Origin of the sequence: Streptomyces clavifer, assembly GCF_036345975.1 — a bacterium.
GTDB classification, from domain to species: Bacteria; Actinomycetota; Actinomycetes; order Streptomycetales; family Streptomycetaceae; genus Streptomyces; species Streptomyces clavifer.
This window is the reverse complement of the sequence record NZ_CP107794.1, coordinates 229,278-286,948: the sequence shown is the minus strand read 5'-3', so window position 1 is coordinate 286,948 and position 57,671 is coordinate 229,278. Positions and strand designations below refer to the sequence as shown.

The following is a 57,671-nucleotide window of genomic DNA, read 5'->3' as shown; positions in this document are numbered from 1 at the left end:
ACCACCCGTCAACTGTCCGTAACCGCGCACCATGTGACCGAATGGACTGTCTAGACACAAACCAACCCATCAGGTATAGGATGCCGCCCCAATCCACACCGACGAGAGAACACACCGTGACCGAACAGCCCACCCCGGCACCCGGCACCCTCCACCACGTCGAGATCTGGGTCCCCGACCTCGACCGCGCCGTCAGCGACTGGCACTGGCTCCTCGAAGACCTCGGCTACACCCTCCACCAGAACTGGGACAACGGCCGCAGCTGGAAACTCGGCCCCACCTATCTCGTCCTCGAGCAGTCCCCCGCCCTCACCGCGGAAACCCACGACCGGTGCGCCCCCGGCCTCAACCACCTCGCGTTCCACATCGACACCGCCGACCGTGTCGACCTGCTCACGTCCAAAGCCCGCGAGAACGGCTGGACGCTCCTCTTCCCCGATCGCCACCCTCATGCAGGCGGAAGCCACCAGCACACCGCCTACCTAGAATCTCGCGACGGCTTCGAGATCGAGCTTGTTGCTCCGCTTGCGCGGAGGTGATCGCCCACGCCGAGGTGCTTCCTCGGTCTCAGCAGCAAGTCCGGCGCGATGCGCACGCGACCAGGGGGACAACAGCGGGGCGATCTTGTTCGAGGTGTAGGGCCAGCTCGCCGGCGCTCGACTTCGTCGTCCAGCGCAGCGGCGCATCGGATCTCCACGCGTGTCCAGCTCCGCCAGGGCAAGCAGCGCAGGCCGCGGCCCCGAGTCCAGTCCAGCGGCCTTCTTCCTTACGCCGCCGGGCCAACGGACTCATCTTCGAGGCCGTACAGATAGGGATGCGCTCATGGTCAGTGGTCCGGGCATTCATCCCAGCGGTGAGTCGTCCATGCCTGCCGGATCAGACTACGCACGGTGATGAACATGTAGGCGAGGTCGAAGAATGCGACTACCTGGCCCGCCACACCCACGGTTTCCTGGCGGACCGCCGCTCCCGTCCTCAGTTGACCTCCCGCACTCTCGCAGCGGTCCGCTTTGCCAGCTCGCGGACGCCGTTCGCGGCGTTCTCCGAGAGCTCGCCGAGTATGGCGTCGGATGCCGTGAGGAGGGCACGGGCCTCCTCGGGGCGGCCCGCGTCGGCCAGAGCGAGGGTGAGCCGGTAGTGCTCCTCGGCGATGAAGCGGCCGAGGTTGACCTGCTGCCAGTGGCGCAGTGAGTCGTCGCCCGGGGTGGCCAGGGCGTCGCGCACGGCGGCCAGACTGTCCGCCGCCTGCGGCAACCGGCCCGCCTCCCGCTCGAGGCGGGCCAGGGTGTGCCGGGCCGAAGCCCGGTCCCATGCCGTCTCCTGAAGGGCGGCGTACAGGCGCTGGGCCCGCAGCGCCTGGGGAAGGTCGCCGAGTTCCTCGAAGTCCCGGGCGAGCCCGCTCAGCAGAGCCGTGGCCAGGTTATGGGGCGCCTCGGGGCGGCGAAGTCTGCTCTGGTCCATGAAGATGTTGTCGAGTTCGCGGATCAGCGTCACCCGCGCGAGGCCCGTCATCCCCTGGTCCCGCGCCAGGTCGGTCCATGTGGAGACCGGCTCGTCCGACGGGGCCGTCCCGAACATCGACTCGTCGAGCGCCCGCGCCCACTGTTGCAACTCGTCCGCGCTTGCACCCGGTTCCGGCATACCGCCCAGGCCGCACGCCGTGTCGTAGTCCGTCTCCCGGACCTCGAGCAGCAGTGCCAGATCTCCGGTGTCCCCGCGCAGCGCCACCAGCACGGCCGCGAGCCGCAGTTCGTCCGTCATCGATGACCGCGTCTCGTGCCGCAGCAGATGCCGCAGCAGCTCCAGATCGCCCTCGGCGCGGTCGAACTGCGCGGCCCGCAGGGTGATCCGGCGCCGCACCGGGTCCTCGGCGACTTCGCGCCATGCCCTGCGGTCGCCCTCCCGCAAACAGGCGAGATCGGCGCGGCCCGCCGGGAGCACTGGCTCCCACAGCGGGGGACCGGCCGGGCCTATCCGGTCGTACGCGCACCCCTCATCCGCGTTGAGCAGTACGAAGTCCGGCTCGGTGCGCAGCAGCGCGGCACGAAGCCTGCCCACCAGCTCGACCGGGGAGCGTTTCGGGAAGCCCAGCGCCTTAAGGAGCCCGGCCCGCTCCTCGTCGATTCTGTAGAATCCACGGATCCCGTCCTCGGTCTCCGCGACGCACGCCAGGATCTTCTCCTCGTCGTCGTCCGGCGACAGACGTGCGTAGCCGCGCCAACCGGGCAGACCAATCACGAGCTCCAGGGTCTCGTCGACACTGGAGCCGATAATCCCCGCGGCGCCCTCCGAGTCGGCGTAGAGCACCGCGCCGTCCGCGCATATGAAGTACGTACCGCCGGTGTCGTCCCCGGCTACCGTCTCCAGCGGGCCGCCCGAGGCGAGACGGACCTCCTCGACATGGCCGTGGGCGGCACGCGCCAGGTCGAAGTCGAAGGGAAAGGCGGCCAGTTCGGCCAGGCGGCGGTCCTGCCGCAGTAGCCGTAGCGCGTGATCGGTCATGTCACAGAACGTAACACCGTCCACGGACAACGGAATCGCGCCTCTGTAGGAGGCAATCACGCACCAGCTCGTTAGTGGGCCTCCGCATCCTGGGCGGCAGCCAGGCGCCGAGCGTGTGCGCGGATGCGGTGGCGATCATCAGGAAAGACGCTCTGCCAATCCTCGTCAAGGCGGAACCAGGCAGCGGGCTGGCCCTGTTCCCCTCCGAGTGGGGTCGCAGGGTCGACGACGGCGGCGTAGGAAAGTCCCAGGGTGGGAGACCAGTCGGCTCGGTAGGACCGCACTGCCACGGCCGCGGGTTCTTCCAGCAGGGCGGCCCGCAGTCCAGTTTCTTCCAGCAGTTCCCTCGCCGCAGCCACGCGCGGCGCCTCGCCGGGCTCGACCTTGCCACCGGGCGGTACCCATCCACGAACACGGTGCTTGACCAGCAGCACGTGCTCAGAGGCAGGGTCGGTAACCCAGACCTCGGCCGCCAACGGCTCCATCGGGCGCTGACGGGCTTCCTCCAGCCACGCGCTCGCGTCGTCGAATTCCAACGCGGCGAGGCGGGCATCCGCAGCTGTCTCGTCCATGACCAGCTGAACAACATCACCTTGGCTCACAGAAGCCACCCTAGGCCGGTCTCCACCCCGGTGAGACACGACCGCTCTCCTGAGGTCGGTGCGTGTCCCGCGGGAACCGTGCCTCTGCCAGGGAGAACAGCTCCTCGGACCGCCGCAACTTCCCGAAAGGCATCCTGGTCATGAACTCCAGTACGAGTGCCCCGCGATCCTGGTTAGTGCTCGGTGGGGTCCACCTTCTCAACCGCATCGCCCCTCGACACGAGGACGACCCACTCGTCCCGGTCGAGGTTCCGCCGCAGGAAGTCTGCCGACCGGCCACCACCGTGATCGTCCGCTGGGGTCTTCTCGGAACATGCTCCGTCACGGCCCTCAGCAGCGCCGGCACCCGGCTCGGGACGGGCTGGATCAACGGCGAGGACCTGTTCCCCGACGGCCTCGGGCCCGTCCTGCACGACCTGATCGGCACCCAGCCCTCGACGAGCCTGGTGCCCCTGCGCTACCTGACCGAAGGCCCCAACGGCGGCTACCACGGGTACGCGCAGATCGAGTTTCACCCGGAGGACGGCTGCTTCCTTCGGACCACCCAGACCTCGATCGGCCATGGTCCGGTCGAGGCCCTGCCCTGGCTGGCTCACCTCCTGGCCAAGCGCCACGCGTCGAGCATGGCGCTGAACAACCACCGCCGGTACTTCCGCTTGCACTTCGAGGGCACGGAACTGGAGTTCAAGTACACCCTCGACCCGGAGCCTGACATCTGGGCCGCGGCCATGGAACTACTAAAGGCTCCACGCCACGGGGAGCTGGACGGCTGCCGACCGGAATTCCGGAACGAGTTCCAGATCCACCACACCGAGAATCACCTCTTCGACGTGCTGGGCCCGAGCACCGAGACCGGCTACGCCTCCTTCATCCCCACCGTCACCGCCGGACACGTACTCAAACGGAAGTACTTCGAGGAAGACAGCTTCGCCCGCCGCGAGGAGTTGGTCCACGGCATCGACATCACACCGGACCGCTTCGAGACCTACCTGCGCGACGAGCTGGGCCTCCACGTGCGAGCCATGCCCCCTTTCCAAAGGGTCCGCTACGACATCCAGTGTGAATCACTGCGCACAGGCCACATCTACGGGATCATCCTCGACCGCTGCGCGCTGCTCGCAGCACCCGAGGTGGTCCTCTCCCAGTGCGAGCTGGAGTACCTGCGCTCCCGCAGCGTGCTGCAACAGGACCGCGACGAGGTCCTGAGCGAGATGCACCGGATCGACACCTGGCTGAGCTCTCACCTCAGCAGCCGAGGCTGGGCGACCGAGCACACCTTCTACTCCAAGAGGAGCTTCTTGCGCGAAGCGGTCGCAGCCCGCTCTGATCTCACCAGTTCCTGATCGGCGCCCTGTCGCGATCCGATCCCGCTCCTCTCGGCGCACCCGCCTTCGCCCCTGAGGCTCCGACCGTCGGCGTTTCGGACAACTTGCCTCCTCTACAGCCCTGTTGGGCGAGACGGGTCGATGCATCCCCCACATTCCGACACGCGCTGATTCTCGGGGATCCAACAGCGACCGAAAAACACCAGTTCGAAATCCATGGCGGGGTCGTTGAGCTTCCCGACCACGCAGGACGACCGTGCAGGAGGACCCGCTCTTGACCTCGACCCCCGTGACCGAGCAGCAGAAATCGACGCCACCTCCGCCCCCGCCGGCGGAGATCACCTACAGCGGGCAGTACTCCGTCAACCCCCTCGCCGAGGTCTCGTTCCGGCGCATGTGCGCGCAGATCCCCGCCGTCCTGGGCCGGATCGCGACGCTGTCGTGGCGAACCGACCGGCGTGCCATTCAGCTACTTCTCGGCTGCCAGCTGCTCACGGGCGTCTCGGCAGCAGTGCTCCTGACCGCCACCGCCCGCGCCATGGGGCCGGTACTCGGGGCCGGGTCCGCCGGGGGCCGGTTGCGTGGCGCACTGCCTGCACTGCTGGTGGTGGCACTTGCCGCGGCACTGGCTCGCACCGCCGGGGTGGTAGCCGCGTACGCGGAGCGGCGGATCACGCCTCTGCTGACGACGGTGACGGACTCGGCGCTCGTCGAGGCGGTGTGCCGAGTGGAGGCTGTGGCATACGCGGAGGACGGCTTCTCCGACCGGCGCGAGGCGGCCGAGATGGGGGTGACGCGTACCCACGTGATGGTGGCCGACGCGCAGCGGTTCATGTCGGCAGTGATCCGCATGATCACCGCTGGGGGCGTGCTGTCGGTGCTGAATCCCCTGCTGGTCCCGCTGCTCCTGCTCGCCGTCCTGCCGGCCGGTGTCGGCGCCGTGCTGAGCGCCAGGGTCGACTACCAGATTCACTACGGCAACATCGCCGACCGCAACGTGCGCGGCATGATGCGCTGGTGGGCGACCGAGTCCAAGTACAGCGACGAAGTCCGCGCGAACTCCATGAGCAACTACCTCGTCTACTGGTACCGGGCTCTGTCCGACCGCTGTGACCGACGCACCCTGGCCGCCGCGCCGCGGACCCTGCGTATCGGCCTGCTGTCGGCGCTGGCCGGTGGCGTCTTCCTCGTGGCAACGTGGGGGGCTCTGGCGTGGCTCGCGGTCTCCGGCCGGATCGACCTGGCGGTCGCGGCGACGGCCGTGATCGCCGTGCAGACCACGCTCGCCGCCTTGTCCCAGGTCGTCATCGGCGCCGCCGCGGTCTTCCACACCAGCCTCTACCTCGGTGACATGCAGTCCTTCCTCGACGACGCCGCCGAACGCGCCCCCAAGCGTGGTCCCCACCGTGTGGCCGCACCGGTCGACGAGATCCGCTTGGAGGAGGTCGTCTACCAGTACCCGGGCAAGGACAAGCCCGCCGTCGACGGCGTCTCGCTCACCCTGCGGCGCGGCCAGATCCTCGCCATCGTGGGGGCGAACGGCTCGGGGAAGAGCACCCTCACCCGTCTGCTGACCGGGGTCTATCTGGCGGACAAGGGAACGGTCTCGTGGAACGGCACCGACCTTGCCGGGGTGGACCCCGCCACAGTCTGGGCGCAGACCGGTCTGGTGCCGCAGATCTTCGGGCAGTGGCCGCTGCGCCTGCGCGAGAACGTGACCCTTGGTCAACCGCACAGCTACGACGACGCCCCGGTATGGGCGGCGATCGACGCGGTCGGTCTGCGCGATGCCGTCGAAGACCTCCCCACCGGTCTCGACACCCTCCTGGCCCGGGACATCTTCGGCGGGACCGAACTCTCCGGCGGTCAGTGGCAGCGCATCGCGTGCTCCAGGGCCCTCTACCGCCGACCCGAGCTGCTGATCCTCGACGAGCCCACCTCACAGATGGATCCGCGAGGCGAGCACCAGATCTTCGAGCAGATCAAGGCCATCTCCGCCGACCGCATCACGATCGTGGTCACCCACCGCCTGGAGAACACCAAGATCGCCGATCACATCATCGTTCTGGAGAGCGGCCGGATCACCGAGCAGGGCCGGTACGACGACCTCGCCCACGGCGCCGGCACCTTCGCCGAACTCCTGGAACTCTCCCAGGACCGCTGACCGCTCTCTCGCCGCCACCCGCCCCGTCCCTGCTGCCCGGCAGGGACGGGCACCATCAAGGAGAATCCGTGCCTCCACTCCTCACCAGCGCCCCGGCGTCGGCATGGACGAGTCGGTCCTTCCGGTACCTCCTCGGCAGCGAGACCACGAGCCTGACCGGTTCTGCGGTGAGCACCGTCGCGCTGGCCGCGCTGGCCGTCCTCGAACTGCGGGCAACGACCGCGGAGGTCGCCCTGCTGGCCTTCGTCGGGCAGCTGCCGAACGCATGCGCGCTGTGGGCTGGAGCCTTTTCCGACCGGTATGACAAGCGGCGCCAGTTGCTGGGCTCGGACTTCGCAGCGGCCGGCGCCCTGGTGTCCGTTCCGGTCGCCGCCGTGGCTGGAGTGCTGACCATCGGCCAGCTGTACGCGGTTCTCTTCCTTCTCGGCTCGGCCCGGGTCGTGCACGACGCCGCGGCGATCAGCCTGCTGCCCGCCGTCGTCCCACCTCCCCAGCTCCAGAACGCCAACTCCGCTCTGGGCGCGGCATCGTCCGTCGCCGACAGTGCCGGCAGCAACGTGGGCGCCGCACTCGTCGGTGGCGTCGGACCAGCGATGGCGGTGCTCGCCGACGTCGCCTCCTTCGTCTGCTCCGCCGTGCTCCTGTGGCGTGTCGGCCCCGCGCAACCCCCTGTGCGACCTGGTCCCGACCGGCGCAGTCTCCTGCACGACATCGCCGCAGGGGTGCGGTACGTGATCGGACAGGCCACGATCCGCACGGTGATCGCGGCCCTGGCCACTCTCTCGTTCGGCATGGCGATCATGAACACGTACTGGGCGCTCTATCTCCTGACGGCGCTCGACGTCTCTCCGACCGCCTTCGGAGTGATCATGGGCGTCGGAGGGGCCGGGAGTCTGGCCGGTGCGCTACTCGCGCCGAGAATCGCGGCCCGGATCGGCGTCGGGCCCACGATCATCGTCGGGTTCGCGGTCAGTCCGCTCGCCCAGCTCCCTCTGCTGCTCGCCAAGCCCGGCGCGGGCTGGCAGTTCACGCTGTCCGCGGCGCTCGCCGTGCAGCTGTTCTGGGCCACCGCTTCCGGCACCACCCAGAGATCCCTTCGGCAGACCTTGCCGCGTTTCCAGGGCCGGATGCAGGCGGTCAGCACCACCGTGACCGCTGGAAGCCGCCCCCTGGCTGCCGCGACCGCCGGGGCACTCGCGCTCGTCCTGGACGTGCCGGCCATCCTCGCCGTGGGTGCCCTCCTCCAGGTCCTGCCGACGCTCCTGCTGCTGGCTTCCCCCGTACGCGCTCTGCGGGCCATGCCTATCCCACCCACCCCAGCGGCTGTGCCGCCCGCCCGAGAAGGAGCCTCATGAGCACCACAACGTCCACCGCGAGCCCCGGCTACTGGGAGGCGCTCTGGGCCGAAGGCCGCCGCTATCGGCAGCCGTGCGAGGCCGAGGAGAAGCTGATGGCCGAACATCTCGGCCCCGGTAGGGGCCGCCCCGCCCTCGACATCGGCACCGGTGACGGCCGCCTCGCCCGCCACCTCCACCACGAACTCGGGTACCGCACGACCGGCGTCGACTGCTCGCCCAGCGCGGTCGCGCTCGCCGCCGCCCACGACAGCGACGCCGGGCCGGCACCGATGTGGCAGTGCCTGGACTTCGCCAATGCCAACCTCACCACCCTGCCGGACCCGGCCTACGTCCTCATCACCTGCCGACTGGTCTACCGGTGGATGGACGACAAGCCGGCCTTCCTCGGCCGTGTCCGCCGCCTGCTCGCGCCTGGCGGAACCTTCTGGGTCGTCACCGAGATCGCCGGCCGCCGCACGACCACCGACCCGAACCGCTTAGGACTCGGCATCCCGCTGGCGGACGCCGAGCTGCTCACGACCGGCTGGTCCGTCGTGCGCACCGCCGACCTCGACGTCCTACGCTGCTATGCCCTGCGCCCCTGATCATCCGCCCCGCGAACGAAAGGAAGTACCTCGTGCTGGACGTCGAGAAGAGCATCGGCGAGATCTGGAACCTTTACGGCCGTCATCAGCTCAGCCGGACCTTCGATCTGCCGGAGCTGGACGGCTGGGCCTGGGACGTCCCGCAGGCCGGTCCCGGCATCGACGTGTTCGGTGACGTGGCCGACCTTCGCGTCCTGGACCTCGGAGCCGGGGTCGGTCGGCACGCCGCACGCCTCGCCGCCCTCGGCGCCGGCGTCACCGCCGTCGACGCCTCCCCCACGCAGCACCAGCGCGCGCTCGACCGCTACCCCGAGACCCCCGGCTTGCGCCTGGTGTGCGCCGACGCCGTCGACCACCTCCAGCAAGCCGCCCCCTACGACCTGATCTACTCCGTCAGCGGCATGCCCTTCCTGGATCCGCACCGCCTACTGCCCGCCTTGGCCACCGGCCTCAAGCTCGGAGGGCGGCTGTTGTTCAGCGCGCTGCACACCAACTCGGCCGGCGACGGGCCGTCTGACTCCGTCACCGCACGGACCGAGATCCTGAGGCTGCCCGGCACAGACACGGAGCACCGGATGCATATGTGGGTCCTCGAGCCCCACCTTTGGGAGGACCTCCTCATTGACCACGGCCTCGTCCTGGACACGGTGACGACGATCGACTCCCCGCAGGCTGGCCAGCCGCTGTCGTACCGGCTGTACGCGGCCCGCCGCCCGGAACAACGGGCCAGATGGGCGACCTCGAGGACGCCCCGCTGACCGCCTTCCGCACCACCACGAAGACCGCCGTCAACAAGCTCCACTGGCCCGGGGGCTCCCCGAAGGCTGACCACAGCTCGACAGCGGCGCGGCCGGAACCCGGACGCGCCGCTGTCGTGCCCACCTGCTCCCCCGGCGGCAACCACTTCCTGGCCTTCGTGGGAGGAGTCCGGCGCGAAGGCCGCCGTCGGCACGACCCTGACCATCGCCGACGGCGGCTATCCAGGCACCGGGCTTGTGATGCCCCACCGACGACGCAAAGGGGAAGAACTGTCCGACTGGAAGCAGGTCCACAGCAGAAGACCTCACTCAACGCCAGGCTCATCGGCCCTGGGCACTACCCAGCCAATGCGATGATCCAGATGCGAAGTCGTGCGGAAGTTGTGGATCACGTCTCGGACCCGGTCTGCGCTTGTGAAGGTGACCTCGGCAATCTTTGTCACGCCCATGCCCTGTGCGGACAGCAGCACCACCTGGGCCCGCCGCCAGGTCACTACCGAGCCGGTGCCACGGCGGACGGCTCGCAGCAGCCGCCTGGCCTCATCGTCATCGATTTCGCGAACACGTACACGCTCTGGCATCTGCATAGGATCTCGCTCAATACGCGGTCACATCGGAGACCCAGGCGGCCTGTAGTGATTCAAGTATTCCTGCAGCTGCGGCTCAAACATTGGCAGTTCATGGTCGTTGACCGCATGCCAGAGGCGGTTCTCAATCCAGAACCGATGGGCAAACTCCTCGAACGACGGCGCACACCACAGGATCGCGGGCCTCTGCTCCTCCGCATCCTCGAGATCGGTCTGTGTCTCCTCCCTGTCGCGCCGCGCCTCGTACTCAAACTCGTAGTCGAGGTCGGAGTACACCACGAACGCCTCGCTCAGCGGGCGGAGGTAGAGGTACCAGATGACGCAGTTCCGCTGATCCCGGAAAAACCGCACCAGGAAGGCACCAGCCTCGACCGGACTGGGTAGAGGGTCCGAAAGATTCGTCCAGCACCCAGTTAACGAAACCTCGTCCAGCGAGCCGTACAGATTCTCGGTGGTCTGGAACGTGACGAAATCCCGCGGCAAGGTGAGGCCCCTGGCGGCCAGGTCTCTTGCCAGCCCGTTGAGCTTCATGACCTGCCGCGGGATGGGGGAGCCGGCGTCCCCAAGCCATCGAAAGGCACCCGTGAACTGGCTGGAGTCCAGCGGCGGCAGATCTTCGAGGGAGTAGTCCTCGTAGGTGTACTGACAGGCACGGTACTTGCCGAGGTCGGTGGCGCACCAAGCGGTGTCGAAGTCGACCGAAGAGGGGTCGGACCCTGACTGTTCACTCATCGGAACCCCTGAATGATCACTGGGAGAGGAGGTGTCGGCGTCAGCATGGCATTGGCCACCGACAGCTCCTGCCGAGGACCGCGCGTAGACAGGCCCTCAGGCTTGGTCAAGAGGGCCAACGTTGCCTGCTGCGGCACCAGCCAGGGGCAGCCGCTGTCACGAGCGCGGGTCCAGGGGCGCATCCCAGGGACTGTCAGGCTGTGACCTTGCCGAAGATGTGGTTGGCGGGAGCGTCGGGGTTGTTGCCGTAGAAGAACTCTTCGAGTGCTTGGTGGAACTCTTCACGGTCCAGTCCGCCGGAACCATCGAGGGCCAGAGCGGCGAAGACGGCGGCGCAGTCCTCGCCGGGGACGGCAGCGACTGAGTCGAACATTTGCTGGAACTCTGCCTGGTCGATCTTGCCGTCTCCGTTGAGGTCGACGAGGTCGAAGAAGCAGTTGGTGACCGGCGCAATCTGCTGCGGGTAGAGCGCGCGGTCGGTCAGGACACTCTTGAAGCCTTCGGTCATCTCCCGCACGTCGACCTTCCCGTCGCCGTCCTGATCCATCGGGGCGATGACGTTCGACCAGAACTGGTCCATCCCCTCGGTGAGCCGACGGACGGTCTCGGCGTCAGGGGTGGTTTCGCGGGCGCTAATGTAGCGCTCGCTCATCTTGCGGACGTCGTGCTGGGTAATGAACCCGTCGCCGTCGACATCGGAGCCCCTGAACCACTGGCCGTACTTGAGATCTTGAAGTGCAGTCATGACTGCGCACCGTATTCGCGTAGTTACGGCTAAGCGAACGTCCGAGTGGAGGCGGGGCGCCGGGCGGACTGCCGGCCGGGAGCCCGACGAGGGTGACCACGGCTTACTTGCCCGTCGTTGAGTTGGCTTCGTATCAGTGTTCGAGGTGTGGTGGTGTGAAGGCAAGTACCTCCTCGACCGGCCCGTCGTAGACCTCGACGTCGACGAGAGCACTGTGCGCACTGGGTCCCTGGGACAGACGCGAGCACCCGCGGTCCCCGGTGAGGGTGTTCGGGTTGCCGTGGCGGTCCAAGGTTCCGCTCCGGCCTGGCTGGGCCGGGTCCCACCACGCTCCGGTGGACAGCTGGATGACGCCGGGCATAACGGCGTCCGACAGGATCGCGCCCGCCTGGCAGCTGCCTCGGTCGTTGAAGACGCGCACGATCATGCCGTTTTCAATACTGCGTGATGCCGCATCTTGCGGGTTCATCGTTACGGGCTCGCGGCCATGGATCTTTGACTTGAGGCTGTGGCCACCGTTGTCGTACTGGCTGTGCAGGCGTGAGGCAGGCTGATTCGAGATCAGGTGCAGTGGGAAGCGGACCGCCAGGTCGGCGCGAAGCCACTCCACGGGTTCGAACCACGTCGGATGTCCGGTGCAGTCGTCGTAGCCGAACGAGTCGATCTCCTCGGAGAAGATCTCGATCCGGCCCGACGGCGTCGTCAGGGGGAAGCGCTGCGGATCGGAGCGCAGTGCTTCGAGGCTGCCGGGAAACGGCCCGCTGAGTGCCGGCAGTTCGACACCGGAGGTGCGTTGCCAGAAGTCGTCGAAGTCTGGCAGGGCCGCCTCGTCGCCGAGGTTCGCCCGTGTCTGAACGTAGAGGTGCCGGACCCATTCGATCTCGGAACGCGCCTGGGTGAACTCGTACTCATAGCCGAGCCGGGCAGCCAAAGCGGCAAAGATTTGGTGGTCGGTGCGTGCCTCGCCGGCCGGGTCGCGGACCTTCGGCATCGCGACGAGGTGAGGGTCGGAGAAGCCCGCCGCGAAGTCGTCACGCTCGAGGCTGGTCGCGACGGGGAGCACGATGTCGGCGAACTTCGCCGTGGTATTCCACCAGGCTTCGTGGACCACCACCGTCTCCGGGCGCTGCCAAGCTCGGGAGAGGCGGTGGAGGTCTTGGTGGTGGTGGAAGGGGTTCCCTCCGCACCAGTAGATCAGGCGCAGGTCCGGCAGGGTCAGGCGCTGACCGTCGTAGTCGATGGTCGCGCCTGGTTCCAGCAGGGTGTCGGCTATCCGGGCGACCGGAATGAACGCCGCAACAGGGTTCGCCACCCGCGGCATCGACGCCACAGAGGGGCGGCCTGGGGCAACTCCGGTCGCGTCCATCGTTGCGTAGCCCGCGCCCCAGCCGCAGCCGGGCCGGCCCAGCGAGCCCGCCATGGCCGCCAGCACGACCGACATCCAGATCGGCTGCTCACCGTGGTCCGCCCGCTGAATGGCGTAGTTGACCATGATGAGGGAACGCTGTGTGGACAGGCGGCGGGCGAGATCGGGAATCGTATCGCGGCTGATGCCCGTGATCCTCGCGGCCCAGTCGGCGTCCTTGACGACGCCGTCCACGTCGCCGGTCAGGTACGAGGCGAAGCGGTCGAACCCCTCGCAGCAGCGGGTGAGGAAGTCCTCGTCGTGCCAGTCGTTGACCAGCATCGTGTGCGCGATGCCGAGCATCAAGGCGGTGTCGGTGTTGGGGATGACCGGCAACCACTCGGCATCAAGGAAGTCAGCGGTGTCACTGCGGATCGGGCTGACGTTCACGAACCGCACCCCGGCCTCACGGCACTTGCGCTGCAGGTCCCGCGTCTGGTGCCGGGCCAGCCCGCCAGGGTTGATCTGGCTGTTCTTCAGAGCCAGCCCACCGAACGCCACCACGAGCTCACAGTTGTCGGCGATCTCGTCCCACATCGGCATCCGGGACTGGTAGCTCCACGGAGCCCCGCCAATTACATGCGGAAGAATGACCTCAAGCGCGGCGGTGCTGTACGTGTTGCGCGAGTCGGTATAGCCCCCGCCCAGCGCAAGGAACCGCTGGAGCTGACCCTGCGCATTGTGGAACCCGCCCGCACTGGCCCAGCCGTACGAGCCGCCGAACACCGCGCTGTCCCCGTGCTGTGCGCGCACTCGGCACAATTCCTCACTCACCAGCGTGAGCGCGTCGTCCCAGCTGACCTCTACGAAGTCATCCGCACCTCTGGCCGTTCTATCGACGCGCGGCAAGCCATCGAGCCACCCTTTGCGCACCGCGGGACGCAGCACACGCGCACTGTCCTCAACAGCCGTCACCATGCCCGGGCCGATCGGCGACGGCGCGGGGTCATCACCCCGGGGCTCAATGCGCACCAGCTGACCCGAGTCGACCACGGCTACGAAGCTGCCCCAGTGCGTCGCCATCGGCATGCGTCGTTCCACCGTGCATCAACTCCATCCCTGAAGTTTCTCCGGCTCTCAAACAACGGCCGCTACACCACAGGGGTTCCGCGTCAGTCAACGGTCCGCAGGACACAGGCTCCCCCTGGCGGATGCTGCTCAACCCTGACGGCGCGCACGACTCCCGCCGCCGCCAGTCAACCGGAGCCCGGAGCGCCTCTGTCGACCGCGACCTGACCGTCGTCGGACACCAACCTCAAGGTCATGGACCACCTCGCTCCCAGGCGGTCGAGGGAGGGTTGGAGTGCCGGAGCCGGCGCGGAACTGTCATGGTCACCGTCGAGGCCCGCAGGCATTGGACAATCTGACGGCAGACCAGGACCCGCCCGGAATCCACGACGAGGCTCCCTGAAGACCGGCAATCGGTCTGTGAGTCCTCAACACGCACGACTTGAGCCCACACGGAAGGTGCCTTCTCGGCCTCAGCAGCGAGTCCGGCCCGATGCCTACGCGGCCAGGGGGACAACACCGGGGCGATCTTGTTCGAGGTACAGGGCCAGCGCTCGCCAGCGATGCTCGACTTCGTCGTCCAGCGCAGCGGCGCATCGGATCTCCGCGCGTGTCCAGCTCCGCCAGGGCGAGCAGCGCAGGCCGCGGCCCCGAGTCCAGTCCAGTCCAGCGGCCTTCTTCCATACGCCGCCGGGCCCGCGGACTCGGCTTAGCGGCGCTTCTCCCGCCTCGAGCCTGGTCAACCGCGTGAGTCACAATCCCTCGCACCGCGGACAAGGGCTCGTATTGAGGGCTCGATACCTCGCTGGCAGCTTCGCCGAGGTGCGTAGCATCGGTCACAACAGACGTTGATCTCAGCCACAGGTAAGGACCTCATGGCCGAAACCGCTTCACCAACAGATATCAGTGCGAACTATGCCCAGAGAATCTCTGATGACTTGAGTGCGAACCGGGGTGAGCAGGTGCGCATCCGGGCCGAGCTCGCTCGCCTCCAGGACGAACTCATCAGCCTTGAGGCGAGCGAAGGGGTGCTGGTGCAGATTCGCGAAGTTCTGGACAGCAGCGCATCGGCAGTCACCTCGAGTAGCGAAACGGCTAGCGTTCCTTCCGCGCGTCGGCGCAAGGCTCGGAAGGCAGTAGGCGGAACCATGGTCTCGTCGCCAGAGTCGCCCAACACGAACAGCACACGCCCGGAGCCCGGTCGGCCGACGTGGCGGGAGTTGGTCACGGAATTTCTGTCGGGTCAGCGTGAGCCGAAGTCCTCCGCCGAGGTCACTGCGGCTCTGACGGAGGCTTACCCACAGCGTCAGGTGCAGGTCGCAGTCGTGCGCAACACCTTGGAGCATGGGGTGGCGCACGGCCTGACGGAGCGGCATAGGCAGGGACGGTCCGTCTTCTACAGCGCTGTCTCAGCGGCTTCGGCCAGCTCGCCCCAGGAGGCTGAGGAACCGGCCCAGTAGCGGTGCCTACCAGGGCCTGGGTTTGGCTGAGCTCTTGGCATTGCCCCCAAGGGCTTGGCGCTCTGGGCGCCTGAGCGAGGCGGCTACCGTCTCGCTCAGGTCGGCCCGAATCTGCTTGCTCCTGCCGGCTTCTGGTCATGTGCCCAGCTACTCGCTAGTGCCGCATTAGGCAACGTTCGCCCCATTGTGCGCATCGTCTGGTTGCTTCTTCACACCGTTCGGTGCATCCCCACCGAGGCCGGTGCGGTCTCGCGGAAGCCGAACTTCTCGTAGAGATACCGGGCGTCGCCGTCGGCGATAAGGGAGACGTAGGCGCCGGCCGGAGCCCGGCGCTCCAGCTCGCCGATCAGCTCGGCCATGATTCGCTTCCCCAGGCCCCGCCTCTGGTGGTCGGGGAGGACGCAGATGTCGACGACCTGGAAGAAGCAGCCGCCGTCGCCAATCACCCGTCCCATGCCGACCGGCTCACCGCCGTGCCGGATCTGGACCGCGTGCCAGGTGTTCGGCAGGCTGAGCAGCGCAACCTCGCGGGGCTTCGCGCTCAATCCCGCCGCAGGTCGCAGCCGCAGGTAGGTCTCGCGGTAGGCAGCTCGACGGACAACTAGTAAGGGTCAAAGGTGATCTGCATGCATTACATTCTAGGTGAGCCCGGCAGCCGTTGTCCAAGCAGGCCCGGCCCTTGAAGCAGGCCAACGGGGCGAAAGTTGCCTGCTGCGGCACCAGTCCCTCAGTTGTCTCTCGATGGCTGTCCTCGGTCATCACAACCGTCTGCCGAAGTGCCAGTTGTGCACCCGATGTCGGCGTACCGCTCCGGGGTCGGAATGACGCGTGCCGTGTCCGGGTCGGTCCGACTTGCGGACCAACGCCGCCGTCCCCGGTCGGGTGGCGCCGCTGTGGGACAGCTGCGGCCGTACGCGGATCAGCTCGCCCCGGTCGAGCGGCGCCACGAGGTCGGCGGCCTGCACCATGCAGAGGCCGAGCACCAGTTCAGGTCTGATCTGCGGCGCGCAGGGCCCGCGCCAGCCATTCCAACTCCTCGGTCGCGTCGGGCGACGAATCTTGCCCTCGCACACGGGCAACGAGCCTGCGGTAGTGCTCCGCTCCTGCCTCGATCCCGGCCTCCAGGCTGCGCAGCACGGCGGCCCGATCGGCGTCACCGAACAGCTCGGACAGCACCTCGGCCGCCGCCGGCCCCTCGGGAGGGCCTCCGCCTTTTCTGATCTCCGCGACGGTCTGCACGATCTGTCTGGCCCACCAGATGGACGCCCCGGGGGGATGGCCCTGCCCCGGTACAGGCGTGTTGAGCTCCGTCCAGGTGCGCAACCGGGCGCGGAAACCGGGGTCCCGCACCAATTCGGCCAGTTCGATCCAGGCGTCGACCTGCTCAGGTGTGGGATCGTCAGGCAATTCGATGCTGTAGGTGCGTATACGGTCGCGCAGGCGCGGGTCGTCGAGGCCACCGAACACGTCCTCCTTGAACTCGTCGATGATCTGCTTGCGCTCGGCGGCGGAAAGCCGCGCCAACCGGTTCATCAGTGTTGTCTCCTCAACGGTCGAACCCCGTTTCGCCACGGTGGACAGGACGGCCCGGCTCACCTTGAGCGAGCGGATCTGCGCGTCGAGCGCGGTCACATGCGCATCGGCCACCTCGGCGACCGTGGTGCGGCCACTCAGGACGCGGCAGACGTCGTCGAGCCCGAGGCCCAGCTCCCGCAAGGTGCGGACCAGCTCGACACGGGCCACGGACTCGGCGTCGTACAACCGGTAGCCCCCCGCTGAGCGGGCCACAGGCGGCACCGCCCCCTCGTCCGACCAGAAGCGCAGGGTACGGACCGGAAGCCCGGTGCGGTGCGCGAGCCGGCCAATGGTGAGTACGTCGGGTTGTTCGTCATCCATGAGTAAGATCCTGAACCCTCCGGCGGCTGGAGACTCAAGCACCTGAGCTGACATCCCGTGAGTTCTCCAGACTCTGCCGAGGTTTCTCCCCACCGCCAGCGCCGACAGCATCAGCCTCCTCGCCTTCGACCAGACTGCAGACTGGTCAGCTCGGACGAGAAGGCTTCACGAATCCCGAAGTCACGTCACTGACCGGCCGACCACGCAAACGAGAGCAGGAGCAGGACCCGTTCGACGGTGACGCCGTGTCCCGTGAAGAACTCGTGAGCCCGCTGCCAGAACCCGATCGCGGTGTGCTGGCGTTCGTCGGCCAGAACGTCGTGCAGAGGGCCGGAGCGGTGGAGAAGGAGGAGTTCGCCGCGGGAGGCGGTACCGAAGTGACGGGCGCGGGCCGGGGCGGCGAGACGCCAAGAGCGTCAGCGCGGTGTGGATGGTGAGGGTCAGCGGCGATCCGGATCAGGAACGGTACGGCCAGAGATGCGGCGGCCCGGCTGTCGTCGGCGCACATGCCGATCAGCACAGCCATCGCATTGCGTGCGGTCCCGTCATCAGTGAGCAGCTGCCGAACGGCATCTCGGGCCTCCTCCCCATGAGGGAAGTTCCCCCACGGAAGGTCGTCGAGGACAGCTCTGTTGCTGGTCTCGGGCCGGATAGCCGCCGCCACAGCCCGGACGTCGAACGGGCCTCCCGCGAACGCCGCCGGATCGGCCCCGTCCACCAGAGCCCGGCACATCGCGAACGTCGGATCGGTCCGCCAGTCCCCCACACCTCACCTCACAGCCCCATCTTCGAATCCACAGAGGTTCGATCATGCGCGATCCGGACGACTCGAATCCACCTGTCAAAGACCCTCGCTCTGCGGAGTTCGCGTGGGCCAACTACCGCCCCCCCGGGGGAAGCCGGGTGCGAGTGGTGAGGTCGTCCAGATTGATCACGGTGGCGGGCTCAGCTCGGGCCTCAATGTTTCCTCAGATGCGGTACGTGCCTGCTGGCACGCCGTGGACAATTCCGTACGGCGTCAGGGCGATGACGCCAACACCACGCGAGAAGGACTCCGGGCCGATGCTGAGCGGGCTACCCCCAAGGGATTGGGCGATCTCGGGCGCGAGGTCGAACGCGGCCCACTTCCATTCGTCCGCATCGTCCTCGGATTCCAGCGCGGGGTCCCATACGGGCTGGAGGCCAAGCTCCTCTCGGCGCGTCCGCTCGAACGGCAGGGCATCGCCCAGGGTCAGCAGTTCGTCGTCACCGTCGCCGGTCTCGCAGTAGCGTCGGATTACCGTGCCTTGCTCGGTGACGAGCCAAGCGGAGCCATCGCCTTGAGCGCCGTAGTAGTACGCCTGGGCACGTCCGTAGCGTGAGCTGAGCAGAGTGCAGAGCCTCAGGACATCCTCGCTGCGTTCCGCGTCGCAGGGGTCGCACCACGCGCCGAGTACGAAGGTCCAGCCGTCGAGTTCAGGGGTGACGAAAACCCTGGTGAAGCCGTCATGAGTACCCGGCTCGGCGTCTTGTCCGTCGGAGTCCACGATGTCGTTGCCGAGCGCAACGGTCACCGGTCTTGAGTCCGTCAGTCCCAAGGTGCTGATGATCCCGACCTGGTCCCCGCTCGGCACCGCGATCCAGTAATTCCAGCATGTCCACAATGCCGCCGGCCGGCCATCCGCGAGTTTCACGCGGATAGGCCGCTCGACTGCGGCCACGTCCTTGGCGGGCAACACCGGCTCACCGCCGAGCGCCGCGAGTACGGACAGCGCTTGAGCATGCTGTAGGCCGGGGCCCTCCCGCCGGATCCGCTGGAGGAGCGGTATGAGGTTCTTTTTGAACTCCTTGCCACGAATCATCAAGGCATCTCGCGCCTGCTGGGCAACCTCACGATCAAAGTCACCGAGCAAGGGCAGCAGAGCGGGGAGCGCCAGGCCGGCCCCCTCACAGTGCTGGATCCCAAGCACCGCCTGACGGCGGATGATCGGCGAGGGGTGCGACAGCGCAGTGGTGTACCGGTCGAGGGCCCCCCGCGCCCAACCGTGTGAACACGAACCCGACCCTGTCTCGCATCTCCGCGGTGGGCGCGTCCAGGAGCCCTTGGACCAGGTAGTCGAACGCCGCGCCCCCGATCCGCCGGAGCACGGGAGCGGCATCCCACAGGCGATGACTCATCTGTCAGCTCCCGCACGATGGCCTCTGCCGCCGCCTCTCCGCCCGCAGCCATAACGTCCGCCGCAGGGACGCGCCGGTCCGGGCGGCCCAGGTCCCTCACCAAGTCCATATCCATCAAGCCTCTCCCAGTGCGCTTCGGTACGGCTACAGCATGATCGCGTATGCGTACGACAACGCCACGTCCCGCGCGGCGCCCCCGGCAGGTTTCACCACGCTTCAGGACGATGCCGCCACCTCCCCACCCACGCCGGTCGCGCTATACCATCTGGGATCCGGCGGGTTCCAGCATGTGCAGGCCAACTACAACGCTCTGACCGGCCAACTATCGCGCTCAGCGGCCAGGTGTAGCGTCAGCAACTGGCCGGGTTAAGGAGCCGGCCAGTCCCTTCGACGTCACGTTGGCTGTTTCAGCTCAGCACGGAATTGCCCTGGAGGTTCGCTTCCCCGCACGGCCAGGGGGCCAAGCGGTGTACGGAAGGCCAGGACCTCGTTGCCCAGGGAGATGGCGACGATGCCTTCGTTCACCAGTAGGGCGCGACCGATGATGGCTCGGCTGTCGTCCATGGTCCTCCGCGCCATCGGCGAAGCACGCCTCGTCACCCCGCTCCGGTCCGGTCCGCCCTCGGTCTGGGTGAAGAAGAGGTAGTGCTTCGGGTCCTTGCGCCGCAGTGTCGCCTTCAGCATGTCCTGGACGGTGACGGACGTGACTTTGTCGATGCCGGGTCCGCCGGCGGGGCCGGAGCCCGCGAGGATGACTTTGCACACGAGGCGGGTTCCTCTACCGCGACGACCTGGGCCATGAAGCCGCCCCTCGCCAGTCGAGGCGCCCACTACATCGTGATCGTCAAAGGGAATCAGAAGAAGCTCCGCGAGCAGCTAAAAGCCCTTCCCTGGCAGCGGGTTCCGCTCCAGAGCCGCATCCGCGAGAGCGGTCACGGCCGTGGCGAGATCCGCCGCATCAAGGTTTGCACCGTGAACAACCTGCTCTTCCCCGGTGCCCGCCAGGCCGTCCAGCTCAAGCGGCGCCGCCTGCACCGCAAGAGCGGCAAGGTCAGCATCAAGACCGTCTACGCGGTCACCAGCCTGAGCGCCGAGCAGGCCACTCCCGCCCAGCTCGCCAACATGATCCGCTCGCACTGGCAGATCGAGGCCCTGCACCACGTGCGGGACACCACCTCCGCCGAGGACGCCTCGCAGCTTCGGACCGGCAATGCGCCCCGCACCATGGTGACCTGGCGCAACCTTGCCATCGGCGCCCTGCGCATCGCCGGCACCCAGAACGTTGCCGCCGCGCTCCGGGCCACCTCCCGCGACCCGAAACGTCCGCTCGCCCTACTCGGCCTCACATGATCACGAACCGGACATCACACGACTACGCCGAAGCCCTGCTCCCGGATGGGATCCAGTGCTGCCCAGAAGCCGTTTCAGCATCTGCCAGATCATCCGCCAGGAACCGCCGGTCATCCGCCGCGAAACGGGCTCTGGCAGATTCCCGGCGGATGCGATTCGTCTGCCGCGGACGCCTGAAGGCCATACGAGTTCGGGCGGTCTTCTCAGTTGTGCGCGCCCTCGGTGATGTCGCCGAGGGCGCGTGTGGTTGCTGGTCCAGCATGGGGTCGTTATCGGGTTCGGAAGCGGCGGTGGAGGTTGCGGGCGACGTGCACGCCGGGGCCGACGATGTCGACGCGTCCGTCGCCGGTGATGTCGGTGAGGAAGCGTGGGTGGCGGTCGACCCGCCAGCCGCCGGCGTTCTCGTTGTGTCCGAAGCCGCGGCAGACCAGTTGGGCCTGCTCGAAGCCGCCGATGCCGTCGTTGTGCGACACCCAGACCCCTTCGTCGCCGAAGCCGATGATGTCCGGGGCGCCGTCCCCGGTCACGTCGGCGAGGAGCCGCAGGTGCTTGTCGCTCGACCATCCCTGGGCTTGCCCGTAGTCGTTCAGGACGAGTTTCGCGGGCTCGAACGTGCCGTCGCCGCGCCCGCGGGAGATAACGACGCCCTGCGGTCCGAACCCGACCATGTCTGTGGGTCCGCCTCAGCTGGTGCTGGCCAGGAACCGCGGGTGCTCGGCAACCGAGCTCCAGCCCTGGTCGACCCCGAAGTCGTCTAGGACGTAGAGAGGCTCGGTGAACATCCCTTCGTCGTCCTGCCACCCTGGCAGGGAAGGAACAAGCCCCGCCGTCAGGACCGCCGCTGGGCGACCTCCTGGAGCCCGGAACAGATATCACAGCGGCTCACGGTGGACTTCCCCGAAGATGCGTCCATGCGCATCTCCCCGGAAGCGATCTACCAGGCCCTTTACGTCCAGGGACGCGGAGCCCTCAAGCGTGAGCTCGTCGCCTGCCTGCGCACCGGACGGTCACTGCGTGTCCCACGGGAGCGCACCAGGCAGAGCGTCCGCGGCCACGTGACCGCTGACGTGCTGATCAGCGAGCGGCCGACCGAGGCCGAGGACCGTGCCGTTCCAGGCCACTGGGAAGGTGACCTCATCATCGGCACCGGCCGGTCCGCGATCGGCACGCTGGTCGAGCGCAGTACGCGGTTCACCATGCTGCTGCACCTGCCTCGGATGGAAGGCTTCGGCACCAAACCACGCACCAAGAATGGGCCCGCGCTGGCCGGCCGCGGCGGCTCGGTGACCGTGGACATCGACGGCGTGCTCGTCCTTGCGCACTCCGAGAAGCAGGACGCCACCGCGACCTGGAAGAAGACCTTCGGCCATCATCCGCTCGTCGCGTTCGTCGACCACGGCCAGGCCGGGTCCGGAGAGCCGGTGGCCGCGCTGCTGCGGCCCGGCAACGCGGACTCCAACACCGCGAGCGATCACATCACCACCACGGGGCTCGCCCTATCCCAGCTCCCCAAACACCTGCGGCGCCACGAACGCCCGTACCTCGTCCTCTGCCGCAGGGAACTCCCGGTACCCGTAGGCGTCGCGGATCTCCCACGCGTGCTCGTACCGGCTCTGCCGACGGTGCGCTCGGTGCTCAGACCGTGTGAGCGCAACACCGGGGAAGACCCTCCGAGTACCGGACCACATCGCCCTCGGCATGGCCGGACAGCACGATGACCAGGGCCTGGCCGACGTTCAGGCGAGTACTTCGGGGTCGGCTGCGGGCCTCGCCGAGCCGGTGAGTTCGGAGGCGGACCCATCCCCGATGAGAATCCCGAGGGCTGTACGGGAGATCAGTGCGTCCGTGGCGGTGGACGGGGTGCCCGCCACTCCGGAGCGCATCAGAGTGCTGCCCTCGAGCAGGGCGATGAATACCTCGGCGCGGGCGTGGTGTTCCTCCTGTGGGACGCCGGGTGCGTGGGTGCGGATGCGGTCGGCGAGCAGATCCGCGTACTGGCGGTAGAAGGCGCGGACCGCGACGGCGACGGCCTCGTCACGCGCCGCGAGGGCCCACAGTTCAACGAAGACGCGGACCAGCTGGGTGTCGGACTGCTGAGCGAGCAGCAGACCGATCACTTCGTCCGGTCTGCCGTCCGGGACCACCTCGGTGACCCGGTCGAGGGAGCGTTGGAGGATGCGGGCGAGGAGTTCGGCGACCAGGCTGTCCCGGGAGGGGAAGTAGTGCTGGAGGTGGCCGAGTCGGATGCCCGCTGTGTCCGCGACGGCGCGGAGAGAGAGGGCCGTGTACCCACCGCCGACGAGGGTGGCCTCTGCGGCGTCGAGGAGGGCGGCCCGGCGCGCGGCGCCCTTGGCGGTGGTCACACGGCCGCCACGGAAGAAGGTGCGGAAGACGCAGAAGAAGACGGCACGACGTCGATCAGGACGCCCGCCGCTTCCAGGGCTGGCAGAACCGTGGCCGGCAGCGGATGCGACTCGGGGAAGGCGAGCCCGGCCCGCGCCGCCGGTGCGCCGTCGTCACCGAGTACGCGTCGCAGGCCGAGGAGCCCGCCGACGGCGGTCATGTGCGCCTGGCCGCGCGGGTCGGTCACGGTGGCGGTCAGGGAGCCCCCAGGCCCGCGCACCTCGATACGTACGGCCGCCGTGCCGCCCTCGCCGGGCGAGTACAGGAGGCGGCGGCGCACGGGCCGCCAACAGTCGCCCCGGGCGTGCCGGAAGAATCCGGTCCTGCCGAGGGCAATCAGGGTGGACGTGGAGGAGTTGCTGCTGAAGCCGATACGAGTGGTGACGGTACGGGCTCCCAGAGTCAGGGGAAGGGTGAACTGCTCGGGGGTGTCGATCCTGGCGACCCTGGTGCGGTCCTGGCCGATGGCGAGCGTACGGGCGCTGGTGAGCGGGCTCACCATCTTGCCCCGGCCCCCTTCGAGCACCTCGAAGTCGACCCCGAGCCGGTCCATGAACTCCACCGAGTCCGCCCCCGCCCGGTCGGCGAGGTCGTAGCGGATCGCGGTGTCGACGCTCTCCACGCTGCCCAGCCGCTCCGCGAGCGCGGCGGCCACCAGCGGAACCACCCCGCCCATCCACCCGGACGAGAGCAGCGTCGGCGCCGTGGGCGAGCCCAGCGACACCAGGGCAACCGCGCGCTGCATCCTGGCCGTCCAGCGCGTCACGTCCACATACGGGATTCCGCCGCCCAGGGCCGCCCGCAGCACCCGGTCGTCCGGATCGTTCACCAGGCTCACCACGGCCCGAACGGAGGCGTGGAACGGCTCGGGGGCGGACAGGTCCCACCGGCGGGCCTCGGCGGAGAGCTCGCGACACAGCTCCGCCGCCTTCCCGGGCGAGCGCCCCGCGAACAGCAGCGGCCACCGCCCCCGCGCCGCCCTCGCCAGTTCCGCGCCCACCGTCCCGTATCCACCGACGAGCAGAATCGGGCCCTCGGGGTCGTGCACCAGCTGATCAATGTTCATGAATACGACTATAGGTCACTCGACCTAAAAAACGTGCATGCTCACCCCGCCCGGCCCCATAGCAGGTATCTGTACGCACGTGAGTCGGCCCCGCGGTACGGACGAGTTCTCACGCACTTCGTGCCGTGCGGGGTGTGGGAGGCGGTCTACATCATCGAGGGCCTGCTGAAGAACGCGAGCGAGGTCCAGCCCGCCACCATTCACGCCGACACGCAAGGCCAGAGCTATCCGGTGTTCGCGCTCGCGCACCTGCTGGGAATCGATCTCATGCCCAGGATCCGCAACTGGAAGGACTGCCTGTTCTTCCGCCCGTCACGCAGCGCCGTCTACGAGCACATCGACGCGCTGTTCGGCGAGGCGGGCCGCAACGTGATCGACTGGGGCCTGATCGAGACCCACTTCAAGGACCTGATGCGGGTCACGGTCTCGGTCCGCGAGGGCACGATCTCCTCGACGCTGCTGCTCAAGCGGCTACACTCCGGATCCCGCAAGAACGCCACCTACACGGCGTTCCGGGAGGTCTCGGGCGGGTGATCCGTACCGTCCAGTTGCTGCGCTACCTCTCGGACGCGCCGCTGCGCGGCCGGGTGACGGCCGCGACCAACAAGGTCGAGGCGTTCAACGGCTTCAGCGACTGGGTGCGCTTCGGGCAGCGCGGCACGGTCGCGCACAACGACCCGGTCGAGCAGGAGAAGGACGTGAAGTTCACCTCGCTGCTGGCCAACCTGGTGATCTTCCACAACACCCTGAACATCGCGGATGTGGTGCGCCAGTTGCAGGCCGAGGGCTGGGAGATCGACCCGCTGGACCTTGCCGAGATCTCGCCGTACCTGACCGAGCACATCAACCGGTTCGGCGTGTACTCCACGCACGAGATCGGCATCACCCCGGAGGACTACAACACCCGTCTCGACGTCGACTTCAGCACGCTGGAAGACGAGCGGGCCCCAGCCGCTTGAACCACCTGGCCATCCGCAACTCTCAGGTCACAGGCCCGACGGTTCCGGTGGGGATCCGCCTGACCTGTGGATCGGGCGCCGGAGTGCGGTTGGCCCCTGCGCCGCCCTACGGGGGAGGGCGGCGCAGGGGCCGAGGTGTGCGGGAACCCTCACGCGGGGCAGGCCAGGTGACCGGGATGACGTTGACGCGGGCGAAGTGGGTGCCGATCACCGCTTCGTGGAGTGTCCAGCGATGGCGCGGCCGCCTTCGACACCATCCAGCCGGCCTGACGTACTCAGATGCCGGCGCGTGACAGGCTGTTGCCGATTCGTCGGAGGATGCCAGATCCCCCTAGCACCCGCCTCGTACTACGACCGCCACACCGAGGGCGCCGACGGCCTGCTGACCGGCCCGGACAAGGAGCTTCTACGGGCCTTCGTGCAGGCCGGCATCGGCCGGGCCCATCCGGAAACTGGTGAACCGTACTTCAAGCCCTCCGCGTTCGACCGAGCAGCAGAACGGCCCCGCCGTCGCCGTCGCGTCCGGTGAGAGGTACGCGAGGCGGACCATCCGCCAGGGCCCGTCACCGCTGCGGGCGCGGACTGTCAGCGCGTCGCCTGAGCGGCTGACCCGCACGGTGACCGGCCCGCCCGCCCACTCCGGAACGGGGGCCATCGACCAGTCCGAGGTGCCGTGGGTGACCACGGCCCCCAGATGGGGGGCACCGTCGGTGGCCTCGACGCCCGCTTTGATCCATGTCGTCTCGTCGACGCGGACCAGCACCCCGGCCTGGTCGTACAGGACGGTGAGGTCAGCCTCGAAGGTCACTTCGACCGCGGCCCCCACCGGGAAGTCGGCGAGCAGCGCATGACCGTCGTCGTGGATGAACCCGTAGCTGGTAAGGCGCCAGAAGTCGCTGCCGTCCTTCGTGGTCACGACCAGGTCGTCGCCGTCGTGCCGCACCGCGGCCGGCGGGTTGAGCCATCCGGCCTCGTTCCACCGCACAGTCTTGTTCACGCTCACAGCGCTCCTTCTCTTTAACGTTTCCGCAGGCCGGCGGCCTGCGGTAATGGCGATGTCGCGCCGTTTCGATCATGGTGAGGATGTTGTGGACACCGGGTGGCACCCGTGCCGCGCCCGATCTCGTCGAGCAGTGTTGCAGGGTCCACCCGCGTCGCCTCCCACGGAACCCGCCCGAGATGCCGGCGTGCGGGTGGGCGGTCAGTCGCTGAGGAAGGCGGTCACCTGGGCGGCGAAGTCCTCGGCGTGCTGGAAGAGGAAGGCGTGGCCGGCATCGCTGTAGGCGACGAGGGTGGCGTTGGGTAGGTGCTGGACGGCGGTGTAGGCGGCCAGCGCCGGGATCATGGCATCCTGCATGCCGGTGGCGTACAGGACGGGCTGCCCGATGGCCGCCAGATCGGCCCGCACCTGCTCGAAGGGGGTCGACGCGTCCTTCTGGATCGCGGCGATCTGGCCCATGGCCGCGGCCTGGGACACGTCGGGGAGTCCGGCGGCCAACCGGGTGGCGGCCCGGGCGAGGTATGCGTGACCGGCGGTGCGTCCGGTGTCCGTCTCGGGGAAGAACAGGAACACCAGGTCGTCGTCGGTGACTTCGGGCTTGGTCATGGTGGCCCCGACCTTCGGGTTCGGGGCGGGCACGCCGGGCACCGTGCCGCCGGGGCCGGCGGCCGCCACGACCAGCTTGCGCACCAGGTCGGGCCGCCGGAGGGCGAGGTGCTGGGCGACGGTGCCGCCCAGCGTCCAGCCGAGCAGGTCGACCCGGTCCAGGCCGAGAGCCTCGATGAATTCGAGGGTGCCGTCGGCGAGTCCTTCGACGGAGTCGGCCGGGGTGCCGGTGGTGTAGCCGGTGCCGACGTTGTCGAACACGATCACGTCGTGGTCGGCGGCGAGGTGCTCCAGGAACTGCGGATCCCACGAGTCCAGGGTGCCCCGGACCCGGTTGAGCAGGACCAGCGGAGTGCCGCGGCGCGGGCCGATGCGCCGGTAGGTGAAGACGGCGGAGGGGCCTTCCAGGGTGAGGTCCTCGGCCGCGTCTGCCAGATAGGTGCTCATGGCGGGCTTCTCTTTCCTGTCGCTGTGTCGTGCTGGGGCGGTCAGGCGGGTAGCCGGTTCTGCTTGCGCAGTTGCTGGTCGAACATCCGGGCCGGGACCAGGCGGCGCATGATGCGGACGCGTCCGGTCATGACGCCGGCGGTGTAGCGCAGCTTCGGCTTGGCGTCGGTGGCCGCCGCGACGATCTCCTTGGCGACGACGGTGGGGTCGTCGCCGTCCTTGACCGCGCCGGCCATGTACTCCTCGAAGACGTGCCGCTGCCTGGCGTAGACCTCCACGGGCTGGTCGGGCCGCACGCTGGCGGCGTCGAACGCGGTGCTGGTCCAGGCCGGCTCCACGAGCAGGACCCGCACGCCGTACTCGCGGACCTCGTGGTCGACGGACTCCGAGTGGCCCTCGACGGCATGCTTGGAGGCGGCGTAGGCCGCCATATAGGGCTGCGGCATGAACCCGACGATGGACGAGATGTTGATGACACGCCCGCCGCGCTGGGCGCGCATGTGCGGCAGGACGGCGTTGGTCATGCGGATCACGCCGAAGACGTTGATGTCGAAGAGGGCCTGCGCCTGCGCGGCGGAACTCTCCTCCGCGGCGCCCGCCGAGCCGATGCCCGCGTTGTTGACCAGGACGTCGATCCGGCCGAAGCGGTCGATCACCTCGCTGACCGCGGCGGTCACCGACTCGTCGCTGGTCACGTCCAGGTCGAGGAAGGTCACCCCCTCGAGGGGAACGACATGCCCTGTGTCGCGGCTGGTGCCGACCACTTCGTGGCCCGCCGCGGCCAGTGCGAGGGCCGCTGCCTTTCCGATGCCGGAGGACGCGCCCGTCCGACCGCATCGCTGCCGACCAGCCCTACTACTCGGGGAAGAAGAAGCATCACGGGATGAACGTGCAGGTCCTCGCGGATCCAGCCGGCCGTCTGATCCGGGCCTCGGACGCACTACCCGGATCCGTGCACGATCTGACTGCGGCCCGGACCCGCGGCATTCCCGATGCCCTGACCGCCGACGGCGTCAAGTGCTGGGCGGACAGCGATGATGGTTCATGGCGTCACCGACAGATCTGTCCCTTGGGCTGACTGACCGGAACCTCGTGTCCTTGCCTTGATCCGTCGGTCTGTCGGTGACGCCATCGCGCGTGGTCGGCCAGGGGCGTCGTGACTTCATAGGTGCTTGTGCAAGAAGACCCGTCACTGTCGTGTCCGCCTGCCCCGACCGGCCCGTGTTGCCCTGTCAGCACGATGAGAAGGCAGTAGCTCCCACATGATCAACCAGCAGCCCGAGAAGGAAGTCTTCGCCGGAGTCGACACCCACACCGACACCCACCATGCCGCCGTCGTGGATCCGCTGGGACGTCCACTCGGCGACCGAGAGTTTCCCACGACCACCCAGGGATACCGCGCCCTGTTGATGTGGCTCATCACGTTCGGCCACGTACAAGTGGCGGGTGTGGAGTGCACCGGCTCCCACGGCGCCGGACTGACGACGGTGCTGAGCGCGGCCGACCTGACGGTGGTCGAGGTCAACGCCCCCGACCGGGGCACCCAACACACCCGCGGCAAATCCGACCCGATCGATGCCTATGCCGCCGCCCGCGCCGCAGCCTCAGGACGAGCCACGGCCATCCCCAAGTCCCACACCGGCACGGTGGAAGCCCTTCGCCAGCTGCGTGTGGCCCGCGCGTCCGCGATCAAGGCCAGAACCCAGGCGATCAACCAACTCATCGGCCTGCGAGTAACCGCTCCCGAACCTCTGCGCGCATCGCTCACAGGGCTCACCCGCACCACCCTGGTCAACCGCTGCCTTCGGCTGCGGCCAGGAGTTGACCTCACCTGTCCCACGGAGGCCGCCCGCTACGCACTGCGCCAACTGGCACGCCGCATCCGCATGCTCACCGAGGAGATCGACGAGGTCACCGAACGCCTGACAATGCTCACCACGTCCGCCGGTCCTGAGCTCGTCCCACTGTTTGGCGTGAGCACAAAGACCGCCGGTCAGCTCCTGGTCACGGCCGGCGACAACCCCGAACGGCTGCGCACGGAAGCCGCGTTCGCCGCTCTGTGCGGCGCCGCTCCAGTTCCGGCTTCCTCCGGACGCACCGACCGACATCGACTCAGCCGAGGCGGAGACCGCCAGGCCAACCGCGCCCTCCACATGATCGCGGTAGTGCGGATGCGCTACTGCCCCCGCACTCGCGCCTACGTTGCGCGCCGCACCCAGCAGGGACTCTCCAAGAAGGACATCATCCGTTGCCTCAAACGCTTCATAGCCCGCGAGGTCTACCACGCGCTCACCCGCACCCACAACGGCAGCACCACTCCGTCGACTTGACTTCTATAAGAGCATCAAGGCGTATCAGGGCGCCGGCCCTGCGATCCGCGTGCCGATCCGGGGCAAGCACCTGCGCGGCTGGCGCCGACGTCACAACCACGATCACACCAAGATCCGCAGCCTCGGCGAACGCGCTACGGCCATCCTCAAGTCCTGGCGGCTCCTGCGGAAACTCCGCTGCAGCACCACCCGGATCACAGCCGCCGTCCGTGCCGTCGTCACCCTCGAACTCGCCACCTGATCAAGATGAAAAGGCTCCGTGGAGCATCGAATCAGCAGCAGGCAACATTGTTGCAGAAATTTTCCGGGGCGAACAGAGGTCGAGCTTTTTCAAATTTAACAATCCGGAACCCTGGAACGCTTCGTTAAACTCTCCACCTTGTCCGCCAACTTAAGATTCCCAGCAAGTCCGGTAATGTATTCAAAGTACTGGTCATGAGTTGTCGACTCTAATCCGTGAACGGGATTGAATCTCCAAGCCCTCCCTTCCCAATCGAAGAAAAGATGAGCATAGAATTCTGAATCCAAATCTCGTACGTCAATCGACAGGCCTTCCAGCTTATAAATCTGCACTTCAGCCTGCGTGCACGGCGGAACGCTGGGCAGCACGACAAGCGTCCCTCCGATGTTGGCCCCATATCTACTTACAGATCGACGCGAATAATTCGTCACGACGAGTACCGTCTCTTTTCTGTCAGGAGATATTAAGCTTGTATCGATCAGAGACGCTTGCTCCTTCTGTTCTCGCTTTCGGGCGATTTCACTTTGTTCCAATTGATCCCGGGTCGCCTGATACTGCAGGACACTGGACCACCCTGCAGCCGCAAGTCCCAAGGCACCGACCAGCACTGCAACAATCTGCCCCCACTCCACCCAAATCGATCGCCTCATGATTTCTCGACCCGTCACCCGCCTCCGGCGAGCAATATGAGCAAGGCGATCATGGTGCGGCATAGGTTGCAACCCCTTAGCGTGTAATTTTCGTGCCGGGAATTGGTTCCACGTTGGTAAGCAGTGCATCACAGCGCGCACGGGGCCGACAGCCTTTTCTGCTAAAAGCCCCTGCACAACGTCGCGAGGACCGTCGACGGGGCCGGGGACGGCGGGGGTGCCTATATGCCGTTCGTCAATCCTGCGCTGTCGGTTTTGGGGGTTTCGGTCCCGTTCATGCGGCGAGGGTGGGGGTTCGCGGCTCGTCGCACGTGCCGTCTCGGAGCATGGCGAACAGGACGCTGATGCGCTGGCGGGCGAGGCGGAAGAGGGCCTGGGTGTGGGTCTTTCCGCGGGCGCGTTGCTTGTCGTAATAGGTCCAGAAGGCGGGATCGGCGTTCACGCAGGCGAAGGCGGACAGGAACATGGCCCGCTTCAGCTGCCGGTTTCCGCCTCGGGGTGCGTGTTCGCCGTGGATCGAGGTTCCCGAGGACTTCGTCGTCGGGGCCAGGCCGGCGTAGGAGGCGAGGTGGGCGGCGGTGGGGAAGCTGGTGCCGTCGCCGACGGTGGGCAGCAGCACGGCGGCGGTCCTGACACCGACTCCCGGCACCGAGGTCAGGACCTGGGAAAGAGGGTGTGCCTCCAGCAGGGTGTTGATCTGGGTTTCCAGGGCCCGGCGCTGTTCGTGGACGGCACCAAGGGAGCGGACCAGGGAGGGAATGACGGTGTCGAGACGGCCGGTTCCGGGCGCGGTCACGGTCCGCACGTCCAGGGCGTCGAAGACCTCATCGATGAGCCGTGCGGCCATGCGCGTGGCCTTGGGGCGGATGAGCACGACGAGTCTGCGGCGGCCGGCTCTACGCAAGGCGGCTGGGGATCCGTGGCGTTCCAGCAGCCAGGTGACGGCCCGGTGGTCCAGGCACGGACCCGGAACCGCTCCGGCAGATCCCTCCACTGCACTCCCGTCCGGACCCGGTAGAGCACCCCGTTGATCACCCGACGGTGGTCACTCCACCGGCCCCGCAGGCCCCACCAGGAGGCAAGAACGACTCCAGCCGTTCCCACTCCGCATTCGTCAGATCCCCACGGCCCATACAGACAGCCCGACCCCAACACCCCACGCACGTCAGGAGATCCGAGAAGCATTGCCAGAATTCAGGCAGCACCAAAGGCGCCGTGAACCGCACCAAGACGATCAAGCGGCAGCGCTACGGACGAGCCGGCACGCAAGATGAGCCCACTTTGGGGTGAGCAGGCGCGGTTCAGCCCGGACAATCTTACCCTGCACCCGGCTTCACGGAACCTCCACGATTCGAGCTTGGTGTGTATTACAGTTTGTCCGCGCGACTTGTCATCTTGTGTCGCGCAAGGGGGCAGATGATGCAGGATCTCCTGCATGCCCAGGGTGCACCGTTGGGGGCTTTGTGCAGGAAATGATCAAGGGTTCGAATGTGGCCCTGGCGGACCTGAGCAGCGACGTAGGTTCGGTGATCGTCAGTCTGGGCTGGAGCAGCCCTACTGGCGAAGGTGACGCGGATGTGTCGGTCCTGCTGCTAGACGCGAGCGGCAAGGTGCGCAGCGACAGCGATTTCTACTTCTACAACCATCCGGTTGCCGCTGATGGGAGCGTGCAGCTTCTGGGCAAGACGCCGACGGCGGACGGCAGCGAGGACCGGATTAGTTTCGACCTCACCGCTGTGCCGTCCGGGGTCGACCGGATCGTCGTCGCTGCGAGCAGGTACGAGGGGGCCCGCTTCGGTGAGCTGGAGGACGTGAGGATCACGTTGGCCGACGCAGCCGGTGAGAGCCTTATGCGGTTCGCTGTCGATGACGCTGGCTCGGTGACGGCGGTCATCTTCGGCGAGCTGTACAGGCGGGGTGAGGGGTGGAAGTTCCGTGCCGTCGGGCAGGGTTACGAAACCGGACTTGCGGGGCTGGCGGCGGACTTCGGGGTCGATATCGAGGACGACGCAGTCGCGGACGCAGACGCGGAAGCAGGCCTAGACGCCGCCGAAGCCGACGCGCAGGCAGATGCAACGACCTTGGTGCCGCTCGAGGAGTCGCCCCAGACGACGCTCGAGGCCATTCCCGCTCCTCGCCGGTCTGACAGCGAGGTCGTTGAGCCGAAGAGGTCGACTACTCGCCCTCGCACCGCGAAGAAGAAGGTCATCCTCCCCAAGACGGTCAAGAAGACCCTGGCGGAGAACGACTCCTGGAAGACGGCCAGGCTTTTCCCGGTGTCGGCGCTCAAGAGCGACCGGGACCGGGAGATGCGTGCCACCTCGGTGTTGCTGTCGGTGATGGCGCAGGTACCAGAGTTCAGCAGGAGACTGACCGCAGGGTTCGGGGCTCCCGCGGGCCGGATGGAGACGTTCACGGAGGTCTCCATGCCTCATGGTGACAGTCCGCGGCGCCCGGACGGGGTGATCCGCGTGGAGCGAGCCGGCAAGTTGTGGACCGCGCTGGTCGAGACGAAGACTAATGGCAACGCGCTCAAAGCCGAACAGGTTCAGGCCTACATGGACATCGCCGCGCGCCGCGGTTACGAGGCGGTGATCACACTGACGAACGATGTCGCGCTGGAGGGCAGTCCGCTTGTCGACGTCAAGATCGACAAGCGGCGCAAGCACAAGGTGGCCCTCTGGCACTTGTCCTGGGCGGAAGTCACCTACCAGGCACAGATGCTGATCAGGCACGAGGGAGTAAGCAACGCGGCGCACGCCTGGCTGCTGCAGGAGCTGCTGCACTACCTGCAGCATGAGAACTCCGGCTGCCACGGGTTCCAGAACATGGGGTCCGCCTGGGTCCCCGTGCGTAACGGGCTCGACGACGAAACTCTCTGCCAGGGCGATGCGCGAGCTCTGGAGGTGGTCGAGAGCTGGGAGCGGCTGATCCGTCAGGTCTGCCTCAGACTGGGCGGCGAACTCGGACAGAAAGTACTGCCCGTCCAGCGTGCCAAGCGCGGAACGGATCCCAATGAACGCCGGAACTGCCTCGCTGACCAACTCTGCCTCGATGGACGAATCCAGGCGGAACTGCGCATCGACGGCACCCCTGGAGTCTTGGCCGTGAACGCCGACCTGCGCACCGGCAAACTGCGCACTTCGATCGAAATCCCGGCCCCCGAGCAAGGCTATCCCCTGAGCTGGGCAAAGCGGCTCGTCCGACGTCTGGCCGAGGCACCGGCAGACCTGCACGTCGAATCTCTGGTCGACAGCGAAACCGGTGGTCCGCGCGGAACGCTGGAGCGGCTCCGTCCTGAGCCGGCGGATCTGCTTCCCAAGGATAACGGCACCAAGATCACCGGTTTCCGCCTGTCACTGCTCAAGAGCATGGGAAGCGGCCGCGGCAACGCCGAGACCGGCTTCATCCGCAGCGTCGACGACGCCGTGCACCGCTTCTACACCAACGTGGTAGTCCACCTGGACGCTCCGACAGCGCGCCGAACACCTTCCAAGGAGCGCGCAGCAGCGGGATGACGCCTGGGCATAGGCAGCAGCAACGCCGCCCGTGTCCAACGCCCGAGCGTCTTCCTGCACGGGCCCGCTCTCGACCCGAGTTCCGCACAGGGGCGCTCGCACAACCCAGCGCCACGCCGTCTGCCATTCCCTGTGCATATTCGACCTCGTGCACGGTAGGCATCACCGCAGGTCAGCGGCTTGCGCCTTCGCGACGCCCAGGCCGTTGACCTGCACGGATGTGGCGACGGCTCCATCGTGCACGAGGCCGATTGTCCAAACGGCAGTGTTTGCAGCCGAGATGGCAAACTTTGGTACATGCTCGGAAGCGGGGGAAGACGGAGGCCGGGTCAACCTGGTGCACACCCAGTGCGTCGAGGCTGAACCGCTCACTGCGGTGGCTACTAACTGACGGTGAGCCGCTGGGGGCTGCGTGAGGTTGTGCCAGCCCGCCAGGCGACCGTCTCCCCCGGTTCCCGCCAGGCGCAAACCGGGGAAGCAGGCGGCCGGCCGGTGCAAGGCGAGCTTGAGCTCCATACGGGGGCGAGCCACGCACCGAAGCAGTAGTGGGGCCCGCGCCGAAGGAGAGCGTGGGGACCTCCAGCGGGGCGCACAGGTCATGGAAGGTGGCGAGCGGGAAGATCTTCGGGTCGCGGTTGGTCATGCTGCAGTCGGCAAGCACGATCGCTCCGGCCAGGATCGTCACCCCCGCCGACTTCAACGTCCCTGACGAGGGTGGCGGCGGAGAAGAGGCGGAGCCTCAGGCGGCGGAGCTCCCACACCGTCACCCCGTCCAGGTCCACGATCACACAACCTGTGGCGTCCCGGGCCGCGTTCTTGGCCAGATCCCGGACGTGCTCGCGCACTTCGGCCAGCGCGGCCCGGATCGAGTGGAGGGCCGTCGGCCCGGCCGCGGCACGGGTGTCGATGAGGCGGGAGACCGTCGGGTCGGAGGCCACGGGGCCGAACACGGCCGGCTGGGCCCGGGGCATGGCGACATCCGCGAGGCAGTTCCCGCCCAGCGCGACCGTGAGGGCAACGTCCAGCTGGACCTTGCCTGGATCGTGCACCGCCCGGGGGCGGCGCCAAACTCTCATCGCCGCCGTCATCTCCTGGTCCAACCCGGCCCTGCGAGCGGTCTCAACCAAGAGCACGGCACCGGCCTGAGACACCACCGGCCGGCCGCCGCCCAGGATATGGACGCGTGGATAGGACCCAATACGCTCTTGACCTGTGGGAGCGGATGGCGCCGCTTCTACCGCCCGCTCCCGAACGGCGCCACCGCCACCCGGGCCGACTACGTGTTCCCGACCGAGCGGCCCTTCGCGGGCGTCAGATACGTCTTGCGGACCGGTGTCGCCTGGCGCGATGTCCCGGGTCCACCGGCGGGGCCGGTGCCCGCGAGGATGACTCTGCGCACGAGGTCGGGTTCCTCTGCCTCGATAACCTGGGCCATGAAGCCGCCCATCGACAGGCCGAGCAGGTCGAACCGAGTGCCCGGATCAACGGCACGGTATCGCGGGCCATCGCTGACCTGTCACAATGAAGTTAGTCGGGTGGGTCTGGCTGACCTGCGCGGACTATGTTCGGTGAGACAGGCTCCGCGAGGGTCCGTGGCGGATTTCGTCTGACAACGCTGCGCGGTGGTGACGCCCCTTCATTGCTCGCTGCCGACATGACGCGCTTCGAGCCATGCTGCCTCGAACTCGGCTGGGCGGATTTCCATGTCAGCCCACTCAGGGTCAAATAGGTCCACAACCGGCGGATTGAACGGCCAGTCGTCTGGGCCGCTCCTCAGCGCGGTTCCGTTGTCACTGAGCTCCACCTGGCGCAACCTGCGGCCGTCGGAGCCGACCTCCATGAGGTAGGTCGCTGGTTCATCGCCGTCGCCGTCCCAGCGGCGCCGGAGGTGCACGATGCTCCGATCGGCGAGCGCGCCGAAACCGGGGCGGCCGCGCTGGGCGTCGCGCTTGGCCCGCAGCCCGTCCAGGCCCGGAGGCATGGTCGGCTCGTCAATGTCGACTTCGTCCAGGTCCGGGTCAGCCCGCTCGATGGCCTCCGGACTGTCGACCACCTCGACCTCCTCGAAGGTCTCAAGGATCTTTCGGGGCGATCGCGCGTGGACCCACCACCACGCACCGCCCATGCCGTAATCGTGCAGGACGAGAAAGCGCGACTTCGGCGCGGGGGGAGGGCTTGTCATACCGGCCGAGGGTAGTGGGCCTGTTGCGCCGCCGACCGCCTCCTGAATCGCAGTACGGATCCAACGAGACCCCCCGTGGGAGTGCGATTGACCTTCAAGATGGGCTATCGCAGTGGCCCTTGCTCGTCGACGAACACGGTGGGTGTGGAGAGGAAGACATCGGCGTTCCTCGGGCCGTAGGCGATGTTGAACGTGTCCAGCCAGTACGACCAGTCCTGCATCCCTGACGCACTGCTGAAGCGGTAGTTGAGCTGCCAGCGGACCCACTGGCCGGGGGCGAGTCGCACTGCCGGAGGCCGTCGCGGCCGGGGCGGCAGGCCGAATAGCGGTTCTACTCGGGGAAAGACCCGCAGCCGTCCGTCGGCTTCGCGGAGCTGAACATCGACTTTTCCGGGATCTTCCTGGGTGTCGTAGGGCTCGAAGTCGTCTCGCTCGTGCATGCGAATCACGTGTGCGGAACCGGCCGTGGCATGGGGCAACGCGAAGCCGATCGGGGCCGCGTTCCTGCGCGAGGCAGCCGGCCCTCCCCGAGATTGCTTCGTCCAGAACGTCCGTATCCACTGAACGGTGATCTCCATGGCCTGCCCCGCCGTTTCATTGAGGAACTCACTGTATGTCCGTGCTCAGGAACCACCCCGGGATCGGCATCCAGAAGCACAAGCCTGTCCCGTTCCAGCCAGGACTCGAAGCCGATGTGCTGCCTGGTCGTCGCCGCCCAGTACCAACCCGCGAAGTGACGCTCACCCCGCGACCAGCGAAACGGCCGCACCGGAGCCGCCTCCTCGAACCGGGCCGTCACACAGTCCAGCAGCGGCCGCCGCAGCCGCTTGCGCACAGCGTCCACGTACGACAGCTCAACGTACGTCTCCGCACGATCCACCCCAGCCGGTACAGCCATCCAGCACCCCCAGCGCGATCACCCGAACGGCTAGGTTCGCTGAGACGGAAGACAGAACGACTGGGTTCGCTGAGTAAACGACTCGATTGGATGAGAGCGGTCAATCGTCTCGATGGTGTCGGGTGTGGAGCCACCGGACGCGCCGACGCCGCGGTTTTCGTAGGTGATCACGCGGCGTCGGGCCGCCAGGCCGTCGCCGGGCAGGAGATGACATGACCGACAGTGTGCCCCGTTCATGATGCCCTGCCGATCACGGTGACCATGCCCTTGAGGGACATCGTGGGGTATGTCGTGCGGGCTGACAGGGCAGCGTGCGAGGGGCGGATGTGCATAAGTCGGGTGCACCTGTCAGTGGCACGGTCAAGCGGCGGCGACACTGTTGATCACCGAGTTGACCCGTGCCCGAGCCGAGTCACCGGACCGTCGCGCCTTCCCGCGCGGCCACCGGGCCGACCGGGACGCGTCCACATCGGTACGCGATGCCGACCAAAAGGAAAGACCTCCCTTGAACCGACCACCGTTTTCACCCGATGTCGCCCTGTCGGCCAGACGGGCACTGGGGATGTCGCCTCAGCAGGTGGCGGAGCACATGAACGCGTGCGGGGTGCCCACCGACGTCTCCCTCGTCCATGCATGGGAAAGCGGCGAACACGGTCCCGCCGAAAACGAGTTGATAGCTCTGGCCGACGTGCTCTGGTGCCGGACCACGGAGCTGATGGGGATCGGGGAACCCCGCACGTTGACGCAGCACCGTCTGGCGCGACAGTTCACCACGGCCAAATTGGCTCGCTCCATCGGAATGGACACGGTCCGTTACGAGCGGGCAGAGCAGCAGGGGGTGTGGCCCGGTGACGAGCGGCAGACAGCCGCCCTGTTGCGGCTGCTGAACCTCACTCCGCTCCAGCTGTCCAAGGTCACCGCGCAGGCTGATCCGTCATGGCCGGCAGCCTCAATACCGGCCAAGTCGAATCCGAGCCGCGTGCGTTCACGTTGAGGGCCGGCGCACGCTGGCACGCTGCCCCCGCCTTCGATGAACATGACCGTGAGGCGGGCGCGGGCCGCTGCCCTACCGCATGCCGTTCCCGGCGTGTGCCGCACGCCGCGATCGCGGACCCCGCCCGGGGGCGGGCGTACACCTCTGCCAGCGGCACGAAGTGAGCCGCCCGGCGTCGTCCACCACCAGACCGTCGTACGCGCTGCGCCAGGACTCGCCGGCAAGTTTGCATCCGGCCGTCAGTGGTCTGCAGCATGATGCGGGGCAGGTGACGGCCTGCCCGACAGGGGGCTTTCGAGGCCGTCCTGGATGAGGGGGTGCTGTGCGCAGGCCGGTCACGGGCGAGGTCCATGTTCACTGCGGTCAGATTTACGTCGAGAGCGATCCAGCTGGCACGACCCCGGGCCTCCCGGAGGCATTCGCGGGCCAGAACGGCGGGTTGTGCGGGGCCGCGGTCCCGGGCGCGCTCTGGCTGAACACCGGACTGCACACGGGCAACGTCGGCTTTGTCGTGGAGGTCCACGACGCACCCCCTGCGCTGGATCCGGCTTGGGAAGACGTGGTGGAGGTGTCCTTCCTGCCGGTGTCGGAACGCACCAGCCTGGTGCAGTGGGCGGGCGAGGCCGCGTGGGCCCTGGACCTTCCTCAGACTGACTACCGGGTACGGTACTGCGCACGGGGGATGGACGAGGGACGCGAACGCGACACTCGAGTGACCGGGGAGCCGCAGGCGGACAGCTACCTCCTGCAGTTCTGGCCCGCGCCGCCCCGCCCGGACCGGGTGATCCACCAGACCTCACAAAACGCCGCGTACTGGCACCGCTACGCGCGCGACCTTCCGCCACCGCCCACACCCGAGCAGCGCGCCGAGACCGAGCGCCTGGCTCGCCGGGCGCAGGAGCGGGCCGCCGAGGAACGGCGAGTGCACCACGAGCGCTGGCAATGGGGCGGACGGCTGCCGAGCCAGGCGCTGCGCGATGCCCGTGAGAGCAACGCCCTCGGCCTGCTCCGCTTCGACAGCGATCTGGTGCACGCTATCGACGCGGTGGGTCCCGGCGTCCAGCGTGCGGTGGCGCTGCTGGCCGCCCGACGGGCCTGCGAGGCGGCGGGCCTGACCGATGTGCAGTGGGTCGCCGAGGCGCTCACCGCGTTGGCGCACAAGCGTCCGCTGCCACCGCCGTTCGACGACACGGCCCGGATGTGGGAGACCCTGCGCTGCGATCCTCGCGTACCGGAGCGGTCGGTGCTCGAGGCGATACCTCCGGAGCGACCGCCCTACCGGCCGCCGGCCCCTTCGGACCGGGCGCTGCACCAGCAGCAGGCTCCTCCGGCGGCGGCGACGGCCGGAGGAAGGAGAAAGTGGGTCTCGGCCATGGAGTCGGGCCAGGACCCACCGAGCCGGCCGGGCCTCGGCCGGGCACTCGGCATGCTCGCACCGGCGGCGCCCGCCGGCCGGAGCACGACACCGGCCACAGGCTCGGGACACGATGCTGCCGTGGTCCACACCTTCGGTACCCCGTGCGAACCCTCGCAGATCGCACAGCCCTACTTTGCCCTCCCCGCGGTGCTGGCGGCAGCCGAGCCCGTCCCGCTCAAAGCGGCACTGGACGCGGTGTGGCACGCGGTGGGCACCTATGGCGAGCGCTACCCGGAACTACTGGAAGAGATCCGCTCGGCGTGCGCCGAGGGGACGGAGGAGTAGACCGCCTCTCCGTTGCTGCCGGCCGACACGGCGACCGGCGCGCAGCTGGGAATCCTGCCACTTTAGTACTGCCGCGCAGCCGTTCGGTGGCGCCGAAACAGCTGCGCCCAACCGGCCGACCGCCTAGTACTCCAGTCGTGCTTCTTCATTTGTCCTGGTCACAGGGGCTTTTTGGAGCCTAGTGGGCTGACGCTCCATCAGGTAGGTGGAGGTTCGTGACTCACCCGATCGGGGCGCGTGCGGCGCTGGTAGTGGCAGTGGCGAGCGAGGGCCTGGTGTCGTCGGCGCCAGCGGGACCAGTAGAGCCGACGGGTGGGTGACCGGTGCCGGATTGCTGGGGGATGGGTAAGGTCCAGGAGCCGTCGGATTTCTGCCACGGTGAGGGGAACGAGGCTGCTCGAACCGTTTCTGCAGCCCCCTTTTCGAGGGCGTGGGCTGTCATCGCGGCCAGGAAGGCGTGCGCGAGCATCGCCAAGGTGATGTGACGGTACCAGCCGACGTAGCGACGGACTTCGTACTGGTCCAGGCCGCACTCGTTCTTCGCGGCCTGGAAGCACTCCTCGATAGCCCACCGTGCGCCGGCCACCCGAATAAGCTCGGTGATGGTCGCGCCGACTGGCGCGAAAGCCAGGTAGTAGGCGATCTCCTCGGGACGCGCCAGGCTGCGGCGGGCCAGCACCCAGCGGTCATGGGTGGACTCCGCGCCGTCGGCGGCGGGCAGCTTGGCCGCGGCCCAGTCATAAACCCGCGGCCCCTTTGCACCCTCGCCGCAGGAGATCCGCTCCCAGGCATCGGCCGGAGCTCCGGTCAGGACGTGGTCGATGCGCCAACTCCCGGCCGGCGACTTGACCTGTTGCGACTTGGGCACCGCCAGGACGTAGCCCACCCCGACCTCTTCCAGCATTCGGCGGAAATGCTGTTCCTGCCCGTAAGCCGCATCCGCGGTGACCCAGGCGATCGGCAGGGCGGAGTCCAGCGCCCGCTGGACCATGGCGCGTGCAAGTTCCGGCTTGGTCGCGAAGGGCTTGCCCTCGGGGATCCGGGCCGCGTGGCAGCGATCGGGGTCCTCGGTCCATGACCTGGGCAGGTAGAGCTCGCGATCCACCAGGGCCCGGCCCTTGGCAGAGGCATAGGCGGCGAACACCCCGATCTGGCAATTCTCGGTGCGGCCGGCAGTGCCGGAGTATTGCCGTTGCACCCCGGCGGAAACGGTGCCCTTCTTCAGGAAGCCGGTGTCGTCGACGATCAGCACACCGTCCGGCCTCCCGAGCCGCTCGGCCACGTAGTTCTGCAGATCGTCGCGGATCTCGTCCGGATCCCACTGGCACCATGACAGCAGCCGCTGCAACCCGTACGGGGTGTCGTGGCCCGCGTGCTCTGCTATTTGCCAGCTGTTCTTGCGGCCGACGGGGCCCAGCAGGCCGCGCACATAGTCCCGCATCCGACGCCGCGGCTCGACCCGGCCGAACCGCTCGCCAACCCGCAGCAGCAACGACTGCAACTCGGTTTCCCACAGCCCTACTTCGACATCACTCTCCATCTCCATGACTGGTTCAACGCGCCCCGATCGGGTGAGTCACGAACCTCCACCTACCTGATGGAGCGTCAGCCCACTAGACTCCAAGAAGCCCCTGTGACCAGGACAAATGAAGAAGCACGACTGGAGTACTAGGCGGCGGCCGTGGCGTCGGCGCGCAGCTCGCTCGCCTCAAGGTCGGCGGTTGCCGAGTGCATCAGGCGCTGAGCGGCGCCATCCTGGTCTTGGTGGCGCAGCACGATGGCCAGTTCCCGTGCTGCGGCAGCGGCCGCGAGCGGGGAGCCGGAGATCTCGGCCGCGCCTAAAAGAAGTCATCTCATTTAGTGAGCTCGGTAGGCTGTCGTTCGTAGCAGGGATCGAAGCGGCTGGAACGCCTCGCATGCTGCCCTTGGACGTAGACTGCCCGCCAGGAGTGGGGGCTCCAGCCCCGGGGGGAGGGCGTTGTGCGGGCGAGCGACAACGAGCGCCACTGGGTCAGCCTGTGGCACGTTCCGTTGAACGTTGCCGCCATGCACGTGAGTGGCGTTCTGCTGTACATCGGCTTCTGCTGGATTCCAGCTGCGTCCGCGGAAACCTATGCCCAAACGTTCGAGATGATGATCTCGGTGCTGATGCTCCACGTCGCTATCCAGATTCCCGCCGGCCTTCTTACCTCCCGTTGGGCAGTCCGCGGCCAGGTAGCCAAAGCCGTTCATCTGTCCTGTGCCATCGAACCTGGTTGGCCGCGGCCCGGCGGATCGCTTCGCGCAGGACTTCGGGGCGCATCACCACGCCCTTGCCGTCGATCTGGATGACCAGGGGCATCTCGTGGGTGCACGGAGTGGGAATCCTCGCCCTGTAGGAGGCGGCGATATCGACGGGCGTCGGCGTCCACCAGCTCTTCAAGGCGGCGCTTGCCCACCACCTTCCCGCATCGTCGCTCGATCGCGGCAGCGGCCTGGTCGAACGAGCCTCTCGCCGCTTCCAGCACTGCAAGGCGGGCAAGCCTGCGGGAGTGCCGGCCGACGGGCAGCGACGGGTCCGCATCCGCCGGGTGCACGTGGGACACGCCCCGGCCGCAACAGGCGATCCGGTTCACCCGCACCGGCCCGAACACGCAGGTTAAGCAGCGGGAGTGCGTCTTCTCCCGCCAGGCTCGAACCTGTCCTTCCGGCGCGTGCACCACCGGCTGTCCTGCGCCTTGCGCACCGCGTCCTAACGCTCCGGCCTGGGAGATCGGCAACCGCCGATCTCTCAGGCCGGAGTCGTTGGTTCGCCCCCGGTGAGGGGTGAGGCCAGACAGTACGTCCCGCCTATTGCTCGGGGGAATGGCTGACGGGACATACCAGTTCAGGGGTCTGCTCGCCGGCGGACCACGGTGCGGCTCCGCGCTGCTTGCCGAGCCGGGAAGACCAGGCGCGGTCGCCGAGCAGCGCCATGGCAGCCGGCAGGAGCACGCCTCGGACGATGGTGGCGTCGATGAGAATGGCGACCGCCATGCCGACGCCCATCATCTTGTACTCAATGGCGGTGAGGCTGACGAACACGGTGAAGACGGCCGTCATGATCACGGCGGCGCTGGTGACCACGCCCGCGCTGCTGCTGATGCCGCCGACGATGGAGTCGTCGGAGCTGGCCCCGTCGGCCCACCGCTCCTTGATCCGGCTGAGGATGAAGATGTGGTAGTCCATGCTCAGCCCGAAGAGGATGACGAACATGAACAGCGGCAGCCAGGCGACCACGCCCCCGTAGGCCGTGAAGCCCAGCAGCGAGCCGAGGTGCCCGCTCTGGAAGACCCAGGTGAGCACGCCGTAGGCGGCGCCGATCGAGAGCAGGTTGAGCAGGATCGACACCAGCGGGATGGTCCAGGAGCGGAAGGCGACGACCAGCAGGACGAAGGCCAGGGCGAGGATGAAGACGAAGACCGCGACGGACCGGCTGTTGAGCTGGTTGGCGAAGTCGTATGGCATCGCCGTCTTGCCGCCGACCGCGTAGTCGATGCCCTCCACGGTGCCGAGGGTCGCGGGCAGCACGGTGCCCCTCAGCTTTTCCAGGGACTCGTTCGACGTGTCGTCGGTCCCCTTCCCGATGAGCGGTACGCGCACGACCACCACGTCACCGACCGCGACCGAGGTGATCGGCTCGGCGATCCCGCTGCCGGGGGTGGCCGCCTGCTCGTGCAGGGCGTCGATCGCCGTCCGCAGAGCGGGGGTGTCGGCACTCGTACCGTCGTCGGTGGCGATCGCGACACGGGCGGGGTTCGAGGCACCCGGGAAGGCGTCATTCATCCGGACCGCCGCGTCCACCGGGGCGACGCTACGCGGCAGGCTGTCGGTCGTAGCGGGGTCCTGAAGCTTCATGCTGAGCATGGGCAGGGCCATGACCAGCAGGACGAGGGCGGCGATTCCACCGGTCAGCGCGGGGCGGCGCACCACGGTGCGGGCCACCGCGGACCAGGTCCGCGACTCGCGTGCGACGGTCCTGCGCTTGCCGAGCCAGGGGATGCGGGCCTTGTCGACGCGGTGCCCCAGGGCGGAGAGCACCGCCGGCAGCACGGTGATGGAGCCGAGCACCGTGAGACCCACGACGATCACGGTGCCGGCCGTCAGCCCCTTGAAGACGTCGAGCCCGGAGAAGAGGAGGCCGCACACACAGATCATAACGGTGAGGCCGGAAACCACCACGGCGTGGCCGGACGTGCGGGCCGTCATCGCGAGGGCGTCCTGGGTGTCGCGTCCCGCGATCCGTTCCTCCCGCTCCCTTCGCAGATAGAACAGCGAGTAGTCGATGCCGACGGCCATGCCGATGAGCAGGACGATGGAGGAGGCGGCGCTGTTGACCGGCAGGAACTGTCCGACGGTCTGCAGCAGGCCGAAGGTGCCGATGACCGCGGTCGCGGCGAGCAGCAGGGGAATACCGGCGGCGATCAGCGAGCCGAAGACGACGAGCAGGATCACCAGGGTCAGGGGCAGCGAGGTGAACTCGGCCTTCGCGAAGTCGTCCTTGATCGCGTCGTCGACGACCGCGTTCAGGCTACGGTCACCGGCCTGCACGATCCGTAGGTCCGGGTTGTTGTCCTGCACCTCTTTCAGGGCGGCGACGGCCTCGTTGTAGTTCTCCTTCTGATTCTCGATCGGTCCGTCGAGTTCGAAGGTCACCAGACCGGACCGGCCGTCCTCGGACACCCATCGCTCGCCGTCGGTTCCCGCGGGCGATCCGATGTCGCGCACCGCATCACTGGTGCCGCGCAGTTTGTCGACCAACTCCTCGGCCGCACCCTGCAGCTCGGGGCTCTCGGTGAACTTGGGCCCCTCGTCCTCGCGTGACTGGAGCAGCACGCTCTCGCGGACAGAGTCACCGTTGTCCTCAGTGCGCACGATCTGCTGCGCCTTGCCCGCGTCACCGGGGTCGAGGGAGCGGGCCTCAGGTCCGCTGACCAGCGCACTGGACAGGATCGCGACGACCACCAGCACCAGCCAGCCGGTGATGGCGAGGGCCTTGTGCCGGACCGACCACCCGGCGACGGACTCCACGACCCCACGGGCAGGTCCCACCGGAGTGGGGGTCTGCGTCATGCGCGTCCCCCTTCGCCTTCGGGGTGCTTGCGGTCTAACTTGCCTTTGCGCAGCATGAGCTGCTCTCCTTAAATGTGGAGGAGCGTATCCAGGGAAAACTCGCCCGACGGCGAGGGAGATGCCTTCCGAACGCTGGGTCGTCGAGGTTGCAGCTCGGCGACCCAGCTCTGCGGTTGTGCGCCATTCACTTCGTTGTGCGCTATTCGACTTCCTTGAGAATGCGCTCCAACGACTCCATACGGGTCTGAATGCCCGCCAGTTGGCGTTCGGTCTGCTGCTGAGCCTCAAGGGACTGCTCGGCGAGCTTGCGGTACTCCTCCTCGCGAGCGAGCACCGCCTTGGCGCGCCAGTTGGCGCCGAACTGCCAGATGATCACAGTGATCACCACGGTGACCAAGGTGAAGGCGCCTATGACGCCGAACACTTCCTGCCAGTCGGTCTCGTTCATCAGACAGTCCCTTTCTCGTCGCGTCCACGTGCGGTGTCGGTACCGGTCATCTCCGGCACCACGGCCGCGATCGATTCCGGCGTCAGGTGGACCGCGAAGCGCGTCACCTCGTAGAACTTCATCGCTTTCCCATCGGGTGAGATCTCCAGCTGCGCTGACACGAGGCCCGCGGCCTCCAGCTTCTTCAGGTGAACCTGGAGGAGCGCACGGCTGATCCCCATGTCCCGAGCCAACTGGCTCACGTACTTACGTCCGCCGGCCAGCACCGCCACCACCCGCAGACGGTGCGGGTTGGCCAGCGTCGCCAGCGTCAACACCAGTTCGTCTCCGCTTGGCAGAGGCGTTTTCATAGCAGCACCGAGCACATGCAAAGAAATGTTAGCAGGTGCTGACTATTGTTGTCGCCCGCTAGGCAGGAGGGCTGTCTGCCTGTTCACGACGGGCCGTACGAGCACGTCGTCCCGGCCGGCATGTGCCGCTCAGGAAATGCGTTGTAACAGCTCTTTAGAGGGTCTGACAGTGCTCGGGGCTGCCTGGGACGATGCCGGGGTGGTTGTCTCGCTGGTGTATCAGGTGACGAGAAAGTTCCTGTTGGGGGTGCACAGCCTCACTGGTCCCACGAGTACCGACGCCTCCACCCCGCCTCCGACCAGCATGGTTCCCCTGCGGCACCAGCACTCCATGCCGATCAAGCTTCGATGGCAAAGATCATCTCGCTGTCACAGGACAATCTGGATGGCGAGGGCTTCGAGGGCCTCAAGGAGCTCGGGGTAGGACATGTAGCGCTTCCGCTGCTCCCAGTGCCTGAGGAGCACCATCTGTGGCGAAGCGGCGGTCAGCTGTCGATCAGGCGGCAAGTTCGGTGGTTGAAAGATCGGCGCGACAGTGTACTCGCTGCCGGTGACGCGACTCCAGACGAGAGCGGATGCGGCCTCCCGGGTTCGGTCGGTCGGCTTCCTGCCTTGACGAGGGCCCACGGCACAGCCAACTCGGCGATGAGTGAACCGAGCTGTTTCCTCGGGATGCAAGTACAGATGCGATGCGAGAGAGCCGTACGGGCCAAGGCAGACATCACAAATTGTTCAACCTATACGGCTCCCCTCAGGCCATGGCCCAGCACGGCGCTTCGTGGAAATTTTGGTCGGTTTTCGCCCGGCCTCATCGGAGTTGAGGCAAGAAGAGGTCGGGCTGCAGCCCCTCACCACCGGAACTCACCGTCGTAGAGGCGTCGGTGCCACCATTCGCCATGCCACCGCAGGCGCCGGTAGGCGTGTGGGTCGGGCAAGGTCCGGCGGCGGAACTCTGCGTCCAGACACGCCACTACTCGCCCGAGTACGGCGCGGGACGCCCGTGGAAGCGAACGCAACGTTTCTTGCAGAATGTCCCGGGCGTTCGCCACGTCGACAAGCGAGGACTCCGGATGGGGAGAGGCTGGGGAGCACAGGTCCAGGTAGCGGCCAGGCTGTCGCAGGAACGCCCGGTAGTGCCTGAGCGCGGCTTCCACCGCCCCATCCCACAAGCCGTCCCGCAGCCCGGCCCAGGAATCACCGTGCTCACGCTCCCTGCGTTGAATCTCGGCACAGGTGCGCTCGGACAACCCGGGAATTCGACAGATCCAAGGGCCCCAAACGGGCGGGACCTGATTTTCGGCGCGAAGCGCGCCGGGCCGTCTACGCGGCATGGGCCTTTCGGTTGGTCATCATGCTCGCGATCATGCCTGACGGCCTGACAGCCCACAAGGCCCTGCGGCCCTCACCGGCTCCCGGCAAACTCGCACCACCCGATCTTCCCGGCTTGCGCTCGCCGACACCCCACTTGTCGAACGGAGCCTCGATGAACAGCAGCCCGCACCCCGCTCCGTCGCGGGCCCCCGACATCGGCGATGCAGCGTGCAGGGCCACCGCCGCTGTCGTGTCTGGGGCGTTCGCCATCCACGATCTCGCGGGAGCTGCGGCGCAACGCCTCCACGCGGAGTTACCACCTGGAGTACCGGGCCTCGCTGGCGCAATGGCTTGCCGAGCGGCGGGCTCAGCGGCCGAAGCCGGCGAAGCTGGTGGCCGATGAGCGACTGCGCGAGTACGTGCAGGACCGGCTGGCCGGGAACGTCGTCCACGCCCTGGACGGCCGGGTCGTCGAGGGTCCACAGGTGGCGCCCTGGCAGGGAAGGAACAAGCCGCCGTCAGGACCGCCGCTGGGCGAACTGCTCGGGCCGAAGGTTCTTCCCGGCGTCCAGGGCGGCGCCGGCGTCGCCGAGCGCCCAGTGCACGCCGACCGTGTACAGGTCGACGGCACCTCGTCGTGGTCGGCCTCCCGGTCAAGCCCCCACACGCGGGCTACGGCCCCGGACGGGCGCTGGCCGGCTGAGGCGTTTTCCTGTGGAGGCGGCGAAATCCTCGACGGACGCGCGCGGGTGTGAGGCGCCCTTGGCGGGCGGGCCGTTCCCAGGGATTGCGGAGGTCTTCTGCGAGGAGCCGGGCAAGGCGGAGTTGGGTGTGGGCTGCGATGACGAGCCATGTCCAGCGGTCGGCGGCGGCTGGCTCGCGGAGTTTGGAAGCGGTCCACCCCAACGTCTGCTTGAGCATTCTGAAGGTGTGCTCAAGGTCGAATCTGCGTAGGAATGCCTGTCAGAGCCGGTCCACATCCCCAGCAGTGGCGGCGGTGGCCGACCACCACAGCCAGACCGGCCTGGGGCTGCGGTCTCCGCGGAGGTGATCGACCTGAAGACGGATGACGGTGCCTTCGATGACGGGCAGGTCTCCTTCGGGGTGGTCGGCCCAGGCCGAGCGCCGGACCAGTAGCGGGTGCAGGCGGTCCCAGGCAGTGGCGACGGCCTTCCCGTAGTGAGTGGTGTCGGTCACCGTGGTGACCGACGGGACCGGTTGAGTGGCCGCGATCTCGAACGCGAACTCCGCCCCGCGCTTGGGCTTGCGCCCACGTTTGCCCGCCGGCTGGGGCGGGGGCGGGAAGTACAGGACGCGGTCCGAACGCATCCGGCCCAGCAGTTCCACGGGCAGGTCCGCGAGCAGGAAAGCCAGACGGGTCACGTCATAGCCGGCATCGACGACGACCAGGACGGGCGGGTCACCGATCTGCCACTGGCCTGTCACATACAGCCGTTGAAAAACGTCCCGGACCTGGGCTGCGGTGACGGCGATCGCGTCGTCCCACGGACACAACCGGACCACGTCCAGCAGGGCAGTCCACGACGTCCGCCCCGGTTCCAGAGCGGCCACGAAGGAATAGGGCCACCCGGGGATCATCTGGGCCGAGCCCCTGCCACGACCGTACGTGTGGCAGAACAGCCGACCCGGGCTGGTATTCGCATCAGGCCGCAGCCAGTTGCTCACGTCGACCGCCAGGACCAGCCGGCCCGACGCCGTGCGGGGAAGCGGCAACCCTGCCAGCGTTCTACGCAGCCGTGCCACATCCAGCTCCCCGCTATTCAGCCCGCCGTACAAGGCGCCATGTCCGCGCCGATGCTCGGGCTCCAACGACAGCTCGACCAGCGTCCTCACCGGACCATCCGCGCACAGCAGGGCATCACTCAGCTCGAACAGCGCATCGCGCCGGCCGGTCAGGCAGGCATAGAGCTCCGTCCGGAAGCATGACAGTTCGGCAAACGCATCCCGCGGGGCGCCGTGTTGCAGCAGACTCATAGCTACGGCCTTCGTGTTGATCCCATGCCTCTGTGACGGAGCACAGGATCAGGCGAAGGCCACTCTTACGTCCGGAACTTAGGCAAACCCATCAGCAAGTTCGAGGCAGTGTTCGACGGCAGACCATAAACGTCAAGCTAAGAGCTGCAGGCTACTGCAACTTCGGCCGGCCGCTGCGGTGGCGGTGACGGGGGCGGTGGCGCAGACGGTTCCGAGGTCTTGGATATGTGCGCAGGCTTGGGCGTCTTCGGGGCGGGTGACCAGAACCAGTAACCCTGATTCCTCCGAAGGCAGCCGAATCAGTTGTTCGCCAGCCATTGCCGGGTTGACGAGGCCGGCCGCAGTCCACCGGTCGCGGCAGGAGTCCACGCCCGGGCGCGTCAGCGGCCCTTGCGGCAGATCCGCGTGATCTCGCCGCCCTCGGCAGGTGTGAGTGGCCCGGTGGCGTCGGCGTCGCCCACCCCGAGCGCGGTGGCCAGTGCACGGCCGTGGAGGTCCAGGGCGGCTTCGATGAGGCGGGTCTGCGCTGCGACCGAGGACCTGCCACGGCGCCACGCGACGACTCCCGCGACGACGGCCACCGCGGCGGACGGCGGCCAGAGCAGCGCGAGCATGCCGTACAGGGTGGCCCAGGAGCCGCGGATGGTCGCGTCGGCGAACTGGCTGCCGGCCGCCTCTATCTCGGTACGGACCAGGTCCGGGGCGACCAGCCAGAACGCCGGCCAGACGAAGGTCAGATCGAGGCCGTAGCGCTCGTAGCCGATTGATTCGAGCGCCTTGAAGCGGTCACCGATCCAGGTCGGACAGGCCGGGCGGGCCATGGCGAGCTGGTTCGTCCGAGCCGCCAGGTCGTCGATCTCGGCTTGCATCTCCTCGGTCCGGCCGGAAGCATCCTCCAGCGCGAACCGCCGCTCGACGAGGGCGTCCCAGCGGTCCCGACGCGCTCTGCGGCGCCAACGTGCCAGGGGCGCCGGCCAGCGGCCGAGCCAGACCAGGCGAAGACCGGCAGCCAGACCGCCAGCCGCGAGCCCGACCGCAGCGGCGGCGAGCAGCACACCCGCAACGCAGAGCGCCGTGCGTGCCGCAGGCCAACGGCTAAGGTCGGCAGCGAGATCGTCCAGCGAGCCGAGTGCGTAGCCGACGTCGAGCGCGTGCGCCCACCGCAATCTGGCGCCGAGCAGGAGCGCGGCGAGGAAGAGCAGGCCGGGAATGGCGAGCAGTGACACCCAGCGTTCGGCGAGCTTCTTGGCCAGCTCGCCGAAGAAGATAGTCATCCGGTGGCCTGCGTCGGCATCCGCTCCCCGGTCACCCGGCAGCGCGGCGACAGCCCGGCTGGTCGCGGGCGCTCGGTGCGTGAGCAGGCGCCGTCCGGGCAGTGAGCGATCTCCTCGTCGGCGCGACCGGGACCGAACGGCATCTCGTGCGGCAGTTGGCGGTAGGCGCCGGCAGCGTCGAATCGGTAGAGCTCGTCCAGCAGGTCGGCGACCGGCGTACGGGCCCGGGCGGCGGCCTCGATCGCCGTCAGCAGCCTCTGGTATTCGGCCGGGCGGCCGGTGCCTGCTGCACGAATGTCGGGAAGTAGCTCGCAGAGAAGGGTCAGCGCGGCCCGTTCGCGTTCGGCGTCGGCGGTACCTGCGAGCACGCCAATTCCTCCATCCTCTCAGCAAACCCCGTCAAGTCGATGCGACCATAGCGCTCATGGCGACGACTGCGCAGCCCAGCGAGTTACTTGACCAACGGATCGTGCGGTGGCAGCAGGGCGATCCCGAGGGCGTGCTGGCGAACGAGGCGCTGATTGAAGCCGCGCAAATGTGGTGGGTGCAGATTCCACACGCCACTGACGGCCACATCAACCAGGCCCTGAACCTGCTCGCTTGGCTGCACTGGGCACGATCCACGAGCGGGCCGCAGGACGAGCGACAGATGGAGCAGCAGTGCTCTCTCGGTTTCTTCCGTGCGCTGTGGCAACGCGAGCCGGCCGCCCCACCATCGGTCGTCCGGAAGCACTTCGAGGCCACGAAGCCGGCCGCGATCAACGACATCCCCGCCCATGCGAGCGGGATTCTCCGCGGTGTCGCGGTCTACACGCTCAGTCGGCATCGGGACACCGGAATCCGCCTCTTCGAGTTGTCGGACTGGCCGCCGGACCTCCCCGCCGACACGGCGCCGGTATTCGTGCAGGTCGCGATGGTGCTCAACGACCGGCACGCCGAGACCGGTGACGCTGCGGACCTCGACGCCGTCGTCACCTACGCAGAGCGTGCCCTCGCACTCGCGACCGAGGCGGACCTGCTCCGCGCGAAGCTCCTGCAGAACGTCGCCGTCCTGTACGCAGACCGGTTCAAGACGACCTCAGCGATATCCGACATCGACCGCAACCTGGCGCTCACCAACGAGGCCTTAACGATCATCAGGGCACTCGCTGCCGACCCGGCCGAACTGCTTGCGAATCGCCACGCCGCGCGGTGGCATCGCTTCGTGGCTTTCCAGCACCTGGGCGATCTGCGACATGCCATAGCCGACGGCACCGCCGCAGCCGATGGACTGCCGCCGGGAAACCCTGTCCGTGCGGCGATCCAGGCGCAGGTTGCCCGCCTGTCACAGCTACTTGCACTGCACCCGGACAACCCTGACCAAGCGGAGTCCGGGGCTGCGGACCACGTGACTCCCATGCGGTCCGCCCTCGCCGGCGCTACGGGCACCGCGCAGTTGAGCCGCCAACTCGACCTCGGTCTCGCACTTGCCGCCCGCTTCGCGCAGTCCCACCAGATCGAAGATCTCCAGGAAGCGATCGGCCTGTTCCGTGAGAACACCCTGGAGCGGTCCACGTTTCTCCTGGCCACCGCCCTGCGACTGCGCTACGACGCGCTGGGCGACGCCACCGACCTGGACGAGTGCATCGCCCTGTTCGGACACACCGATAGTGGCGACACCTCGGCGGTTGATCGGATCACGCTGGCAGAAGGTCTGGCCGACGCCCTTGAAGCCGACTACGAAGCCCGTCCCGACAAGGCGCGGTTGCACGCGGCGATCGACGTCAGCCGCACCGCAGTGTTCGCGGCCTGGCCAGACCCGACCGCACCCGACCCCGAGCCGGGCCTGCTGCCGATGCTGGAATCCCTGGCCCGGGGCAATCTCCTGCGCCGGGTGCGCGCAAGTGACCAAACGGGCGACCATGACTTCGTCATGTCCCCCGAGGCGATGACCGACGCCGCGTACGTGTGGTGGCTGGCCCATCGGCTGTCGACGCGGAACCCGGCATCCCGCAGCCTGGCCAGTGCCCGTCGTGTCTTGGGCGTCTTCCACATCCTGCGAAACAACGCCACCGTCGACTCCGGCGGGCCCGATGAACTGGCGCAGACGCTCATGCACTGGCTGCCGGACCCTCAGTCGCTGCCGGACGACCTGCCCGACCCCCTGAACCGGATGCTCGGACCGCGCGCCGAGCCGAAGGCTCAGGCCGGGTACGCCAACACCCTCATCTACCACGCCAACGGGGAACGGAACCCCGCCGCGGTGAACGCCGCGATCCTGCTCCTCAGCGCGGCAATCGAGGCCACCCCCGCCGACGATCCACAACTGCCCGATCGGCTCGGCTCGCTCAGCGACGCCTACCGAATCCGCGGCATCAACAACCAGAACAACAGCGACCTGGAGACCGCCACCGAGCTGGCCGCCGAGGCGGCGGCCCTCGCCCCGCCGGAGGCCGCCAAAGCCCAGGAACGGCTGGCCCGCGCTCGGAGCTCTCGCCTGCGCTTCGCCCGGCGCAGGGCCACCCCAGACCCCGGGCGCCACAGAATCGACCGGGTAGCCCTCGCTGAAGAGTACGCAGACGGCCCCGATGGCGCCGATATCGCCGCAATGATGGACGCCGCCGTGCAAGAGTTCCTGCTCAGCGAACAAGCCGAAGCGGTGCCCAAGAAACCGGCCACCGCCGAAACCTCCCGGCACTACCTGGAGGAGTTCCGCTGTTCCGGCCTCGCTGTCGACCTCGAGCTCGCCCTGCGCGCCGCGGAAGTTGAGACCAGCAGGCACGAGAACCCCACCGAACGACGCGAACACCTGTCGCACCTCGGCAACATCCACCTGCAGCGCTACGCGCTGACCCGGGAGAAGGCCGAGCTGGTCGAGGCCGCCCGTCTGCTGGAAGAGGCGCTCGACCTCTCTCCACGTATCGGCCCGTTCCGCGGGCCGCTGCTCCGTATCCTCAGCGGGATCTACGTTGAGCATTCCGAGCTGACCAACGGGCAGGTAGAGCGGCATTGTCACCTGGCGCTCACCCCGATCACCGACGCACTGGACAGCCTGACTGCGCTACGCGGCGCTGGTCGGCTCGCCCTGCATCACCAGCGCTACGACCTGGCCGTCACCTGCTACCGCGAAGCCGTCGCTCTGATGCGTGTCGCTGCCCTCGAGGAAATCGACCAAACCGACCGGGCTGCCCGGCTCTCCGAGATCACCGAAACGGGCAGCGAGGCGGTCACCGCACACATCCTCGCCGGCGACCCCGCTACCGCGCTGGAGGCAGCCGAGGAAGCACGCGCGGTGGTGCTGACCCTGGAACTCGATCTGCGCACCGACCTCACCAGCCTCCGCGAAGCCCGCCCTGACCTGGCCGAACGCTTCGACCGCCTGCGCGACGCCATCACCGCTGACCGAACCGACAGCGCCCGCATCCCAGCCGGGTACGTGCGGACCGTTCAGGCCTCGCAGAGCCGCACCGCCTGGACCAACCTGCTCGCCGACATCCGCTCCATCCCCGGCTACGAGAGATTTATGCGGCCACCGGTTGCCGACGAGCTGACCACCCTGAACCTGCCCGGCCCGCTCGTGCTGATCAACGTCAGCCCTTTCGGCAGCCACGCCCTCGTCGTCGATCCGGACCCAGGTGTCCGCGTGCTGCCGCTGGACGGGCTGAACCACCAGGATGTCCACGCGCACGCCTACGCCATGCTCTCCGCCAGGGAGCCTCGGATGACCAGCGAGATCCTGGCATGGCTGTGGGAAACGGTGGTCGGCCCCGTCCTCGAAGCCATCGGCCCGGCCACCAGGGTGTGGTGGGTGCCAACCGGCCTCCTCAGCGCATTTCCACTCCACGCCGCCACCGCTCCGGACGGCCGGTCCGCGATCGACTTGATCGAGTCGTCCTACGCCCCCACGATCCGGTTGCTGACCCGAGGCCTCGCTCGGGCCGCCGCGTCCGGAAACGGCGGCGACCTGGTCGTCGCCGTACGCCGCACCGCGAACGGCGCGGAACTCGCCGGAGCGGAAGCCGAAGGCCGCGCACTTCTTGACCGCCACCCAGAAGCCGTCCCCCTTCTCAACGAAGCGGCGACACGCGAGAGCGTCCTGGCCGCGCTCCCCCGTGCCACCCGCGCCTACTTCGCCTGCCACAACGTCCGCGACGACGTTCGCCCGCACCGGAGTGGACTTGGCCTCTTCGACGGCCTCCTGACCATCGACGACCTCTCCCACCTGGACCTGCCACATGCCGAGTTCGCCCAGCTCTCGGCGTGCGCGACGGTCATGCCCACCCCCGACGCACCGGACGAACTCACCCACCTCGCCGCCGCCTTTCAGCTCGCCGGCTTCCGCAGCGTCGTGGCCACCCTCTGGCCGGTCCGCGACCTCACCGCCACCGAGTTCACCCAGCTTTTCCACGCCGCGGGCGGCCACATCACGACCTGTACCGCCGTCACCTCAGCCACCCGCGCCCTGCGTGACCGCCACCCCGACCACCCTGAGCTCTGGGCCCCCTACCTTCACTACGGCTTGTAGACCGAGCTAGGGCCTGTCCGGCGGATCATGTGACCTTCTGACCGGTCGCTCGTTGGTTCGGGCATGGGTCGGGGGGATCTGACGAACTGCGAGTGGTCGTTACTGGAGCCGCATCTGCCACCTCTGGGTGGCCGGGGTGGCCGGTGGAGCGACCACCGCATCGTGGTGAACGGGATCCTGTTCCGGGTCCGGACCGGTGTCCCGTGGCGTGACCTGCCGGAACGCTATGGCTCGTGGAAGACCGTCTATGAACGGCATCGCCGGTGGTCGGCGGACGGTACCTGGGACCGGATCCTGCAAGCCGTCCAGGCCGACGCCGACCTGGCAGGGCGGATCGACTGGTCGATGGTCGGCGTCGACTCGACGTCCTGCCGGGCCCATCAGCATGCGGCCGGCGCACGCAAAGCCCGTCCGCGGATCCCGAAAAAAGGACGACGCCCCGGCACCACCGCCCCGACGAGGGACTCGGACGGTCCAGGGGCGGCCTGACCAGCAAGATCCACCTCGCCGGCGAAGGCGGCTGCCGTCCCATGGCCCTCCTGCTCACGCCGGGCCAGTGGGGCGACGCCCCGCAGATGGTCGAGGTCCTGGACCTGATCCGGGTTCCCCGGCCGCTGGGCGGACGGCCCCGGACCCGGCCGGACCACGTCAGCGGCGACAAGGCGTACAGCTCCCGCCGAAACCGCCGCTACCTGCGAAGACGCCACATCCGGCACACGATCCCCGAGCCGAAGGACCAGCGGGCCAACCGCCGCCGTAAAGGCAGAGAAGGCGGCAGACCAACGGGCTTCGAACGTGACCACTACCGGCGCCGCAACGAGGTCGAGCGGACCATTAACCGGCTCAAGAACTCCCGCGCAGTAGCGACCCGTTGCGACAAACGGGCCTACGTCTTCCACGGCACCGTCACCGCCGCAGCGATCCGACTCTGGCTCCGCCAGTGATCCGCCGGACAGGACCTAGTGACCTGAGTCGCAGGTTCGTCGTTGGTTGTTCATGAGTCGTCCCGGTCCGAAGATTCCGCCGTTGTCGGTGACTGATGCCCAGCGGGCTGTGCTGGAGGGTTGGGTGCGTCGTCGTTCGACGGCCCAGGCTCTGGCTCAGCGTTCGCGGATCGTGCTGGAGTGCGCCGAGGGGCATTCGATCCTGGAGGTGTCCCGCCGGTTGAATGTTGCCGCGGACACGGTCCGCACCTGGCGGCGGCGGTTCATCGAACGTGGCCTCGACGGCCTGTCCGACGAACCGCGGCCCGGCGCCCCGAGGAAGATCAGTGACGCCGACGTCGAGCGGGTCATCGTCAAGACACTCGAGGAGAGGCCGAAGAACGCCACCCATTGGTCGACCAGATCGATGGCTGCCGCCACGAGCATGTCGCAGTCGGCGATCTCCCGAATCTGGCGGGCGTTCGCACTCGCGCCGCACCGGTCTGAGACCTTCAAGCTGTCCACGGACCCGTTCTTCATCGACAAGGTCCGCGACGTGGTGGGCCTCTACCTGGATCCACCGGAAAGAGCGCTGGTCCTCTGCGTGGACGAGAAGTCGCAGATCCAGGCCCTGGACCGGTCCCAGCCCGTGCTCCCGATGATGCCGGGCGTCCCGGAACGCCGAAGCCACGACTACATCCGTGCCGGCACCACCACCCTGTTCGCGGCTCTGGAGGTGGCGACCGGCAAAGTCATCGGCTCATTGCACCGGCGCCATCGGGCAGCTGAGTTCAAGAAGTTCCTGGCCAAGGTCGACAAGGAAGTGCCAGCCGGCCTCGAGGTGCACCTGATCCTCGACAACTACGCGACCCACAAGACACCGGCGGTCAAGAAGTGGCTGCTGTCCCACCCTCGATTCCACCTGCACTTCACACCCACCAGCTCGTCCTGGCTGAACTTGGTGGAACGATGGTTCGCCGAGCTCACGCAGAAGAAGCTCAAACGCGGCGTCCATCGTTCCGTCCAAGCACTGGAACGCGACATCCGGGCCTGGGTCGCGGACTGGAACGACCACCCACGGCCCTTCATCTGGACCAAGACCGCCGACGAAATCCTCGACAAGGTCGCCAGCTACTGCCAGCGAATCTCTGACTCAGGTCACTAGGCCGTGTCTGATGGGTCCAGTGACTTGCCGAGGGGTGGATCGTTTCGGTTGGTGTGGGGCGTGGTGATCTTTCCGATGTCGAGTGGGCTCAACTGGTACCGGACTTGCCGACGAACGTCGGACGAAGTGGGCGTTGGCACTGCCACAGGCGCGTGATCAATGGAGTTCTCTTCCGGCTGCGGACCGGCCTGCCTTGGCGGGACCTGCCACCGCACTTCGGGAAGTGGCAGACGGTCTATGACCGGCATCGCAGGTGGTCGGCCGATGGCACGTGGGAGAGGGTCTTGCATGCCGTGCTCGCCGCCGCGGACGCCGCGGGCCGGCCCGCGTGCCGGGGCGACGCCGCCGCCCCTCAGAGGATCGCTCTGACGAAGCGGTCGGCCGCTCGCGGGGTGGCCTGACGACGAAGATTTACTTGGCCAGTGACGGGAGCCGTCGTCCCTTGTCAGTCCTGATAACCCCAGGACAGTGGGGTGACGCCCCGCAGTTGATCACAGTCCTGGATCGCATTCGCGTTCCGCGTCCAGCCGGTGGCCTCCCACGTACAAGACCTGACCACGTATGCGGGGACAAGGCATACAGCTCGCGTCGAAACCGCCAGTACCTGCGACGACGGCAGATCCAGCACACGATCCCCGAGCGTCGAGACCAACGAGACAACCGCCGACGACGTGGGAGCCGAGGCGGTCGCCCCACTGCCTTCGACCAGTCCCGGTATGCCCGCAGAAACGAGGTCGAACGGTGCATCAACGCACTCAAAGGATCCCGGGCCGTGGCGACGCGCTACGACAAAAGAGCCTACGTATTCCACGGCACGGCGACTCTGGCCGCGCTTCCCCTGTGGCTCCGCCCCTGATCCCTCGAATGCCCCGCCACGGCAGCCATGCCGATCGACTCAGTCGTCAGCCGCGACGAGGAGAGTGATCCGTCCAACTGTGCGGTCGATGAGCACGAACTCGTGGAAGTACTCGTGCACACGCC

38 protein-coding genes and 24 pseudogenes (1 of these 62 only partly in view) are annotated in these 57,671 nt (G+C 67.7%); 22 read left to right on the top strand and 40 right to left on the bottom strand.

Annotation, left to right across the window (positions count from 1 at the left end; genetic code table 11):
* Positions 1–116: 116 nt before the first annotated feature.
* On the top strand, positions 117–539 hold the full coding sequence (locus OG927_RS35015) for a VOC family protein (protein ID WP_242424498.1): 423 nt from the start codon (positions 117–119) through the stop codon (positions 537–539).
* A 115-nt stretch (positions 540–654) separates the two neighbouring features.
* Here the strand turns inward: OG927_RS35015 and OG927_RS35010 are convergent.
* From OG927_RS35010 to OG927_RS34995, 4 genes and pseudogenes are all read right to left on the bottom strand, one after another.
* A pseudogene (locus OG927_RS35010) lies at positions 655–788 on the bottom strand (ISAzo13 family transposase); the annotation flags it as partial.
* 38 nt (positions 789–826) lie between these two features.
* Positions 827–922, bottom strand: a pseudogene (locus tag OG927_RS35005) (IS5/IS1182 family transposase); the annotation flags it as partial.
* A gap of 53 nt (positions 923–975) precedes the next feature.
* Positions 976–2,502: a hypothetical protein gene (locus OG927_RS35000; protein WP_330321533.1), complete on the bottom strand. Its 1,527-nt coding sequence runs from the start codon at positions 2,500–2,502 to the stop codon at positions 976–978.
* A gap of 71 nt (positions 2,503–2,573) precedes the next feature.
* Entirely contained in the window at positions 2,574–3,074 is a 501-nt protein-coding gene (locus tag OG927_RS34995; protein ID WP_056792574.1) for an NUDIX hydrolase, read from the bottom strand.
* A 206-nt stretch (positions 3,075–3,280) separates the two neighbouring features.
* On the opposite strand from OG927_RS34995, the gene OG927_RS34990 reads away from it, so the two are divergent.
* The 6 genes and pseudogenes from OG927_RS34990 to OG927_RS34965 all read left to right on the top strand — a co-directional run.
* Positions 3,281–4,447 (top strand): hypothetical protein, encoded by a 1,167-nt coding sequence (locus tag OG927_RS34990; protein ID WP_242424500.1) that lies wholly within the window; start codon positions 3,281–3,283, stop codon positions 4,445–4,447.
* 376 nt (positions 4,448–4,823) lie between these two features.
* Positions 4,824–6,593 carry an ATP-binding cassette domain-containing protein gene (locus OG927_RS34985; protein WP_107103263.1) on the top strand — a complete coding sequence of 590 codons (1,770 nt, stop codon included), beginning with the start codon at positions 4,824–4,826 and terminating at the stop codon, positions 6,591–6,593.
* A gap of 68 nt (positions 6,594–6,661) precedes the next feature.
* A complete protein-coding gene (locus OG927_RS34980; protein WP_330321532.1) occupies positions 6,662–7,948 on the top strand; it encodes an MFS transporter in 1,287 nt (428 codons plus the stop codon).
* On the top strand, positions 7,945–8,535 hold the full coding sequence (locus OG927_RS34975) for a class I SAM-dependent methyltransferase (protein WP_330321531.1): 591 nt from the start codon (positions 7,945–7,947) through the stop codon (positions 8,533–8,535). The genes OG927_RS34980 and OG927_RS34975 overlap by 4 nt, the downstream gene beginning before the upstream one ends.
* A 32-nt stretch (positions 8,536–8,567) precedes the next feature.
* On the top strand, positions 8,568–9,293 hold the full coding sequence (locus tag OG927_RS34970) for a class I SAM-dependent methyltransferase (protein WP_330321530.1): 726 nt from the start codon (positions 8,568–8,570) through the stop codon (positions 9,291–9,293).
* A gap of 156 nt (positions 9,294–9,449) precedes the next feature.
* A pseudogene (locus OG927_RS34965) lies at positions 9,450–9,593 on the top strand (IS5/IS1182 family transposase); the annotation flags it as partial.
* 77 nt (positions 9,594–9,670) lie between these two features.
* Here the strand turns inward: OG927_RS34965 and OG927_RS34960 are convergent.
* The 10 genes and pseudogenes from OG927_RS34960 to OG927_RS34920 all read right to left on the bottom strand — a co-directional run.
* Positions 9,671–9,874 (bottom strand): annotated as a pseudogene (locus OG927_RS34960) (helix-turn-helix domain-containing protein); the annotation flags it as partial.
* 27 nt (positions 9,875–9,901) lie between these two features.
* Entirely contained in the window at positions 9,902–10,612 is a 711-nt protein-coding gene (locus tag OG927_RS34955; RefSeq protein ID WP_330321529.1) for a hypothetical protein, read from the bottom strand.
* A gap of 193 nt (positions 10,613–10,805) precedes the next feature.
* Positions 10,806–11,357: an EF-hand domain-containing protein gene (locus OG927_RS34950; protein ID WP_056792583.1), complete on the bottom strand. Its 552-nt coding sequence runs from the start codon at positions 11,355–11,357 to the stop codon at positions 10,806–10,808.
* 133 nt (positions 11,358–11,490) lie between these two features.
* Entirely contained in the window at positions 11,491–13,791 is a 2,301-nt protein-coding gene (locus tag OG927_RS34945) for a molybdopterin-dependent oxidoreductase (protein ID WP_056792584.1), read from the bottom strand.
* A gap of 532 nt (positions 13,792–14,323) precedes the next feature.
* Positions 14,324–14,504 (bottom strand): annotated as a pseudogene (locus tag OG927_RS36215) (ISAzo13 family transposase); the annotation flags it as partial.
* A gap of 935 nt (positions 14,505–15,439) precedes the next feature.
* A complete protein-coding gene (locus tag OG927_RS34940; RefSeq protein ID WP_408058144.1) occupies positions 15,440–15,775 on the bottom strand; it encodes a GNAT family N-acetyltransferase in 336 nt (111 codons plus the stop codon).
* 442 nt (positions 15,776–16,217) lie between these two features.
* On the bottom strand, positions 16,218–17,126 hold the full coding sequence (locus OG927_RS34935; protein WP_330321620.1) for a helix-turn-helix domain-containing protein: 909 nt from the start codon (positions 17,124–17,126) through the stop codon (positions 16,218–16,220).
* A gap of 221 nt (positions 17,127–17,347) precedes the next feature.
* Positions 17,348–17,446: pseudogene (locus OG927_RS34930) on the bottom strand (IS481 family transposase); the annotation flags it as partial.
* Positions 17,447–18,094: 648 nt separating this feature from the next.
* Positions 18,095–19,075 carry a hypothetical protein gene (locus OG927_RS34925; protein ID WP_330321528.1) on the bottom strand — a complete coding sequence of 327 codons (981 nt, stop codon included), beginning with the start codon at positions 19,073–19,075 and terminating at the stop codon, positions 18,095–18,097.
* Between the two features lie 601 nt (positions 19,076–19,676).
* Complete coding sequence (locus tag OG927_RS34920) at positions 19,677–20,048, bottom strand: hypothetical protein (RefSeq protein WP_056792588.1); 372 nt, start codon at positions 20,046–20,048, stop codon at positions 19,677–19,679.
* Positions 20,049–20,081: 33 nt separating this feature from the next.
* Between OG927_RS34920 and OG927_RS34915 the strand changes: the two genes are divergently transcribed.
* On the top strand, positions 20,082–20,633 hold the full coding sequence (locus OG927_RS34915; protein ID WP_242424506.1) for an ISAs1 family transposase: 552 nt from the start codon (positions 20,082–20,084) through the stop codon (positions 20,631–20,633).
* Between the two features lie 269 nt (positions 20,634–20,902).
* On the opposite strand, the pseudogene OG927_RS34910 reads toward OG927_RS34915, so the two are convergent.
* Positions 20,903–21,430: pseudogene (locus tag OG927_RS34910) on the bottom strand (FG-GAP repeat domain-containing protein); the annotation flags it as partial.
* Between the two features lie 3 nt (positions 21,431–21,433).
* Here OG927_RS34910 and OG927_RS34905 point away from each other — a divergent pair.
* A pseudogene (locus OG927_RS34905) lies at positions 21,434–22,147 on the top strand (IS30 family transposase); the annotation flags it as partial.
* 222 nt (positions 22,148–22,369) lie between these two features.
* Here OG927_RS34905 and OG927_RS34895 read toward each other — a convergent pair.
* Together OG927_RS34895 and OG927_RS34890 are read right to left on the bottom strand one after the other, a co-directional pair.
* A complete protein-coding gene (locus tag OG927_RS34895; protein ID WP_330321527.1) occupies positions 22,370–22,996 on the bottom strand; it encodes a TetR/AcrR family transcriptional regulator in 627 nt (208 codons plus the stop codon).
* Positions 22,993–24,102, bottom strand: a complete 1,110-nt coding sequence (locus OG927_RS34890) for a saccharopine dehydrogenase family protein (protein WP_330321526.1) — start codon at positions 24,100–24,102, stop codon at positions 22,993–22,995. The genes OG927_RS34895 and OG927_RS34890 overlap by 4 nt, the downstream gene beginning before the upstream one ends.
* A gap of 96 nt (positions 24,103–24,198) precedes the next feature.
* On the opposite strand from OG927_RS34890, the pseudogene OG927_RS36140 reads away from it, so the two are divergent.
* A pseudogene (locus OG927_RS36140) lies at positions 24,199–25,061 on the top strand (Tn3 family transposase); the annotation flags it as partial.
* 406 nt (positions 25,062–25,467) lie between these two features.
* On the opposite strand, the gene OG927_RS34875 reads toward OG927_RS36140, so the two are convergent.
* The 3 genes from OG927_RS34875 to OG927_RS34865 form a co-directional block, all read right to left on the bottom strand.
* Positions 25,468–26,058 carry a DUF1349 domain-containing protein gene (locus OG927_RS34875; protein WP_392930412.1) on the bottom strand — a complete coding sequence of 197 codons (591 nt, stop codon included), beginning with the start codon at positions 26,056–26,058 and terminating at the stop codon, positions 25,468–25,470.
* A gap of 204 nt (positions 26,059–26,262) precedes the next feature.
* The gene (locus OG927_RS34870) at positions 26,263–27,114 is read right to left on the bottom strand and encodes an alpha/beta fold hydrolase (protein WP_330321523.1); all 852 of its coding nucleotides are present in this window, start codon (positions 27,112–27,114) and stop codon (positions 26,263–26,265) included.
* Positions 27,115–27,155: 41 nt separating this feature from the next.
* Positions 27,156–27,923, bottom strand: a complete 768-nt coding sequence (locus OG927_RS34865) for an oxidoreductase (RefSeq protein WP_330321619.1) — start codon at positions 27,921–27,923, stop codon at positions 27,156–27,158.
* Positions 27,924–27,937: 14 nt separating this feature from the next.
* Here OG927_RS34865 and OG927_RS34860 point away from each other — a divergent pair.
* From OG927_RS34860 to OG927_RS36135, 3 genes and pseudogenes are all read left to right on the top strand, one after another.
* Positions 27,938–28,144: pseudogene (locus tag OG927_RS34860) on the top strand (transposase family protein); the annotation flags it as partial.
* Between the two features lie 232 nt (positions 28,145–28,376).
* Positions 28,377–29,444 (top strand): IS110 family RNA-guided transposase, encoded by a 1,068-nt coding sequence (locus tag OG927_RS34855; protein ID WP_330321522.1) that lies wholly within the window; start codon positions 28,377–28,379, stop codon positions 29,442–29,444.
* Positions 29,445–29,565: 121 nt separating this feature from the next.
* Positions 29,566–29,685 (top strand): annotated as a pseudogene (locus OG927_RS36135) (IS5/IS1182 family transposase); the annotation flags it as partial.
* Positions 29,686–30,609: 924 nt separating this feature from the next.
* Here the strand turns inward: OG927_RS36135 and OG927_RS34845 are convergent.
* Positions 30,610–31,308: pseudogene (locus OG927_RS34845) on the bottom strand (transposase); the annotation flags it as partial.
* Positions 31,263–31,468: pseudogene (locus OG927_RS34840) on the bottom strand (transposase); the annotation flags it as partial. The pseudogenes OG927_RS34840 and OG927_RS34845, both read right to left, overlap by 46 nt.
* A gap of 339 nt (positions 31,469–31,807) precedes the next feature.
* Between OG927_RS34840 and OG927_RS34835 the strand changes: the two are divergent.
* Entirely contained in the window at positions 31,808–33,853 is a 2,046-nt protein-coding gene (locus OG927_RS34835) for a TerD family protein (protein WP_330321521.1), read from the top strand.
* A 383-nt stretch (positions 33,854–34,236) separates the two neighbouring features.
* Here OG927_RS34835 and OG927_RS34830 read toward each other — a convergent pair.
* Together OG927_RS34830 and OG927_RS34825 are read right to left on the bottom strand one after the other, a co-directional pair.
* A pseudogene (locus OG927_RS34830) lies at positions 34,237–34,557 on the bottom strand (cytochrome P450); the annotation flags it as partial.
* Between the two features lie 54 nt (positions 34,558–34,611).
* Positions 34,612–35,052: pseudogene (locus OG927_RS34825) on the bottom strand (transposase); the annotation flags it as partial.
* A 23-nt stretch (positions 35,053–35,075) separates the two neighbouring features.
* Here OG927_RS34825 and OG927_RS34820 point away from each other — a divergent pair.
* Positions 35,076–35,197: pseudogene (locus tag OG927_RS34820) on the top strand (IS5/IS1182 family transposase); the annotation flags it as partial.
* On the opposite strand, the pseudogene OG927_RS34815 reads toward OG927_RS34820, so the two are convergent.
* The 4 genes and pseudogenes from OG927_RS34815 to OG927_RS34795 form a co-directional block, all read right to left on the bottom strand.
* A pseudogene (locus OG927_RS34815) lies at positions 35,196–35,365 on the bottom strand (alpha/beta fold hydrolase); the annotation flags it as partial. The pseudogenes OG927_RS34820 and OG927_RS34815 overlap by 2 nt on opposite strands.
* Before the next feature lie 124 nt (positions 35,366–35,489).
* Positions 35,490–35,978: a hypothetical protein gene (locus OG927_RS34810; protein WP_330321618.1), complete on the bottom strand. Its 489-nt coding sequence runs from the start codon at positions 35,976–35,978 to the stop codon at positions 35,490–35,492.
* Positions 35,979–36,139: 161 nt separating this feature from the next.
* A complete protein-coding gene (locus tag OG927_RS34805) occupies positions 36,140–36,613 on the bottom strand; it encodes a hypothetical protein (protein ID WP_124283424.1) in 474 nt (157 codons plus the stop codon).
* A gap of 422 nt (positions 36,614–37,035) precedes the next feature.
* Positions 37,036–37,128, bottom strand: a pseudogene (locus tag OG927_RS34795) (alpha/beta fold hydrolase); the annotation flags it as partial.
* Positions 37,129–37,438: 310 nt separating this feature from the next.
* Here OG927_RS34795 and OG927_RS34790 point away from each other — a divergent pair.
* Entirely contained in the window at positions 37,439–37,927 is a 489-nt protein-coding gene (locus OG927_RS34790; protein ID WP_056792592.1) for a helix-turn-helix domain-containing protein, read from the top strand.
* A 322-nt stretch (positions 37,928–38,249) separates the two neighbouring features.
* Positions 38,250–39,629 (top strand): hypothetical protein, encoded by a 1,380-nt coding sequence (locus tag OG927_RS34785; protein WP_330321520.1) that lies wholly within the window; start codon positions 38,250–38,252, stop codon positions 39,627–39,629.
* A 400-nt stretch (positions 39,630–40,029) separates the two neighbouring features.
* On the opposite strand, the pseudogene OG927_RS34780 reads toward OG927_RS34785, so the two are convergent.
* The 7 genes and pseudogenes from OG927_RS34780 to OG927_RS34750 form a co-directional block, all read right to left on the bottom strand.
* Positions 40,030–41,169, bottom strand: a pseudogene (locus OG927_RS34780) (IS701 family transposase); the annotation flags it as partial.
* Between the two features lie 131 nt (positions 41,170–41,300).
* Positions 41,301–41,462, bottom strand: a pseudogene (locus tag OG927_RS34775) (transcriptional regulator); the annotation flags it as partial.
* A 424-nt stretch (positions 41,463–41,886) separates the two neighbouring features.
* A pseudogene (locus tag OG927_RS34770) lies at positions 41,887–42,331 on the bottom strand (ISKra4 family transposase); the annotation flags it as partial.
* Positions 42,332–42,458: 127 nt separating this feature from the next.
* The gene (locus OG927_RS34765) at positions 42,459–44,720 is read right to left on the bottom strand and encodes an MMPL family transporter (RefSeq protein WP_408058143.1); all 2,262 of its coding nucleotides are present in this window, start codon (positions 44,718–44,720) and stop codon (positions 42,459–42,461) included.
* Positions 44,721–44,919: 199 nt separating this feature from the next.
* A complete protein-coding gene (locus OG927_RS34760) occupies positions 44,920–45,168 on the bottom strand; it encodes a hypothetical protein (protein ID WP_056792596.1) in 249 nt (82 codons plus the stop codon).
* On the bottom strand, positions 45,168–45,518 hold the full coding sequence (locus OG927_RS34755; protein WP_056792597.1) for an ArsR/SmtB family transcription factor: 351 nt from the start codon (positions 45,516–45,518) through the stop codon (positions 45,168–45,170). The genes OG927_RS34760 and OG927_RS34755 overlap by 1 nt, the downstream gene beginning before the upstream one ends.
* A gap of 369 nt (positions 45,519–45,887) precedes the next feature.
* Positions 45,888–46,025 carry a hypothetical protein gene (locus OG927_RS34750; protein WP_157866836.1) on the bottom strand — a complete coding sequence of 46 codons (138 nt, stop codon included), beginning with the start codon at positions 46,023–46,025 and terminating at the stop codon, positions 45,888–45,890.
* 1,058 nt (positions 46,026–47,083) lie between these two features.
* Between OG927_RS34750 and OG927_RS34745 the strand changes: the two are divergent.
* Positions 47,084–47,369 (top strand): annotated as a pseudogene (locus OG927_RS34745) (IS30 family transposase); the annotation flags it as partial.
* Here the strand turns inward: OG927_RS34745 and OG927_RS36130 are convergent.
* The 4 genes and pseudogenes from OG927_RS36130 to OG927_RS34730 form a co-directional block, all read right to left on the bottom strand.
* A pseudogene (locus OG927_RS36130) lies at positions 47,351–47,458 on the bottom strand (transcriptional regulator); the annotation flags it as partial. The pseudogenes OG927_RS34745 and OG927_RS36130 sit on opposite strands and share 19 nt — an antisense overlap.
* A 46-nt stretch (positions 47,459–47,504) precedes the next feature.
* Positions 47,505–48,824 (bottom strand): annotated as a pseudogene (locus OG927_RS34740) (NF041680 family putative transposase); the annotation flags it as partial.
* 380 nt (positions 48,825–49,204) lie between these two features.
* The gene (locus OG927_RS34735) at positions 49,205–50,098 is read right to left on the bottom strand and encodes a hypothetical protein (protein WP_124283645.1); all 894 of its coding nucleotides are present in this window, start codon (positions 50,096–50,098) and stop codon (positions 49,205–49,207) included.
* Positions 50,095–50,466 carry a hypothetical protein gene (locus tag OG927_RS34730; protein WP_124283646.1) on the bottom strand — a complete coding sequence of 124 codons (372 nt, stop codon included), beginning with the start codon at positions 50,464–50,466 and terminating at the stop codon, positions 50,095–50,097. Before OG927_RS34730 ends, OG927_RS34735 begins: the two co-directional genes overlap by 4 nt.
* 56 nt (positions 50,467–50,522) lie before the next feature.
* On the opposite strand from OG927_RS34730, the gene OG927_RS34725 reads away from it, so the two are divergent.
* From OG927_RS34725 to OG927_RS34710, 4 genes are all read left to right on the top strand, one after another.
* The gene (locus OG927_RS34725) at positions 50,523–54,602 is read left to right on the top strand and encodes a CHAT domain-containing protein (protein WP_330321519.1); all 4,080 of its coding nucleotides are present in this window, start codon (positions 50,523–50,525) and stop codon (positions 54,600–54,602) included.
* Between the two features lie 63 nt (positions 54,603–54,665).
* Positions 54,666–55,546 (top strand): IS5 family transposase gene (locus OG927_RS34720; RefSeq protein ID WP_330321518.1). Its coding sequence is split into 2 segments (ribosomal slippage): positions 54,666–55,026 and positions 55,026–55,546, totalling 882 coding nucleotides; the frame shifts between segments, so codons are not numbered across the junction.
* Between the two features lie 52 nt (positions 55,547–55,598).
* Positions 55,599–56,690: an IS630 family transposase gene (locus tag OG927_RS34715; protein WP_330321499.1), complete on the top strand. Its 1,092-nt coding sequence runs from the start codon at positions 55,599–55,601 to the stop codon at positions 56,688–56,690.
* A 53-nt stretch (positions 56,691–56,743) separates the two neighbouring features.
* A protein-coding gene (locus OG927_RS34710) for an IS5 family transposase (protein ID WP_408058142.1) occupies positions 56,744–57,546 on the top strand; the annotation gives its coding sequence in 2 pieces (ribosomal slippage) (positions 56,744–57,028 and positions 57,031–57,546; 801 coding nt in all).
* A 39-nt stretch (positions 57,547–57,585) separates the two neighbouring features.
* Here OG927_RS34710 and OG927_RS34705 read toward each other — a convergent pair.
* On the bottom strand, positions 57,586–57,671 hold the 3' end of the coding sequence (locus OG927_RS34705) for a hypothetical protein (RefSeq protein ID WP_330321517.1). Its footprint extends 436 nt past the window's final position; 86 of the gene's 522 nt are visible here — the last part of the coding sequence; the start codon falls outside the window, past its right edge; its stop codon occupies positions 57,586–57,588.

What these genes read in the sequence shown, in the direction of transcription:
- OG927_RS34890 (WP_330321526.1), bottom strand. Translation starts at nt 24,102, where the DNA reads ATGAACATTGATCAGCTGGTGCACGACCCCGAGGGCCCGATTCTGCTC.
- OG927_RS34715 (WP_330321499.1), top strand. Translation starts at nt 55,599, where the DNA reads ATGAGTCGTCCCGGTCCGAAGATTCCGCCGTTGTCGGTGACTGATGCC.
- OG927_RS34760 (WP_056792596.1), bottom strand. Translation starts at nt 45,168, where the DNA reads ATGAACGAGACCGACTGGCAGGAAGTGTTCGGCGTCATAGGCGCCTTC.
- OG927_RS34870 (WP_330321523.1), bottom strand. Translation starts at nt 27,114, where the DNA reads ATGAGCACCTATCTGGCAGACGCGGCCGAGGACCTCACCCTGGAAGGC.
- OG927_RS34855 (WP_330321522.1), top strand. Translation starts at nt 28,377, where the DNA reads ATGATCAACCAGCAGCCCGAGAAGGAAGTCTTCGCCGGAGTCGACACC.
- OG927_RS34735 (WP_124283645.1), bottom strand. Translation starts at nt 50,098, where the DNA reads ATGACTATCTTCTTCGGCGAGCTGGCCAAGAAGCTCGCCGAACGCTGG.
- OG927_RS34945 (WP_056792584.1), bottom strand. Translation starts at nt 13,791, where the DNA reads ATGCCGATGGCGACGCACTGGGGCAGCTTCGTAGCCGTGGTCGACTCG.
- OG927_RS34985 (WP_107103263.1), top strand. Translation starts at nt 4,824, where the DNA reads ATGTGCGCGCAGATCCCCGCCGTCCTGGGCCGGATCGCGACGCTGTCG.
- OG927_RS34915 (WP_242424506.1), top strand. Translation starts at nt 20,082, where the DNA reads ATGAAGCCGCCCCTCGCCAGTCGAGGCGCCCACTACATCGTGATCGTC.
- OG927_RS34935 (WP_330321620.1), bottom strand. Translation starts at nt 17,126, where the DNA reads ATGGATGACGAACAACCCGACGTACTCACCATTGGCCGGCTCGCGCAC.
- OG927_RS34765 (WP_408058143.1), bottom strand. Translation starts at nt 44,720, where the DNA reads ATGACGCAGACCCCCACTCCGGTGGGACCTGCCCGTGGGGTCGTGGAG.
- OG927_RS34955 (WP_330321529.1), bottom strand. Translation starts at nt 10,612, where the DNA reads ATGAGTGAACAGTCAGGGTCCGACCCCTCTTCGGTCGACTTCGACACC.
- OG927_RS34950 (WP_056792583.1), bottom strand. Translation starts at nt 11,357, where the DNA reads ATGACTGCACTTCAAGATCTCAAGTACGGCCAGTGGTTCAGGGGCTCC.
- OG927_RS34975 (WP_330321531.1), top strand. Translation starts at nt 7,945, where the DNA reads ATGAGCACCACAACGTCCACCGCGAGCCCCGGCTACTGGGAGGCGCTC.
- OG927_RS34995 (WP_056792574.1), bottom strand. Translation starts at nt 3,074, where the DNA reads ATGGACGAGACAGCTGCGGATGCCCGCCTCGCCGCGTTGGAATTCGAC.
- OG927_RS34805 (WP_124283424.1), bottom strand. Translation starts at nt 36,613, where the DNA reads ATGGAGATCACCGTTCAGTGGATACGGACGTTCTGGACGAAGCAATCT.
- OG927_RS34755 (WP_056792597.1), bottom strand. Translation starts at nt 45,518, where the DNA reads ATGAAAACGCCTCTGCCAAGCGGAGACGAACTGGTGTTGACGCTGGCG.
- OG927_RS34725 (WP_330321519.1), top strand. Translation starts at nt 50,523, where the DNA reads ATGGCGACGACTGCGCAGCCCAGCGAGTTACTTGACCAACGGATCGTG.
- OG927_RS34835 (WP_330321521.1), top strand. Translation starts at nt 31,808, where the DNA reads ATGATCAAGGGTTCGAATGTGGCCCTGGCGGACCTGAGCAGCGACGTA.
- OG927_RS35000 (WP_330321533.1), bottom strand. Translation starts at nt 2,502, where the DNA reads ATGACCGATCACGCGCTACGGCTACTGCGGCAGGACCGCCGCCTGGCC.
- OG927_RS34810 (WP_330321618.1), bottom strand. Translation starts at nt 35,978, where the DNA reads ATGGGCGGTGCGTGGTGGTGGGTCCACGCGCGATCGCCCCGAAAGATC.